Origin of the sequence: Micromonospora sp. NPDC047670, from assembly GCF_043204915.1 — a bacterium.
GTDB lineage: Bacteria > Actinomycetota > Actinomycetes > Mycobacteriales > Micromonosporaceae > Micromonospora.
Map to the genome: position 1 here is coordinate 53,347 of NZ_JBIDDA010000006.1, position 53,860 is coordinate 107,206.

Sequence of the window (53,860 nt, forward strand, 5' to 3'; positions counted from 1 at the left end):
ATCTGTACACGAACCAATCAGTTCCACCGGTCACTGCCCCGAGCACCCACCGGCCGGTGGAGCCGTGGGGGGGGGGGGGGGGGCCGGGGGCCCCCCCCCCCCCCCCCCCCCCCCCCCCCCCCCCCCCCGGGCCCCCCCCCCCCGGTCCGCTCAGGACCAGGGCGCCGTCGGGTACCAGGGGATGATCTCGCGGCGGGCGAGCAGCCGCACGTCCCAGTAGAGGAAGGTGAAGGCGCCGGCGACGATGAAGGCGACCGCGGTCAGGGTCGCCAGGCGCGTCGGCCGGGCGCTGAACCAGCGTTGCAGGCGGGAGCCGGCGAGCCAGGCCAGCAGCAGGAACAGCACCGCCATGATGACGATGTTGCCGATCGACTGGAGGGTGAACGCGGCCGCCCCGTAGAGCGGGTTGCCGCTCTCGGCGGCGTCGCGGAACATCTGCCGGAACAGCGCGAACGGCCGTCCGATGAGGAAGCCCGCGATCAGCGCGCCCATGAAGACCATCGGCGCGTTGGGGTGCCGCCGGGCGATGCGGGCGAACGGGTCCGGCACCACGCCGAGCGCCGCCAGACCGAGATAGATCATGATGAGGCCGATCACGCCGAAGACCACCATCGACTGGATGCTGCGCGGCGACAGGGTGCCGGGCGTGTTGGCGACCGTGGAGAACTGGGGCATCGACGTGCCGACCAGGCCCACGATGGCGCCGTACGTGGCCGACACCGCGATCATGCCCACCGACATCCAGCCCAGCGGCTTCAACGGCTGGACGAACCGGCTGAACCTGCTGCCGGTGGTGCCGGTCAGCGGGGCGAGGGCGCCGAAGGCGGCGATGTTGCAGGCGGTGAACGTGCCCGCGATCCCGGAGACGAAGGCGAACAGGACGCCGGCCGTGATCCCCTGGATGGGGGTCTCCTTGGCGTCGTGGCCGAGCAGGGTGTTGGCGACGTTGTCGCCGATGGTCTGGTCCACGAACTCCGCCGACCAGACCACGGTCAGCAGGAAGCCGCCGAGGACGCTGAGCAGGATGATCAGCCCACGCCGCCGGGGGAAGTACCCGCTGACGAACGCGGACGTCCCGGCCCGCCCGGTGTCGGGCCGGATCCGGACGGCTGGGTCGGTTTGCTGGGGGGACCTCTGGGTCTGCGTCACGTGCGCTCCTCAGGGTGGGGGATGGAACCCGGACGCGACGCCGACGCCGGCGACGCCGCCCATGACCGGCGAACGGCGACCACCGGTCGACCTGGACGCGCCCGCCCGACCCCTCCTGCGAGCAGCGGATCGTGCGGGATCGATGTCCGCGTCTCATCATGGGGTAGCCGCCCTCGCCCCGGTTCTTCCAGCGTGCGCAGATCGCAGCCCGGTCCCGCGCAGCCCCGTGCGACGCCCAGCGCGGCCCGGTCCGCCGCCGGCTCGGCGTCTCCGCGGCCCTGTCGAGCTGATGTCGTAGACGATTCACCCGACGTCGCAGATCCGCGGGGGAGCGCCTCGTCGCCGGTGGACAGGCGGGCGGCGCCGTCCCGCCGCCGACACCGGCGCAGGTCGCGACGCCTATCCGGACCCCACGGCGGAGGGATGCCGCAGGTCGACGCCCGGCGCTTGGCGTGAGTCGTCTACGACATCAGCTCGACAGGACGCTCGGCGTCGTCAGGTGCTCCCGTGCCGGCAAGATCCGCGCGGCTCGGCCCGTCAGATGCTCCCGTGCCGGCAAGATCCGCGCGGCTCGACCCGTCAGGTGCTCCGTGCTGGCAAGATCCGCGCCGGCACCATGCGCGACGCGGTTCGTCGCCGAGGGCGGGGTCCGGACGTCAGCGCCCGTCAGGGGATGGGCCACTCGTGGACCGGCCGGTTGCTGTGCATGAGCGTCACGTAGTGCCGCACCACCTCGCGCAGCGCCTCCGGCCGGTCGAGGTGGTCGGTGGACTCCAGCCGGTGCAGCGTCTCCACCTGCCAGCTCGCGCCGTTGCGCCCGGTCAGGCAGCGCTGCTCGATGATTCCGAGCAGCCGGTCCCGTTCGCCCGGGTCCAGGCCCCACCGGTCCAGCCCGTGGTGGGCCAGCGGCAGCAGCCGGCGCAGCACCAGCTCGGTGACCGGAAGGTAGCCCAGGCCGGGCCAGAAGACCTGGGCGTCGATGCCGTGCCGGGCGCAGTTGGTAAAGTTCTCCTCGGCGGCGCTGAACGACATCTGCGACCACAGCGGCCGGTCGGCCTCGGCGAGCGCCCGGACCAGGCCGAAGTAGAAGGCGCCGTTGGCGACGGTGTCGAGCACGGTCGGCCCGGCAGGCAGCACCCGGTTCTCCACCCGCAGGTGCGGCCGCCCCTTGAGCACGTCGTAGACGGGCCGGTTCCACCGGTAGACGGTGCCGTTGTGCAGGCGCAGCTCGGCGAGCTTGGGCACCCCGCCGGCGGCGAGGGCCTCGGCCGGGTCCTCCGGATCGCAGACCGGCAGCAGTGCCGGGAAGTAGCGGACGTTCTCCTCGAACAGGTCGAACACGGTGGTGATCCAGCGTTCCCCGAACCAGACCCGGGGACGTACGCCCTGCGCCTTGATCTCCTCCGAGCGGGTGTCGGTCGCCTGCTGGAACAGCGGGATGCGGGTCTCCCGCCACAGCTCGCGGCCGAAGAACAGCGGCGCGTTGGCGCCGAGGGCGACCTGGATGCCGGCGATCGCCTGGGCGGCGTTCCAGTAGTCGGCGAACTGGGCGGGACTGACCTGGAGGTGGAACTGGGTGCTGGTGCAGGCCGCCTCCGGGGTGATCGTGTCGGCGGTGACGGCGAGCCGTTCCACGCCGTTGATCGCGATCCGCAGGTCCTCGCCCCGGGCCGCGAAGATCTGCTCGTTGAGCAGCTCGTAGCGGGGGTTGGCCGACAGTGTGGCCGCCGTCAGGTGCTCCGCCCGCAGCGTCGGCAGGATGCCGATCATCACCATGTGCGCGCCGATCGCGCGGGCCTTCTCCTCCGCGGCGTTCAGGCTGGCCCGCACGTGCTCCTCGAACTCGGCGGTGCCCGTGCCGGCGAGCCGGCGAGGCGCCACGTTGATCTCGACGTTGAACTGGCCCAGCTCCGTCTGGAAGCTCGGGTCGGCGACGGCGGCCAGCACGTCGGCGTTGCGCATGGCGGGCATCGAGTCGTTGTCGACCAGGTTGAGCTCGATCTCCAGCCCGGTCATCGGCCGGTCGACGTCGAACCGCGACTCGCGCAGCATCTCGGCGAACACGTCGAGGCAGCGGCGCACCTTCTCCCGGTAGCGGGCCCGATCCTCACGGCTGAAGGTCCGTACCCCGACTTCCTCGCCCATGGTCACCACCCTGTCACCGCTGGTCCCCCTAACCTGCCACGCCGCATCGGGGCCGGGGAAGACCTGACGTTTCTTCTCTACCCAGCCGCGCTCCCGGTGATCCCCGTCGCCCGCGCGCCGGTCGCCACCGGACGGGCCCGGGTTCAGGGCTAGCATTGCCGGCGGCGAGAGGTGGAGGAGTGCGGTGCGCGAAAAGGTGACCCGGCTGTTCGTGGTGGCGGCGATCGCCGAGGCGGTCTCCTGGGCCGCCCTGCTGGCCGGCATGGCGGTCAAGTACGGCCCGCCCGCGAACGAGCTGGGCGTACAGATCTTCGGGCCGATCCACGGCGGGCTGTTCATCGCGTACGGCGTGCTGGTGCTCGCGGTGGCCCGGCTGCGCCGGTGGAGCCTGCTGGCGACGGGGGTGGCCCTGGCCTGCGCCGTGCCGCCCTTCGCCACGCTGGCCTTCGAGCGCTGGGCGCGGCGGCGCGGCATGCTCGACGCCGCCCGCGAGCCCGCTCGCGAGGCCGCCCCGGTCGGCTGACCCGCCAGACCCGCCCGCCGCGTCCGGACGGGTCGGCTACCCGGCGAGGAAGGCGGACAGCTCGGCGGCGAGCTGCTCCGGCGCCTCCTCGGCCATGTGGTGACCCGACTCGATCGGCGCGGCCCGCACGTCGTCGGCCCAGTCCCGCCAGATCGCGGCGGGGTCGCCGTAGAGCTCCACCATGTCGTCGCGGGTCGACCACAGGAAGAGCACCGGGCAGGTGATCCGCCGACCGGCCGCGCGGTCGGCGTCGTCGGCCGCCCGGTCCGGGCCGAGGCCCGCCCGGTAGTCCTCGCACATGGCGTGCACCGTCGCCGGGTCGTGGATGGCCCGTCGGTAGTCGGCGTACGCCTCATCGCCCATCTGCGCGGGGGAGCCGCCGTACCAGGCGTCCGGGTCGGCGTTGATCACCCGCTCGGCGGGCTTGGCGAGCTGGCCCAGGAAGAACCAGTGCCACCACCGGGCGGCGAACCGGGCGTCGGCGCGGGCCAGGGCCTCCCCGATCGGCACCCCGTCGAGCACCCCGAGTCGGCTGACCCGTTCGGGGTGGTCCAGCGCGGTGCGCATCGCCACGTAGCAGCCCCGGTCGTGCCCCACCACCGCCGCGCGGTCGTGGCCGAGCGCGTCGAGCAGCGCCACCACGTCGCCGGCCATCGCCCGCTTCGAGTACGGGGCGTGGTCGGTGGTGCTCGGCGGCTTCGACGAACCGCCGTAGCCCCGCAGGTCCGGGCAGATGACGGTGTGCCGCTGGGCGAGCAGGGGCGCCACCCGGTGCCAGGTGGCGTGGGTGCGGGGATGGCCGTGCAGCAGCACCACCGGCGAGCCCGACCCGCCGTGACGCACCCGCAGGCGCACCGGGCCGAGGTCGATCTCGTCGAGCGTGAATCCGGCGAACATGGCGCCTGCCGTGCCCGGGCGTGCCGGGCGCGAAACGTCGGGTCCGCCGGGCCGTGGAACGTCGGATCCGGTGGGCGTCGGGTGTCAGGTCAGCGCCGACCAGAGCAGCACGGCCGCGACCAGCAGCGCGCCCAGGGCGGCCTGCAGCAGCAGCGGCGGGCCGAGGTGCGACCACAGGGTGGCGGTGCGCGGGGTGAGCAGCTGCCCGGTCGTCAGGTTCACGATCCGTTCGATCTTCGGGGGCAGGTCGGGGTCGCCCTGGCGGCGCAGCGTGAGCTGCACGTGGTCGGCGGGGTGCAGGGCGCTCTGCGGCAGGTGCCCGTGCAGCTCGACCTCGCACAGCTGCCCGGCGGAGTCGCGCAGCCGAACCGGGGTGACCAGGTATTCCGGGCCCTTCTTCAGCTCCTTGAACCGTCGACGGGTCGCGCCGGAGCCGGCGGAGAACAGGGAGCGCACCACCGCCGCCAGCAGCCCGGCCACCCCGGCCGCCGCCAGCACCGCCACCAGCACGGGCTGGCCGATCCGCACCTCGCGCGGATAGCCGTCGAGCAGGCGCACGATCCGCCCCGTGACGATCCGCTCCGTGGGGTGGACGATCCGCCGGATGTGCAGGTCACTGTCCATGGTCACCACCCAGAGTCCCGTTGTGTTCACTCATGGTATCGGTCGTCCGGGTTGAACGACGTGAATGAAACCTGGTCACGCATCCGTGGCGGTCAGGTGACATCCGCACCGGCGCGGGTAAGCGGGGGGCCGAGCTGGAAAGGGGTCGAGCATGCAGCTGTCCTTCCTGCGCCCGCTCTACGACCGGCCGGGGCCGTGGGTCTCGGTGTACCTGGACGCCTCCGCCAACACCGAGGACGCCCACCCGGCACTGGATCTGCGGTGGCGGGCCCTGCGCAACCAACTCCAGGAGCAGCGCGCCGACGTGGACACGATCGACGCGGTCGAAGGGGTCGTCCGCGGGCACGACCCGATGCCGGGCGACTACGGCCTGGCGATCTTCGGCGCCCGGGGCCGGGTGGTGCTCTCGGAGTACCTGTCCGCCCCGCCGCTGCGGGACCTGGCCGCGTACACCTCGCTGCCGCACGTCATGCCGCTGCTGGCGCAGCGTGGCGAGCAGGTGGCGTGGGTGCGGGTGCTGGCCGACCGGACCGGGGCCGACGCCATGGCGATCAGCGCGGGCGGCGTGCCGCGCCGCGCCCACGTGACCGGCCGGGAGGACTTCCAGCTGCGCCGGGTGCAGCCCGGCGGCTGGTCCCAGTCGAAGTACCAGAAGGCGGCCATGGAGGCGTGGCACCACAACGCGGGCGACGTCACGGCGGCGACCGTCGAGCTGGCCGAGAAGGTCGGCGCGGACGTGGTGGTGGTCGCCGGCGACGTGCGCGCTACCGGCATGATCGCCGCGCAGATGCCGGAGCGCTGGCAGGACGTCATGGTGCGCACCGACGCCGGCTCCCGGGCCGGCGGCGCCGACCAGACGCTGCTCGACGACCTCACCGTGCAGACCATCGCCGAGGTGGCCGACCAGCGGATCACCGCCGCGCTGGACCGGTTCGGCATGCAGGAGGACGTCGGCGCCGGGCTGGACGCCGTCGTCTCCGCCCTGCAACGCAACCAGGTCGACACCATGCTCATCGTCGACGACCCGTCGGCGACCGGACAGCTGTGGATCGGGCCGGAACCGACCGAGATCGCCACCGACCCGGGGCAGCTCGCCGCGATGTCGGTGCGCGACCCGGAGAGGGTACGCGCCGACGCGGCGCTCGTGCGGGCGCTGGTCGGCACCGACGCCGAGCTGACCGTGCTCGGCCCGGACGAGGCGCCGGAGCTCACCGACGGCGTCGGGGCGGTGCTGCGGTACGTCGACGCCGCCACGCCGGGGCGTGGCGATGCCTGAGCGGACGGTGGCCGACCTGGTGGTCGAGCGGCTGCGGGCCTGGCGGGTGCCGCGGGCCTTCGGCTATCCCGGGGAGGCCATCGCCCCGGTGGTCGAGGCGCTGGACGCCTCGGGCGGGGACCCGGCGTTCGTCCCGGCGCGGCACGAGGAGACCGCCTCCTTCATGGCCACCGGGCACGCCAAGTTCACCGGCGGCATCGGGGTCTGCCTGGCCACCCAGGGGCCGAGCGCCGTCCAGCTGCTCAACGGGCTCTACGACGCCAAGCTGGACAGCAAGCCGGTGGTGGCGATCGTCGGCGAGGACGTCTCCGGTCCGCTCGGCGGCGCCCACCAGGAGATCGGGCTGAGCCGGCTGTTCGGCGACGTGTGCAACCAGTTCGTCCGGTACGGCCGCACCCCCGCGGGAGTGCCGGCCCTGCTCGACCAGGCGTTCCGCACCGCCGCGGCGACCCGCAGCCCGGTCTGCGTGGTGCTGCCGCGCCAGTTGCAGGAGACGCCGGTGCCCGACCTGCAACCGCACACGGCCGGCGTGTTCGCGGCGACGCCGGGGGAGCCGCTGGCCCGGGTGCTGCCGCACGACGCCGACTTGGACGCCGCGGCCCAGTTGCTCGCCAACGGCCAGCGCACCGCGATCCTGGTCGGCCAGGGCGGCCGGGGCGCGGCGGAGGAGATCGTCGCCCTCGCCGACCGGCTCGGCGCCGGGCTGGCGGTCTCGCTGCTCGGCAAGCCGGTGCTCGACGAGCGGCTGCCCTTCCACACCGGCGTGCTCGGCGAGGTCGGCACCCCGGCCGCCGCCGAGCTGATGGGCGGCTGCGACACGCTGCTGCTGGTCGGCACGAACGACCCGTGGACCGACTACTTCCCGATGCCGGGTCAGGCCCGCACGGTGCAGATCGACATCGACGGCCGCCGGATCGGCACCCGCTACCCGGTGGACGTGCCCCTGGTGGGTGACGCCGAGGAGACGCTGCGGGCGTTGCTGGCCCTGGTGCCGGACCGGCCCAACGCGCGCTGGCGGGAGACCGTCGAGGGCTCGGTCGACCGGTGGCGCGCGGAGCGGGCCGACCGGGCGACCGCCCCCGCCGAGCCGATGAACCCGCAGCTCGTGGTGCAGGAGCTCTCCAGTCGGATGCCCCGGCGCGGGGCGGTCGCGGTGGACGTCGGCTCGGTCGTCTACTGGTACGCCCGGCACCTGGAACTGCCCCCCGGGGTGAACGCGCAGCTCTGCGGCACACTCGGCTCGATGGGCTGCGCCCTGCCGTACGCGGTGTCGGCCAAGCTCGCCGCCCCGGACGAGCCGGTGATCGCCCTGCTCGGCGACGGCGCCATGCAGCTCAACGGGCTGGCGGAGCTCATCACCGTGGCGCACCACTGGCAGGAGTGGCAGGACCCCCGGCTGGTGGTGCTGGTGCTCAACAACCGGGACCAGTCCGGGATGGGCGGGGGCCGTCCGCCGTCCACCGACCCGGTGCGCCGCCGCCCCGACGTGCCGTACGCCGGGTGGGCCCGCCTGCTCGGGCTGCACGGCGTGCGGGTCGACCGGCCGGAGCTGGTGGGGGCGGCCTGGGACGAGGCGCTCGCCGCCGACCGCCCCTGCGTGGTGGAGGCGGTGGTGGACCCGGCGGTACGACTGGCGCCTCCCGAGCCGGCGTTCGCGGACCTGCGGGGTGTCTTCGCCGAGGGCGACGCCGCCCGGCGGGTACGCGACCGGATGCTCGCCACCGGGGCGGCCGCGGAGGTCGACGATCTCGTTTAGCCGCCCGCGGGGCGGGCACTGAGGACCGGCAGTCAGACGCTGGAGGTCATCTTGTCCGAGCCCACCGATCGCCGGTACGGTCCGGCGCGCCTGCCGGAGCCCCGCGGGGCGGTCTCGGCGGCGCTGCTGCAGGCGCTGCGGCGGGCGCCGCACGACCTTCCGGCCGGGCTCGGCGCCGGGCTCGACCCGGCCGATCCGCTCACCGACGAGGACCTGCAACTCACCCTCTTCTGCTGCTACGAGCTGCACTACCGGGGCTGGCAGGGCGTCGACGAGGGCTGGGAGTGGCAGCCGTCCCTGCTCGCCCTGCGCTCGCAGGCCGAACGGGTCTTCGAGGCGGCGGTGCGGGCGCTGGTGGGGCCGTTGCCGGCGGTGCTGCCCGGCGGCGTGCCGGCGGCCCTGGCCGACGTGGTCGCCGCGGACGACGGGCCGTCGCTCGCCGGGCACCTGCAGCGGCGGGCGACGCTGGCGCAGTTCCGGGAGTTCGTCACCCACCGCTCGGTCTACCACCTGCGGGAGGCGGACCCGCACAGCTGGGCCCTGCCGCGCCTCGGTGGCCCGGCGAAGGCCGCCCTGGTCGAGATCCAGATGGACGAGTACGGCAACGGGCGGCTGGACCGGATGCACGCCGAGTTGTTCCGCGTCACCCTGGACCGCCTGGGGTTGGACACCGGCTACGCCGCGCACCTGGACGCGGTGCCGGCGGTCACCCTGGCCACCAACAACCTGATGTCGCTGTTCGGGCTGCACCGGCGGCTGCGCGGGGCGCTGCTGGGGCATCTCGCCGCGTACGAGATGACCTCGTCGCTGCCGAACCGCCGCTACGGCAACGGGCTGCGCCGCCTGGGCCTGGACGAGGTGGCCACCCGGTTCTACGACGAGCACGTGGAGGCCGACGCCGTGCACGAGCAGATCGCCGCGCACGACCTGTGCGGCGGCCTGGTGCGGGTGGAGCCGGGGCTGGCCCCGGACGTGCTCTTCGGCGCCGCCGCCGCGCTGGCGGTGGACCGGCTCTTCGCCGCGCACCTGCTCGACGCCTGGGCCGCCGGGCACAGCTCGCTGCGCCGGGTGGCCGGGCCGGCCCGGGTCACGCTGCGGGAGCGCCCGCGCGGCGGCGGGGTCGCCGCGTCGGTCTCCGCCGTGGCCTGACGCCCGCCTCCGCTCGGGGCGGGTCAGGACTCGCGGTCGGTGCCGGCGCGGAAGCCGATCGCCTTGTGCGTGCCGTCGCAGAACGGCTTGAGCGCGGACTTCCCGCAGCGGCACAGCGCCACCGTCCCCCGCCGCGCGTCGATGGTCTGCCCGTCCGGCGTGACCAGGGCGAAGTCGCCCCGGACCAGCAGCGGCCCGTCCTGGTACGGGGTGATGGTGGCCGCCGGGGCGGGAGTGTCGTCGTCTGCGCGCATGGGCGCTCATGTGCCCGCCCTTCCGGCGCCGAAACCCGCCCGCCCTCCGGCGCCGAAACCCCTGGTCGCGGCGCGAGGACGGCGGCAACCGCCCGGATCTTCTGATTACTCCCGACCGGTGGGGGATGCCCCGTTTGAACCCCATCGGGACGGGAAGCCGGGCCGCGTGGTGAGCGAACGAGGCAAGGTGGGGCCGGTGCACAAGGTGCGCGAGGGGCTCACGGCCGACGGTGCGGGGCTGGCGGGGGACCGGGTCGTGGCCGCCGGCAGCGCGGCCCGGGTCCTGGTGGCCGCCACCGCGCGGGCGCTGCGCGGGACCGACTGCGCCGACCTGGGACACCCGGGGCACCCGGGGCCGCTGTCGCGGTTCACCGGCGCGCCCGAGCCGGTCCGGCGGGCGGCGGTGGTGCGGGCGGCCGGCCGGGTGGCGCTCACGCCGGGGCAGACGGCCGAGGTCGACGCCGAGCGGGTCGCCCGCTGGTTCGCAGACCAGTACCCCCGGCGCCGCTACCCGGGGGTCCTGCTCGGCTCCCCGCACGGGTCCGCCGCGCACCTGGCGGCGGCGCTGGACGTGCCCTGGCTGCCCGCCGGGTTCGAGATGAGCGTGCACTGGGCGCAGGGCGCGGTGGACCGGCCGCAGGCCGCCCTGGACCACGGGGCGGCGCTGACCGCACGCCTGCTCGCCGGCAACCCCGGCCTGCACGTACGCCAGGTGCACTGCCCCGCCAGCCGGGGCGCGCTGGCCGGCGCCACGGTGTCGCTCGCGGCGCGGTGGCGGTCCCTGCCGGCGGCGTACGCGCGGTTCCTGGCCGAGCGGCTGGAGCCGGGCGCGGCGGTGCTGCTGCTGCGGGACGCCCGCACCTGGCCGGTGCTCGACTCCGCGCCCGGCCACAGCTTCCAGGTCGGCTGCCCGGGCAGCGGCCTGGACCCGGTGGACTTCCACCCGGACAGCCACGCCCTGCGTCAGGTGCTCCGCTCGGCCGGCGGGGACGGCGCGCACTGGCAGCCACCGGAGGTCTCCGCGCCGCCCGCCCCGGCCGAACACGGCGTGGAGCCCGGTTTCGAGGCGGACGCCCGGGAATGGACCGCGCGGCACCGGCACCCGCTGCACCGCGTGCTCGTCCCGCGCCCGGAGGCGCTCAGCGCCGCCACCGCCGACCTGTACCGGCGGTGGCTGCGCGCGGCCGGCAAGACCGGCAACCGGCTGGTGGTGGAGTGCGGGCGGCTGCTCGACCCGTGGCAGGTGGTGCGGGCCGGGATGGTGCCGTACTGGTGTGAGAATGCCACCCGGCGCAGCGTGGAGGGGGTGGAGTGGTGGCTCGCGGGCAGTGAGCCGTTCAGCTCGGTGGACGTGCTGCCCGAGCCGCCCGGCCTGCGGTCGCCGGCCCTGGCCGGGCTGCCGCAGTGGCTGGCTGTCGCCGGCTTCGGTCGCCGCCGGCGGGCGCTGGACCGCACCGCGGCGCGGGGCTACCCGGTCACCTCGGTGCCCACCCGCCGGGCCACGGAGGTGCTGCGGGCCCAGCCGTACGACCTGCCGACGCCGCCGCCGATGACCGTCGCCGAGGCGCTCGCGGCACTGCGCGACAGCGGCGCCCACCAGGGGTTGCTGGTCTGTTGAGCCAGCCCTGTCGAAACATCCTCGCGAACCCGGGATCCCGTGATTGAGTACCTACGGAGCGGGAACACCGCTGGCTGCGACGGCCTGATCACGCCGGTCCGGTGCGGCGTCGTCGCCCGCTGGCATCCCAGTCATGTGACCCACTTCCGGCCCGGTGCGTGGTGCGACCACGCGCGCGCACGACCGGTTTCCTGAATCCGGGCGGGGGACCTTCCTGAGGGAGGCGCGGATGTTCGGACAGAGCACCACAACCACACCACCTCCGACCGATCGGGGCCTGGAGGACCTGGACGCGGCCGCGCTGGCGTACGCGGCCCGGATCGAGGGCCTTCCGCCCGAACGGCGCCAGGAGGCGCGCGACGACCTGGTCAGGTTCGCCCTGCCGTTCGCCGGCCGGCTCGCCCGCCGGTACCGGGGGCGGGGGGAGCCGCTGGAGGACCTGGAGCAGGTCGCCCGCCTCGGCCTGGTCAACGCCGTCGACCGGTACGACCCGGAGCGGGGCTCGTTCACCGCGTACGCGGCGATCACCATCGTCGGCGAGATCAAGCGGCACTTCCGGGACCGCACCTGGGGGGTGCACGTGCCGCGCCGGCTGCGCGACCTGATCCTGGAGGTGGGGCAGGCCACGTCGGCGCTGACCAGCGAGCTGTCCCGGGCGCCGTCGGTCGCGGAGCTGGCGGAGCGGCTGGAGACGCCGGAGGCGGAGATCCTCGCCGCCCTCGAGTCGGCGGCCGGCTACAGCCCGGCCTCGCTCAACGCGCCGGTGGGCGGGGAGAGTTCGGCCGAGTTCGGTGACCTGGTCGGCGAGTCCGACAACGCGTTGGAGTCCGTCGACGACCGGGTGACGGTCAGCGGCCTGCTGCACCGGCTGCCCTGGCGGGAGCGGCGCATCCTGGCCATGCGCTTCTACGGCAACCAGACCCAGGCGGAGATCGCCGCCCGGTTCGGCATCTCCCAGATGCACGTCTCGCGGCTGCTGTCGCGGGCGCTCACCTGGCTGCGCCAGGCGATGCTCGCCGACGCCCCGCCGCCGTGGCAGAACGGCGCGGCGGAGTCGGACAGCACGAAGACCCGGATCTCGGTGAAGCAGAACGGCGACCGGGTGGTCGTCGAGGTCGGCGGGGAGGTCGACCGCGCCGGCGCGGACCAGCTGCGCCGGGCCATGCTGGAGGCGGTGACCGGCCAGCCCGCCGAGGTGGTGGTGGACCTGGACGCCGCTGGCGGCTTCGACGCCGGCGGCATCGCCGCACTGATGGCCGGCCGGGAGGCCGCCGCCCGCACCGGCGTGCCGCTGCGGCTGACCCGCGTCCAGCCCGCCGTGCGTCGCTCGCTCACCGCGGCCGGCCTGGCCTCGGCCCGCGAGGGCTGACCACGTCGGAAGGGCCGGCACCCGGGCGGGTGCCGGCCCTTCCCGCGTACGCCCGCTCAGTTCTCCGGGGTGTCGCCGGGCCCGCGCGGGTGCCGCCAGCGGTCGTTCTCCTGCGGCTCCCGCTGGGCGCCGAGCCGGGTCTCCTCCGGTTCGTCGGTCTGCTCGAAGCTGGGCCGGCGCACGTCCTCCGGCTCCGGCACGTCCACCGGCCGGGCGCCCGACTGCGCCGCCGGCTGGTACGCGGCCGCCTCCCGCGCGCCGTGCGCCCCCTCGGCGGCCGGCGACTCGGGCACGTGCTTCTCGCGGCGCAGTTCCTCGCGGAACTCCTGCGGCGGCTTGGTGGCGCGCTGGGGCAGGTCCCGGCCGAGGTCGGCGACCAGCGGGCCGTACTTGAGGTCGAAGGCGGGGCGCTCGGAGCGGATCCGGGGCATCCGGTCGAAGTTGCGCAGCGGCGGCGGGCAGGTGGTGGCCCACTCCAGGGAGTTGCCGAAGCCCCAGGGGTCGTCGACGTTGACCATCGCGCCGTAGCGCCAGGACTTCCAGGCGTTCCAGATGAAGAAGAGCGTGGACGCGCCGAGCACGAAAGCGGAGATGGTGGAGAACGTGTTCAGCGCCGTGAACCCGTCGGTCGGCAGGTAGTCGGCGTACCGGCGGGGCATGCCCTCGTTGCCCAGCCAGTGCTGCACGAGGAAGGTGCCGTGGAAGCCGAGGAACATGGTCCAGAAGTGGGCCTTGCCGATCCGGTCGTCCAGCAGCCGCCCGGTCATCTTCGGCCACCAGAAGTAGAAGCCGCCGAAGAGCGCGAAGACCACGGTGCCGAAGAGCACGTAGTGGAAGTGCCCGACGACGAAGTAGGTGTCATGGGTGTGCCAGTCGGCCGGCGGGCTGGCCAGCAGCACCCCGGTGAGGCCGCCGAAGAGGAAGGTGACGAGGAAGCCGATCGCGAACAGCATCGGCGTCTCGAAGGTGAGCTGTCCCTTCCACATGGTGCCGATCCAGTTGAAGAACTTCACCCCGGTGGGCACGGCGATCAGATAGCTCAGGATGCTGAAGAACGGCAGCAGCACCTGGCCGGTGGCGAACATGTGGTGCGCCCAGACGGTCATCGACAGGATGGTGATCGCGAGGGTGGCCAGCACCAGCCCGGTGTAGCCGAAGATCGGCTTTCGGGCGAAGACCGGGATGATCTCGGTGATGATGCCGAAGAACGGCAGCGCGATGATGTAGACCTCGGGGTGGCCGAAGAACCAGAACAGGTGCTGGTACAACATCGGCCCGTTGTTCTCGGGGGTGTAGACCTGCGCGTTGAGCAACCGGTCGGCCGACAGCGCGAGCAGCGCGGCGGCCAGCAGCGGGAAGACCAGGACCACCAGGAGGCTGGTGAGCAGCATGTTCCAGGTGAAGATCGGCATCCGGAACATGGTCATGCCGGGGGCCCGCAGGGTCAGGATCGTCGTGATCAGGTTGACCGCGCCGAGAATCGTGCCCAGCCCGGAGATGACCAGGCCGATCACCCACATGTTCGCGCCGACGCCCGGGGAGTGTTCCTGGCTGCTCAGCGGCGTGTACGCGGTCCAGCCAAAGTCGGCGGAGCCGCCCGGGGTGAGGAAGCCGCCGATCACCATCAGGCCGCCGAACAGGTACAGCCAGTAGGCGAGGGCGTTGAGCCGGGGGAACGACACGTCGGGCGCGCCGATCTGGATCGGCACGATGTAGTTGGCGAACCCGAACGCCGCCGGGGTGGCGAACAGCAGCAGCATCACCGCGCCGTGCGACGTGAACAGCTGGTTGTACTGCTCGGCGGAGAGGAGTTGCAGGCCGGGCCGGGCCAGCTCGGCCCGCATCAGCATGGCCTCGACCCCGGCGACCAGGAAGAAGCCGAACGAGGTGAGCAGGTAGAGCAGGCCGATCTGCTTGTGGTCGGTGGTGGCCAGGAACCGGATCAGGGTCCCGCCGGGGACCGGCTTGCGCAGCGGCCCGGGAAAGCCGCCGAAGCGTGCCGGTGCCAGGATCGCCGGTCCCCGGTCGCGTGGAGGTTCCGTGGTTACCCGCTTGGGCATGTGACTCTCACCCCGTCGTGACGACAGAAAGGACGGCGTGCCTACCCGCCCCTCTGCCCATGAAACCAGGCGACAGGGGCTATTCAGGTGAGAGCGGTAATTTCGGTCAATTGGCGGGCAGGGTCGCCCAGACGACCTTTCCGTCGCCGGCCGGCACGCTGCCCCAGCGCTGGGCGATCTCGCGGACGAGCATCAGTCCCCGGCCGCCCTCCGCCAGCAGGTCGGGGGAGCCGGCCCGGGCCGAGGTGCGGCACCCGTCCACCACCGTCAGGTGCAGGTACGGCCGGCGCAGGGTGACCGTCACCTGCATCGGGGTCCCGGCGTGCCGGACCACGTTGCCGACCAGTTCGGTGAGCACCAGCGAGGCCGGGCCGACCACCTGCGGCAGGTTCCACCGGGCGCACGCGTCCGCGACCAGCTCACGGGCCCGCCGGCACGCCCCCGCCACCGGTTCGAGCCGGGCCCGCAACCGCGGCGCCGCCGCCGCGTTCGCCGCCCGGGTCGCCTCGTCGCAGTCGCGGCGCACGGGCACCACCCGGCACGCCGTCGACTCCGCCAGCCAGGCCGCCGCCTCGGGGGGAGGGGCGCAGAGCACCACGGGCACCGCCGGCCAGCCGGCCGCCCGCCGGGCGGTGGCCGCGAAGACCGAGAGCGCGAGCCGGTCGTGGACGGTGACGTCGGTCAGGTCGACCACGAGGGCGTCGGGTTGGGCCGCCAGGCAGCCGTCCAGCACCGTGTGCACGGCGCGCATGGTGCCGAGGTCGAGGCCGCCGCGAAGCCGCACGACGGTCACGGGGGACGTGTCGCGCACCTCGCAGGTGATCCGGCTCGGCATGAGCGCCCTCGTTTCGCGTCGTCGGGAATCTGCGAACTACCCGGGCGCGCGGGGGGTCAAACGGCGACGACCGAGCGCCGCGACGGTGGTCACGGTCGCTCCGCCGTCGCCGGCGTCACCGCCGGGGCTGTCCCCGCGTGGTCAGCACCCCGAGCGCGATCATGCCGACGCCGAGGAACAGGTGCAGCCAGTTGTCGGCGTTGTTGACCGGGACAAAGTTGGCTCCGCTGTCGTGGTCGACCACCAGGCCGTAGAGCCAGAGGACCAGGTAGATCGCGCCACCGCCGATCAGGAACGTCCGGGCGCCGGAGATCGTCCTGGCCAGCGCCAGCCCCGCCACCCCGAAGAGCAGGTGGACGAGGTTGTGCAGCACCGAGACCTGGAAGAGGCCGAGCAGCTTGGCGTCGGACTCGTGCCCGGCGAACCGCAGGTCGCCGAAGTCGCTGGTGATGCCCGGCACGAAGCCGAGCACACCGACCAGGAGGAAGACCACCGCCACGACGGTGGCCGCCCGCCGCACGGGTGCCTTGCCGTCGGCCGGGTTGTGCCGGGCGCGGGAGCGCGCCATGGGACCGGTCACCGCGGTCTCCTCACTGTGCGGGAACGCTGAGCGGTCCGCGCCTTCCCGCTCGCCGTCCCGCCAAACCGCCGCGGGCCGATCTCCTTGCGCCGGTTTTGTCAGTGTCGTCGGGCCGGTCCCGCGCCCGGGGCGCGCAGCACGCCGGGGCCGGCCCGCCGTTGGCTGGCGGACCGGCCCCGGTCACGGAGCGCGGGTCGACCGGTGCGGTCGCGGAGGGTCAGACCGGTTGCAGCCGTGGGGCGGCGGCGAGCTGACGGACCCGCTCGTACAGCTGGACGTACCGCTGCGCCATGACGGCGGGGGTGAAGCGCGCGGCGGCCTCCCGCCGGCACTCGTCCGCGTCGAGGAGGCTGGCGGCCAGCAGCAGATCTGCCAGTTCCTCCTCGTCGGTGGTGAGCAGGCCGGTGCGGCCGTGCTCGATCAGCTCGGGCAGGCAGCCGCGCGCCGTCGCCACCACGGGCGTGCCCAGTGCCAGCGACTCGACCACCGCCGTGCCGCCCGGCTCCTCCCAGCGCAGCGGGAACAGCGAGGCGCGGGCGCCCGCCAGCAGGTCGTCGCGCTCCTGCCCGGCCACGGTGCCCACCCAGCGGACCAGGTCGCCGTCGACGTGCGGCGCCACCTCGTCGTAGAAGAACCGGACGTCCGGGTTCTGTCGCGCCTCGTCGCCGGCCGCGGCCAGGTCCTCCGGCCGGTGGTACGGCCCGACGGGCCCGGCGAGCACCAGCGGCACCCCCACCCGGTGCGCGAGCCGGGCCCCCAGGTCCTGCCCCTTGCCGGGGTTGATCCGGCCCAGGATGATCAGGTAGTCGCCCTTCTCCGCCCGGGGCCGCCGGTCGGCGTCGACGGCGAGCGGGGTGGCCAGGTGCACGTGCCCCACGGAGTGCTCCCGCAGCGCCCGGGGGGCCCGGGCCAGCTGCGAGGCCGAGACCCCGTTGACCCGGACCCGGTCGCCGCCGTCCAGGTTGCCGTAGAGCGCCGGGTGCTTGGCCAGGTCCCAGTGCAGCGTGTGCAGCGCCGGCGGGGCGTCCGGTCCCATGGCGGCGAGGGTCGCCAGGCCGACCGCCTCCACGTGGTCGTGCACCACGTCGATGTCGTCGCGGGAGTGCAGCGCCCGCACCACGCCGTTGAGGTGCGCCTGGGAGATGCCGCAGACCTGGTTGTACGGCCGTTGCAGGGCGTGGAACTGCCCGTCGGGGAAGACGGAGATCTTCTCGTCGACCGGGAGGGTGCTGCTGTCGACCGACGCGAGCACCACCCGCACGCCGAGGCGGCGCAGCTCCGGCACCAGCGTCGCGATCACGTTCTCGATGCCGCCGTAGCCGGGCGGCGGCACGGACAGCCACGGACCGGCGTTCATCAGGACGGTGAGACTCATCGGGCGGGATTCCTTCCCTCGGCGGGGCCCTCGGCCGTCCGCGACCGGTCACCTGCGCTCGGAAGCGGCCGGGCGCTCACGCCGCGGCCACCCGTCGGCGGGGGATCCGGTGCCGCAGCTCGGCCAGGGGCGGCCGCTCCTCGACGGAGACGTCGCTCACGACGATCTCCCGGTCCAGGTTCGGCAGCGCGTCGGAGCCGCCGCGGCGGAACTGGGTCAGCAGGGCGGCGGGCATCGCGCCCGGCGCCGCCCAGCCGCGCCGCTGCAACCGCGACCACGCGGTGAGCATGATCTGGGCCGACATCCGGCCCAGCGCGGCGGTGTCCTGGTGGCGGTGCTTGCGCTCGCCCAGGTCCACCTGGGCCAGTGCGTCCAGCCCGACCAGGTCGAGCAGGTCGATCAGCATCGCCGTCTCCACGCCGTAGCCGGAGACGAACGGCACCCGCTCCAGCACGTCGCGGCGGCCGGCGTACTCACCGGCGAGCGGCTGCACGAAGCCGGCCAGCTCCGGCCAGAACAGGTTGAGCATCGGCCGGGCCATCAGCTCCGTCACCCGGCCGCCGCCGTCGGCCTCCACACTGTTCGTCCCGACCAGCGGGCGGTGGTAGAAGCCCTTGACGAAGTCGACCGACGGGTCGGTCAGCAGCGGGCCGAGCAGCCCGGTCACGAAGTGCGGGCGGAACTCCCGAAGGTCGGCGTCGACGAACGCGACCACGTCGCCCTCGGCCGCCGCCAGCCCGGCCCAGAGCGCGTCGCCCTTGCCGGTCAGCCGGGGCAGCCCCCGGGTCATCGCGTCCTGGCTGACCACCTCGGCGCCGGCGGCACGGGCCACCTGCGCGGTGCGGTCGGTGGATCGGGAGTCCACCACGATCAGCTCGTCCACCAGGGCCACCCGGTCCATCAGGTGCTCCCGGATCGTCGACACGATCGCGCCGACCGTCGCCTCCTCGTTACGGGCCGGCAGGACCACGCTGACCCTGCTGTCCCCCTTGGCGCGCACCAGGCGCCGCGCCGGCCAGTCGGCGGCGGACGTGGTCCGGTAGGTGGCCCACGCCTCCACCACCGGTGAAACCATCGTTTCCGTGTTCCGCACAGGCACCCCCTGATCGTGGCGGAAAAACCCTCCCTGGTTTTCCCACTACCGCACTCGCGCTAACCGCACCATGCCTAACAGCTTGATCACGAAGACGGCGCGGCCGGGTTCCGCACCGGTGAACGTTTCGTCGCGCCCGCGCGGGGGGAGTGCAGTCGCCGGAACGTGAAACCGTGGCGGAAGGGCTTTTACATGCGCACGTGCCGGGTGGGACTGGTAGGGGCCGGCGGGGTGGCGCAACGCCACGCCCGGGTGCTGGGCGGCTTCGCGGACGTGGAGCTGCTGGGGGTGACCGACGTGGTGCCGGAGGCGGCGGCGGAGCTGGCCGGCGCGCACGGCGCGCGGACCTTCGGCGACGTCGAGGAACTGCTGGCCGCCGGGCCGGACGCGGTGTACGTCTGCGTGCCGCCGTTCGCGCACGGGCCGGCGGAGGAGGCGGTGGTCGCGGCCGGGGTGCCGATGTTCGTGGAGAAGCCCGTCGCGGTCGACCTGGCCACGGCCGAGCACATCGCCGACCTGGTCGCCCGGCGAGGGCTGCTCACCGGCGTCGGGCACCACTGGCGGTACCTGCCGGTGGTGCGGCGGGCGCGGGAACTGCTCGCCGACCGTCCGGTGCGGATGGTCAGCGGCGCGTGGTGGGACAAGGTGCCCCCGGTCGCCTGGTGGTCCCGGCAGGACCGTTCCGGCGGCCCGGTGGTCGAGCAGGCCGCCCACGTGCTGGACCTGGTCCGGTGCCTGGTCGGGGAGGCGACCGAGGTCACCGCCTACGGCAACGGCACCCCGCCGCCCGTCGACGGCGCCGACATCGACTCGGTGACCACGGCGGCGCTGCGGTTCGCCGGCGGCGCGGTCGGCACGCTGACCGCCGCCTGCGTGCTCGGCTGGAAACACCGCGCCGGGCTGGAGATCCTCGCCGACGGGCTGGCGCTGTCGCTGACCGAGGACGGCCTGGTGGTCCGCGACGCCGACGGCGAACGCCGCTACGACGCCGACCCCGACGCCGCCCGGGTCGCCGTCGACCGGGCCTTCGTCGACGCGGTCCGCGGCATCGGCGACGACGTCCGCGTCCCGTACGCCGAGGCGCTCGGCACCCAGCGGCTCGCCCTGGCGGTCGCCGACTCCGCCCGCAGCGGCCGCACCGTACGCCTGGACGTCCCGGCCGCGGCGCCGCTCACCACGGGGGTGACCGTCGATGCGTGACAAGGTCGTGGTGGTCAGCGGCCCGGGCCGGGTGGAGCTGGTCGAGCAGGACGCCGCCGAGCTGACCGACGGCGCGTTCCGGGTCGAGACGCTGTTCAGCGGCGTCTCCGCGGGCACCGAGCTGAGCTACGTCAAGGGCACCAACCCCTACCTCAACGTCACCTGGAACGCCGACCTCGGCCTGTTCCAGCCGGGCGCGGCCAGCACCCCGTACCCGGTCACCCGGCTGGGCTACATGCAGGTCGGCCGGGTGGTGGAGAGCCGTACCCCGGCCGTCGCGGTGGGCGCCGTCGGCGCGATGACGTACGGCCACCGCACCGGCTGGGTAGCCGACCCGGTCGCCGAGCGGTTCGTGCCGCTGCCCGACGACATCGACCCGCTGCTCGGCGTCTACGTCGCGCACATGGGGCCGATCTGCGCCAACGGGGTGCTGCACGCCGCCGCCGACCTGCACGGCGCCGACGTGCGGTCCCTCGGCGACGGGGTCCGGGGCCGCCGCGTCGCGCTCGTCGGCAGCGGGGTGGTGGCCCTGCTCACCGCGCTGTTCGCCAGGCGGCACGGCGCCGCCTCGGTGGTGGTGCTCGACCCGACCCCGCAACGGCGGGCCGTCGCCGAGGCGCTCGGCCTGGAAACCCTCGACCCGGAGGCCGACGACCCGGCGGTGGTGCTCAAGACCCGCTGGGCGCACGGCCCCGGCGACCGGGGCGCCGACGTGGTGTTCCAGTGCCGGGGGCAGGCCTGGGCGCTGCAACTCGCGCTGCGCCTGCTGCGGCCCCAGGGCACCGTCGTCGACCTGGCCTTCTACCAGGCCGGCGCGGACGCGGTCCGGTTCGGCGAGGAGTTCCACCACAACGGCCTGTCGCTGCGCTGCGCGCAGATCGGCCGGGTGCCGCGCGGGCTCGCCCCCACCTGGGACCGCGAGCGCCTCTCCGCCGAGACGATCGACCTGCTGCGGGCGTACGGGGACGTGGTCCGCAAGCACCTCGTGTCGGCGGTGGTGCCGTTCGAGGAGGCCCCGACGCTGCTGACCGACCTCGCCGAGCGGCGCCGGCAGGAGCTCCAGGTGGTGCTGACCGTCTGACCCCGCGTCCGGCCGGGGCCGCCGCCAGCTCCCGGTGACGGGTACGGCGGCCCCGGCCCCGCCCGCCGGCCTCCCGCGCGCCGAGCGCCCGGCGGCCCCGGCCGGCCCGTGACGACACCCCGCGTGGCGGCGCGCCGGGCGGGCCGCCGTCACCCGGCCCGGTCGCGTACCGTTGCCGCTCATGGGTGTGTCGCAACGCTTGAAGAGCAGGTTCCGCCGGTTCCTCCAGCGCCCGGGGACGACGGTCGACCTGGGGCCGCTGGAGAAGCTGCTGCCGGCCATCGAGGCGCGCGAGGAGAAGCTGTCGGCGCTCGACGACGCCGAGCTGACCGAGGCCGCCGGCAAGGCCACGGGCTACGAGGAGATCTGCGCGATCGGCCGGGAGGCCGCCCGCCGGGGCCTCGACCAGCGCCCGTACGACGTGCAGCTGCTCGGCGCCATGGCGCTGCTCTCCGGCAAGGTCGCCGAGATGGCCACCGGTGAGGGCAAGACGCTCACCGCCACCATCGCCGCGTACGGGCACGTCCGGCTGGGCAACGGGCCGGTGCACGTGCTCACCGTCAACGACTACCTGGCCCGCCGCGACGCCCGGTGGATGGAGCCGGTCTACACCCTGCTCGGCCTGACGGTCGGCTGGGTCAACGAGGCGTCCACCCCCGAGGAGCGGCGCGACGCGTACGCCTGCGACGTCACCTACGTCTCGGTCAGCGAGGCCGGCTTCGACTACCTGCGCGACCAGCTCGTGACCGACATCGCCGACCGGGTGCAGCCGCCGCTGCGCACGGCGATCGTCGACGAGGCCGACTCGATCCTCATCGACGAGGCCCGGGTGCCGATGGTCCTCGCCGGCGCGGTCGCCGGCGAGCAGGACCCGGTGCACGCGGCCGCGACCCTGGTGCGCGGCCTGCGCAAGGGCAAGCACTACACGGTGGCCGAGGACGGCCGCAGCGTCGCCTTCACCGCCGCCGGCCTCGCCGCCGTCGAGGCCAAGCTCGGCATCGACCTGTACGACGAGGAGCACGTCGCGCAGCTCTCGGCGGTGAACGTGGCACTGCACGCGCACGCCCTGCTGCACCGCGACGTCGACTACATCGTCCGGGACGGCACCGTCGAGCTGATCGACGAGATGCGCGGCCGGGTGGCCCAGCGCCGCCGCTGGCCGGACGGGCTCCAGGCGGCGGTCGAGGCCAAGGAGGGTCTGGACGCGACCGCCGAGGGCGAGGTGCTCGGCACCATCGCCGTGCAGGCGTACATCGGGCTCTACCCGACGGTGTGCGGCATGACGGCGACCGCGGTGCTGGTCGGCGACCAGCTCCGCGAGTTCTTCGGCCTCGAGGTGGCGGTGATCCCGCCGAACACCCCGTGCGTCCGCGAGGACGAGCCGGACCGGATCTACGCCACCCGGGCGGAGAAGGACGAGGCGCTGGTCGACGAGATCAAGCGCAACCACGAGCGCGGGCGGCCCGTGCTGGTCGGCACCCTCGACGTCAAGGAGTCCGAGGGGCTGGCCGCCGGTCTGAACGCCGCCGGGGTGCCCTGCGTGGTGCTCAACGCGAAGAACGACGACGAGGAGGCGGCGATCATCGCCGAGGCCGGCGCGTACGGCGCGGTGACCGTCTCCACCCAGATGGCCGGCCGTGGCGTCGACATCCGGCTCGGCGGCAGCGACCAGGCCGACCGGGAGCGGGTGGCCGAGCTGGGCGGCCTCTACGTGATCGGCAGCGGCCGGCACGACAGCCGGCGGGTCGACGACCAGTTGCGTGGCCGCGCCGGTCGGCAGGGCGACCCGGGTGGCTCGGTCTTCTTCGTCAGCCTGGAGGACGACCTGGTCGTCCGCCACGCCGGCGACGCCGTCCCGCCGTCGCCCCGGATGAACGCCGACGGCCTGGTCACCGACGAGCAGGTCGACTACGCCGTCGAGCACGCCCAGCGGGTCGCCGAGGGCGTCAACCACGAGATCCACCGCAACACCTGGCGCTACAGCGTGGTCATCGAGCAGCAGCGCAAGGCCCTCGCCGAGCGCCGCGAGCGGCTGCTGACCACCGACGTGGCGGCGCTGATGCTGCTGGACAAGATGCCGGAGAAGGCCGAGGAGATGGACGAGGACCTGCTCGCCCGGGTCGCCCGGTCGATCGCCCTCTACCACCTCGACCGGCTCTGGGCGGAGCACCTCGCCGAGCTGTCCGAGGTGCGCGAGGGCGTGCACCTGCGCGCGCTCGGCCGGCTCGACCCGCTGGACGAGTTCCACCGGGCGGCGGTGCCGGCGTTCAACAACCTGATCCCGGAGATCGAGAAGCGGACCATCGCGACCTTCGAGGAGACGGAGTTCGGCGAGGACTGGGAGCCGGACGAGGCGAAGCTGGTCCGGCCCAGCGCCACCTGGACGTACCTGGTGCACGACAATCCGTTCGGCTCCGAGCTGGACCGGTTGATCGCTTCCGTGGGTCGACGGCTCAGCGCCGGATCCCGCTGACGCGTCCGGGCCCCTTCCGCGCCTCCCGGTGCCGGAAGGGGCCCCCTTTTGCGCCGTTTCGACCCCGGTTTGCGAGGGTAGTAGGGCGGGTCCGAAGAGTCGGGAGAAGATCAGAGATGCAACGGGTGACGGCGCCGGCCGGGCGTGCGGGGGCACGCGCGGGATCGGTGAGGGCTGTGGACCGGTGAACCTGGAGATGCGGGACCCGGCGGTGGAGCGGATCGGCGTCCTGGAGACGGCGGCGCTCCTGCGGGAGCTGACGGCGGGGTTGATCGCTGTCGACGACTTCGACGAGGCGCTTGCGGCGCTGGTGCGCATCGCCCGGGACGCGGTGGACGGCGTGAGCTGGTGCGGCTTCACCGCGCTGCGGGCGGGGGAGCCGGCCGGCGTGGCCGCGTCCGACGCGCGGCTGGCGGGGCTGGACGACCTGCGGCACGGCCCGGACTCGCCGGCCATGGACGCCATCCGGCGGCGTGAGATGATCCTCTCCGACCACCTGGGCCGTGAGTCGCGCTGGCCGGCCTGGACGCCGCGGGCGCGGGAGCTGGGCGTGCACGGGGTGATCTCCGCCCCGGTCGACGTCGACGAGCAGGTGATCGGGGCGATCAATCTCTACGCCGGGGCCGCCGACCTGCTCACCCCCGGCCACCAGCTCACCGCGATGCTGCTCGCCGAGCACGCCGGGCTGCTCCTCGCGGCGGTTCGCGACCGGGCCCGTCAGGCGGCCCGCGCCGGGGAGCTGGACTCCTCGCTGCTCGGCGACGGGGTGGTCGGGCAGGCGATCGGGGTGATCATGACCCAGCGCGGCTGCCCGGCCGAGGAGGCGCTGGACGTGCTGCGCAGTGCGGCGTCGTCGTTGGACATCCCGCTGCGGGAGGTGGCCGGCCGGCTGCTCAGCACCGTGTCGCGCCCACGGGACAGCTGAGGCGCGGCCGCCCGGTCGGTGCCCCGCGTCCGGCGTGACGTTTGGGGCCGTTCGGGGCGCGTGTCGTTTCGTCGGGGGAGCGCCCGGGTAGCACCCTGTATTCGTGGGGTGAGTCGACCTGGGGGAGGAACGATGCAGAGCCGGCTGCGGGTGCAGGGGCACCCGATCCAACCGATGCTGGTGACGTTCCCGTTCGGGCTCTTCGTGAGCGCGACCGTGTTCGATCTGACCGACGTGCTGGGGGGACCGGCCTTCCTCGGCGAGGTGGGCTACTGGACCTCGGTGGCGGCCCTGTTCGCCGCCGCGCTGGCCGCCGTGGCCGGCATGATCGACCTGTGGGACGTGCCGGGTGGCCGGACCCGGCGCACGGCGGTCACCTTCAACCTGGTGAACGTGGCGATGGCCGCGCTCTTTCTGGTGGCCTGCCTCGTCCGCGCCGACGCGCCGCAGCGCGGCGCCAGCGTCGTCCTCCTGCTCACCGAGATCGTGGCCCTCGGCGTCGGCGCGCTCGGCGTCCGGCTGGGCGCCCGGCTGGTGCGGCGGTTCGACGCCGGCCGCAGGGCCGAGGCGACCACCTTCGACGCGCTGGGCGGCGTCTCCGGCTCCACCGTCGACCTGGCTCGCCCCCGCCCCTGACCCCGCCCCACCCTCCCGCCCCGCGATCTTGCAGTTTGTGCCCCGGCGAAGGCCGCATTCCGCCCGATCCGGGGGCCGAAAGTGCAAGATCGCGGGATGGAGAGGGGCGGGGAGGGGCGCGGGGGCGGGGTCAGTGGGTGGGGTGGGACTCGGCGTGGTGGGCGGCGAGGACGTCCGCGCCGAAGTCGCTGGCCGGGCGGCGCAGCACGGTGTGCGCGTGGTTGCCGTCGTCGGTGGTGTTGTCGTACTCGATCAGCAGGTCGTCGCCCTGCACCCGGTAGTAGTGACGCTGGCCGGGGGCGGTCGGGCCGGCCCAGGCGAAGTGCAGCTCCCCGGCGGTGAGCCGGCGCGCCTCCCGGATCGCCAGCTCGGGCGGGAGCCGGTCCAGGTAGAGCGCCACGAGCTGGTCCAGCAGGGCGCGGCCGGTGGGGCCGAGGCGGTCGGCGGGCACCCCGAGCGGCTCCAGCGGCGCGTCGACGCGGGGGCGGGTCGCGCTGATGATGTCCCCGGGCGCCTCGTCGGCGACGATCGCCGCGGCCCGGCCGGCGGGGCCCATGGCATCCAGCAGGGCACGCGCCAGGTCCTCCTCGACGCCCAGCGGCCTGGAGACCGGGCGGCCGGCGTACCGGACGGTGGCCGGGTTGGCGCCGAAGAAGATCGGCGCGGGGGAGACCTGGTCGGCCACCACGGTCATGCTCACCGAGAGGTGGTGCCCCTCCAGCCGCCACGCCCACGCGTCGTCGCGGGCCGGGTCGCCGAAGACGGCCACCCAGTAGTCGCCGCTGTGCCGGCCCCGCCGCCAGCCCTCCGCCCGGTCCAGCACCTCCTCGAGCGCCACGATCGCCATCGCCTGGGCGTACGCCGGTGGGCTCAGCGCGGTGGCCAGCAGCCGGTGCACGGCCTTGCGCCCGGCGCGGTCGAGGTCGGCCAGGCACACCCCGGGCCGGGGCCGGGGACGGTACTCCAGCCAGCGCCGGGCCTGCTCGTCGTCGAACCGGTGGGCGGCGCGGGCGCGGGCGGGCTCGTCCAGCGCGGCCAGCAGCGCCGTGCCGGCGGTGCGCATCTGCTCGGGCAGCGGATCTTCCACCGCCTCTGTATACCGGGCGGGGCGCCGCCGCGCGGGGCGACCGGTCAGCCGGTCGGCGGGCCGGCCAGCAGGGCGAGCATCTCGGGCAGGTCGAAGAAGTGGGCCGTCTCCACCGCGGACGGGCTGCCGTGGTGCGGGTCGGCGCCGGCGGCGAGCAGCGCCCGGACCGCGTCGCCGCTGCTGCGGAAGGCCGCGGCGGCCAGGGCGGTCTGCCCCCGGTCGTTGGTGCGGCTGTGGTCGGCGCCCCGGGCCAGCAGCGCGGCGACGGTCTCCGGGTGGGCGTGGTAGGCCGCCAGGATCAGCAGTGTGTCGCCCTTGTCGTTGGTCAGGTCGACCGGCAAGCCCGCGTCGACGTACCCGGCCAGCTCGTCGGTCGCGCCGTCGCGCGCGAGGTCGAACATCCGGTGCGCGAACGCCAGCGTCTCGGCGTCGAGTTCCTCGCTCACCGGTCCAGGTTAGTCGGCCGGCCGCCTGGTACGTTGCTCGGCCGGTGCGCTGGGGGAGGGGCGATGGACGACACGGTGTACGTGGGCAACGCGGGCGTGGACGGCGCGACGAACGCGGGCTGGCTGCTCGGGCACTTCATGCCGGCGGGCGACGTGCGGCACAGTGCCGACGTCGAGGTCAAGTGGGGGGTGCACCCGGCCGGGGAGGCGCGCTCCCGGTGGGCCACCGGCGAGCGGCGGACCGCCCTGCTGGTGCTGCTCGGCGGCCGGTTCCGGGTCGAGCTGCCGGACCGGACGGTGGTGCTGCGCGAGCCCGGCGACTACGTGGTGTGGGGGCGTGGAGTGGACCACTCCTGGTACGCCGAGCGCGAGTCGGTCGTGCTGACCGTCCGCTGGCCGTCGGTCCCGGGCTACCGGGTGGAGCCGCCGGTCCGCCGCTGATCGGCCGACCGTGGACCCGTCCGTCCCGGCATGCGGAATTACCTACTAAACCCATAGGCTTTGCAGGCTAAGCTGAGGTCACGCCCACCGCCGCACCCCAGAGGACCGCCATGTTCGACCCTCGCCAGCCCGACCTGCTCGCCGTCGCCCGGTCCTGGGCCGCCGCACCGGCCCGCTGGCCGGTGCCGCCGCGCTTCGACCCGGTCTCCCGGTGGTACGCCCGGCTCCACCACACCGCCGACCACGAGGTGTGGGCGCTGAGCTGGCTGCCCGGCCAGGGCACCGACCTGCACGACCACGGTGGTTCGAGCGGCGCGTTCCTCGTCCTGGCCGGCGTGCTCACCGAGGAGACCGTCAGCGGCGGCCGGCTGCGCCCGCACCACCTGGCCGCCGGCTCCGGCCGTCGCTTCGGGTCCCGGCACGTGCACGTGGTGACCAACCGGGGCGACGAGCCGGCCGTGAGCGTCCACGTCTACCGCCCCGCCCTGCGCCGGATGACCCGCTACCTGCTCGCCGACGGCCGGCTCCGTGCCGCCGAGGTGGCCGAGGCCGGGGTCGCCTGGTGAGCGCCCCAACGACCGGCTCCACCGACCGTCACCATCCACCGGAGGGAACGACAATGCCGCAGACCGACCCGCACGCCTGTCCGGCCCCGGCGCCGCCGGGCTCCCGGGGCATCGACGAGATCCTGGCGGCCGCCCGGGCGCGGCTCGACCGGCTGGATCCCGAGCGGGCGCACCTCGCCTGTCGCGGCGGGGCGCTACTGGTCGACATCCGTCCGGCCGCCCAGCGGGCCGCCCACGGCACCGTCCCGGGCTCGCTGGCGGTCGAACGCAACGTGCTGGAGTGGCGCTTCGACCCGCGCTGCCCGGCGCGGCTGCCCCAGGCGGTCGGCTACGACCTGCCCGTGGTGGTCATCTGCCAGGAGGGCTACACCTCCTCGCTGGCCGCCGCCGCCCTGCGGGACCTCGGGCTGCACCGCGCCACCGACGTCGTCGGCGGTTTCGTCGCCTGGCGACTCGCCGGCCTGCCCGTCCTCGGCCCCACCCCGCCACAGCGTCCGTCCACGTCCGCGCCCCCGGTGACCGCCGGCCGGGTGCCGTCCTGACCGTCGCGCCCCACCGGGCGTGGCGGCACCGCCGCCCCAGGAGGCTCCATGTCCGTCGTCGCCCTCACCCCCCGGTCCCAGCCGGCCGGCCGTCCCGGCCCGGTGCGTCCGCGCTCCGTACCGACCGTCACCATCACCCTCGACGTCGCCCCCGGCCCGCTGAGCCCTCGCCTGGCCCGGCTGCTGGAGCTCATCGGCGAGCTCGCCGAGTCGGGGGAGGGCCGGGTCCGCCCGGCCGCCGCCGAGGCGCCGCCGGCGGCGCCCGGCCCCGTCCCGGCCGTCGCGGGCCCCGACCCGGCTGCGGCTGGCACGGACCCCGATCCCGCCCCGGACGCCGGGCGTTCCGACGCGATCCGGATCCTTGCCGGGCCGCGGGTCGTCCACCACGGCGCCCGGGCGGTGGCGCTGACCCGCATCGAGTACGACCTGCTGCTGTTCCTGGCCGAGCGGCCCCGCCGGGTCTTCACCCGCCTCCAGTTGCTGGCCAACGTGTGGGGCTACGAGCACGCGGTGGCCCGCACCGTCGACGTGCACGTCCGCCGGCTGCGCGCCAAGTTCGGCGCCGGCACGCCGCTGGTCACCACCGTCCACGGTGTCGGCTACCGGCTGGACGACGAGGCCCGGATCGAGGTCGACCGGGGACGGTGACGGACACCTGGCGACCAAGGTCGACGACGGGCGCCTGCTCGACTCAACCGGGTGCCCGGGAACGTGGCGGGCCGCACGACTGCCGGGCCGCTGGGATGGGAGGGTTCGACGCGGCCCCGCAGCCGGTCCGGTTGTGGCCGCCGTCTGGTAGCGGACGCGGTTCACACCAGGCCGGCGACGGCGCCTATCGCGGTGATGGCGACCGCCACCTGCTCGGCAGGAGGACCGTCGACCGGCCACGAGCCGTCCGGGCGCTGGGTGGTGGTGAGCCGCCGGACCACGGCGGCAAGCACGGGATGGCCCGAGGGCAGCAACGCCGTCCGCAGAGCGCACCCGGCGCGGGCGACGTCGGCCGGGGGCGCGTCGAGCAGCCGCCGCGCCAGGATGTCCAGCCCCTGGTCTGCCTCCTCGCGCAGCCCCACCGCCCACAGCAGGGCGGCGGCGAGCCAGGTGGTGGTGAGGCACGTCGGCCAGGCACCTGAGGCTGCGACGGCGTCGCGCACCGCCCGGGCGGCCCGCCCGGCCGCTTCGGGCCGGTCCACGACCGCCAGGCCCCAGCCGACGTTGGCGGTCAGGTAGAGCGGGTCCTGCGACGGCAGGTGCCCGGTGTCCACGGAGGAGCGCACCGTGCCGTCCGGCGGGACCAGCGCGGCGAGCCAGTCGGCGCAACGGTCTGCCCGTGAGCTGTACCGCAGGTCCCACTCGATGATCCGGGCGAGCCGGTCGCACGTCGCCGCCACGGAGGGGGCGTCGGCTGACCAGGGGGCCGGGAACCCGCCCTCGGGAGTCTGGTCGGCGAACAACGCGTCCGCCACGTGCAGGGGTGCCGGCCACACTCCGGTCAGCACCGTCGCCAGCCGGTGCCCGTCGGACTCGTCACCGTGCGCGAGCACCCACTCGACTGCGGCACCGTTGTCGATCATGGGCCGAACGTAACAAGCGTCGGGACGAAGGGCCGAGCTGGGGCGCGTGGCAGACCACGACCCCGGTGGCCGCCGACTCCCTCTGACCTGTGCCGTCACGAGCGAACACGAGGTGCGGGAGGCTACGGCGGGCGGCGGGCGGGACCCGTTGCGGCGTCGTGCGGGTTGCGGCACACGTGGGAGCGTGCCCGGCCGCCCATGGCGCCGACGTGGGCCACGTTGGTCCGGACGGGTCCGCCTCGGCCTCGACGAATGTGAACCGGACGGGTACCCCCCGTATCGGGTCAACCCGGCGGCTCTGCTGTAATCATCAGGCTTCGTACGCAGAGCGAGCGTTTGGCTCCGATGCGTTCGTCAATTGTCACATTCATGCAACGCAGCCGCCCCTTGACCCTCGCACCGGCGCCGGGAAGCATCGATGAAGCGGCGTCCCGGGCCGTGGGGAGATACCCGGACCAGCCAAGGAGGACCATGTCGGTCAGCCCCGCCTCGTCGCGCGCCGGATGGCATACGTCCCAGCCCGCTGTTCCCGGTCGGCCCCCCGGCGGCCAGCGCCGTCCCGTCAACACCGCCGCACCGATGCTCACGGTGACCCTGAACATCCCGCTGGCCTGCGAGGAGTCGCTGACCCCACCCGCCCGTCGGCTGCTGGAGGCCGCCCGCGAACTGCTCGAACGCGGTGAGGGGACGATCACCGCGGCCACCGCCGAACGCCGCCCCGACCCGGTGCCGGCCGGTCGGCCGCCGTCGCGCCAGGTCGCCGCTCCCACGATCCCCGCCCTGCACATCCTCGCCTCGTCCCGCTCCGTGCTGCGCGACGGCGAGCCGCTGCCGCTGACCCGGCTGGAGTTCGACCTGCTGCTGCACCTGGTCGCCCATCCCCGCCGGGTGTTCACCCGGCTGCAACTGCTCAACGCCGTCTGGGGCTACGAGCACGCCGGGGTGCGCACCGTCGACGTGCACGTCCGCCGCCTGCGCGGCAAGGTCGGCGTCGACGTCCCGCTGGTCACCACCGTCTACGGCGTCGGCTACCGGCTCGCCGACGACGCCCGCGTCACCATCGACCGCAGCGGCTGACCGGCCGGCGGGGCACGATGGTCGGATGCGGATCCGTCCCATCTCCCCGGACCGGCTGGTCACCGAGCTGACCGAGCGGCTGGCCGGGGCCGACGCCGCCGGCCGGCTGCGCGTGGCCGTCGACGGTGCCCCGGCCGCCGGCCCCGACGCGTTGGCCGCCGCCATGGTCGACCCGCTGCGCGCGCTCGGCCGGCCCGTGCTGCACGTGCGCGCCGACGACTTCCTCCGCCCCGCCAGCGTCCGCCTCGAACACGGCCGGACCAACCCCGACGCGTACTACGAGGGTTGGGTCGACGAGGCGGGGCTGCGCCGCGAGGTGCTCGACCCGGCCGGGCCGGGCGGCTCCGGGCGGGTGCTGCCCTCGCTCTGGGACGCCCGCGCCGACCGGGCCAGCCGCGCCGCGTACGTCGACCTGCCGCCCGGCGGCGTCCTGCTGGTCAGCGGGGCGCTGCTGCTCGGCGGCGGCCTGCCCTTCGACGTCGCGGTCCACCTGGAGCTCTCCCCGGCGGCCCTGGCCCGGCGCACCGACCCGGCGCTGCGGTGGACGCTGCCCGCCTTCGCCCGGTACGCCGACGAGGTGGCCCCTGCCTCCTTCGCCGACGTCGTGGTCCGCGCCGACGACCCCCGTCACCCGGCACTGGTGGAGTCCGCGGTGTCCTCCTGACCGCCGCGACGTCCGGAAAAATCGCCGGTTTGATCATCGGCGGGCCGGGGTATTCGGCCGGCTCACAGAGCACGGGTGATCCGCCCGCGCGCAGACGACCACGGCCCGGGCCCACGTACCGGTGCCCCGGCGGACCTTGAGGCCCAGAAAGGCAGGCAGCGATGCTCGTCCACGACAAGGTCGGTACGGGCCGATCCCAGGCGGAGATCGACCAGATCCGGCGCTCCCTGCAGGCCCGTTACGACGAGCTGTCCGCGGAGTACGAGCAGACGGTGCTGCAGAGCCAGGTGTTGCGGCTGGTGGAGGTCGGCGACACCGCCGGCGACGACCAGGCCGACAGCGGCACCAAGACGGCGGAGCGGGACACCGCGCAGTCCCTGCTGCGCACCATCCTCGACCGCCGCGCCCAGTTCGAGCACGCCCTCACCCGGCTGGAGGAGGGCACCTACGGCTTCTGCGAGGGTTGCTCCGCGGCCATCCCGGTCGAGCGGCTGGAGATCTTCCCGTCCGCCACCACCTGCGTGCAGTGCAAGCAGACCCGGGAGCGCCGGGCGGCCTGACGCGAGCGGTTGCCGGTCGGTCCGGGACGCGGTGGACTCCACCCATGGGTGAGATCAAGGTGGGCACCGCCTCCTGGACCGACCGTACGCTGCTGGACTCCGGCTGGTACCCGCGGACCGCCGACACGCCCGAGAAGCGGCTGGCATACTACGCCCGCCGGTTCCCGCTGGTCGAGGTGGACGCCACCTACTACTCGCCGCCGGCCGAGCGGACGGCGCGACTGTGGGCCGAGCGCACCCCGCCCGGCTTCACCTTCAACGTCAAGGCGTTCAGCCTGCTCACCGGGCATCCGACCCGGGTCGGCGCGCTCTACAAGGACCTGCGGCCGGAGACGGAGAAGAAGAACCTCTACCCCGACGACCTGTCGCCGCAGGCGTACGAGGAGGTCTGGACGAGGTTCCTCAGCGCCCTGGACCCGCTGGTCGAGGCGGGCAAGCTCGGCGCGCTGCTGTTCCAGTTCCCGCCCTGGTTCACCATCAAGCGGGACAACAAGCAGTACCTGCTGGAGGTGGCGAAGCGCTGCGCCCCGCTGCGCCCGGTCTACGAGTTCCGGCACGCCTCCTGGTTCGACGGTGACAACGCCGACGAGACCCTCGCCTTCCTGCGCCAGCACCGGCTGGCGTACGTCTGCGTGGACATGCCGCAGGGGCACCGCTCGTCGGTGCCCCCGGTGCTGGCCGCCACCGCGGACCTGGCGGTCGTCCGCTTCCACGGGCACAGCGACAAGTGGACCAGCAAGGACATCCACGAGAAGTTCGGCTACCGCTACTCCGACCGGGAGCTGCGCGACTGGGCGCCGAAGCTGCGCGAGCTGGCCGACGCGACGGAGCGGACCCACGTGCTGATGAACAACTGCTACCGGGACTACGCCCAGACCAACGCCGCCACCCTCGCCGGGCTGCTCGACGCCGGCTGAGCCGCGGCGGGTTTCTCATCCCGTCCGGGTGAGGCCCGCTCACCCCGTCGCCGCGCAGCATGGACGGTGCGTGCGGTCGACCGCGACCGCGGAACCGACACCACGGAGGTGGCTGGAGATGACGGTTCGGGTGGTACCGGATCGACGACGCGGCGCCGTGCTGCACGTCGTCGGGTCGTCCGACGGCGCCCGGTGGGTGCCGCGCGCCCGTCGGGTCGGCCCGACCCGACAGCCGCGCGGCCCGGTGGGGCCGCCGCGACGTGACGACGACCGACGGTGGGAGACCGACGTACGGGGGTGGACAGATGGCTGAGCAGTTGCATTCGGCGTTCGAGTCCTCGTTGGACAAGACGAACCTGATCCTCAAGGACATCGAGCAGGCATACGGCTGGCCGAAGGAGCAACGCAACCAGTCCTACTGCGCGTTGCGCACGGTGCTGCACCTGCTGCGCGACCGGATGCCGGTGCAGGAGAGCGTCGAGTTTTCCGCGCAGTTGCCGGTGCTGGTGCGGGGGATCTACTTCGACGGCTGGAAGCCGTCGGACGTGCCGATCAAGCTCAACCGGGACGACTTCCTGCTGGAGGTCCGGCAGGGCTTCCCGTACGACGTGGAGGGGGGCCCGGAGCGCGTGGTGCAGGTGGTGCTGGACACGCTTCGCCGGCACGTGACCCAGGGCGAGTGGGAGGACGTGAAGGCCACCATGCCCCGGGACCTGGCGAACATCATTCCGTGACGCGGCGGCACGCGCGACGGCCCGTTCCACCGGCGGTGGGGCGGGCCGCACCTCGTCGGACTACCCCGGGTCGGCCGGCGACGCGCCAGCGGTGGGCCTGTCGCCGCCGCCCGCCGCCTCCGGCACCCGGCTGACCGACCGGCCGGCGCGCCGGGCGAGCGCCGCGAAGGCGGTGGCGTCCACGACGGCGGCGCCGCCGGGGTCGTTGTTGAAGTAGACGTACGTCGGCTCGTCGTCGCCGAAGCCGTCGGCGAGCCGGCGCACCCAGGAGGCCAGCGAGGTGCGGCCGTACCGGGGCCACGGGCGGGCCCGCCCCTCGTGCAGGCGCAGGTAGCCGAAGTCGGTGGTGCGCCAGCGGGGTGCGACGGGCCGGCCGAGCCGGTCGGCCCAGACCAGCGCCGCCCGCCGCCGCTCCAGCACGGCCCGGGTGGTGTCGGTCCACCACGACGGGTGGCGCGGCTCCACGGCGACCCGCACGTCGGCCGGGAAGAGCCGCAGCGTGGCGTCCAGCGCCGCCGGGTCGGCGGGCAGGTTGGGCGGCAGTTGCAACAGCACGGGGCCGAGCCGGTCGCCGAGCGCGGTGGCCCGACCCAGGAAGCGGGCCACCGGCTCGGCCGGGTCGCGCAGCCGCCTGACGTGGGTGAGGTAGCGGCTCATCTTCACCGCCACGCAGAAGTCGTCCGGCGTACGCGCCCGCCAGGCGGCGAAGGTGTCCCGCTCCGGCAGGCGGTAGAAGGCGTTGTTCACCTCGACCGTGGCGAACCGGTCGGCGAAGTGCTCCAGCCAGCGGCGCTGCGGCAGCCCGGCGGGGTAGAAGCGGCCCCGCCAGTCGCGGTACTGCCAGCCCGAGGTGCCGAGCAGGATCATCGCGGCCCGCCCTACCAGAGGTCGAAGCGGAAGACCTCGAACGCGGCGCCGTAGCGGACGCCGAGCCGGGCGCCGGCGGGCCGGCCCAGCCCTTCGAGGAACTCCTCGGCGTCGAAGCTGCCGTCGCCCAGCCCGGTCAGGTACGCCTCGTGCGCCTTCAGCGAGGCCACCCCGCGCGCGAAGGTGTCGGTGACGTCCACCCCGTGCGCGGCGAGCGGGGAGGCGGCGGCCCAGACCTGGCGCACGCCGTTCCACGGCTCGACGCCGTCGGTGAGCTGCTCCGGGAAGATCCAGCGGTTGCCGGCGTCGCGGACCGCGTCCAGCACCGCCCGGCCGGTGGCGATGTGGTCGGCCTGGTTCAGCGCGTACGCCCCGTCCCAGGTGTCGCGGAAGTTGGTGGTGATGACGATCTCGGGGCGGTGCCGGCGGACCACCGCCGCGAGTTCCCGGCGCAGCGGCACGCCGTACTCCAGGACGCCGTCGGGCAGGCCGAGGAACTCCACCGTGTCCACCCCGACCAGCGCGGCGGACTCCCGCTGTTCCCGCTCCCGCACCTGGCGTGCCTGCGCCGGCGGCATCCCGTCGATGCCCGCCTCGCCGCTGGTGACCAGGCAGTAGACGATCTGCTTGCCCTGCGCCGTCCAGCGCGCGATGGCGGCGGCGGCGCCGAACTCCAGGTCGTCGGGGTGCGCCACGATCGCCAGGGCGCGCTGCCACTGCTCGGTCACCGGCTCCAGCGGCCCCGGTCCCTCGGTCATCGCCACCTCCTCGTCGACCCGATCATCCTGCCACCGCCGGCGCCGCTCCGCCGCCCCCGCTCCCGTCGGCCGTGGCGCGGGCGGTTGACGGGCGACGGGAGGGATGGCAGCATGTGGAAGCGCTCCCATCGACCGACGTCGCCCACCGCCGCCCCCTCCGGGCGGCCCGACGAAGGACAGGGACCGCATGCGCACCCACCACCACCGAGCCGGTCGGATCCGACCGGCGCTGCTGGCCGCCGTGCTGGCCGCCGGCGCCGTCCTCGCCGTCGGCCACGGCATCAGCCGGCCCGACGCCGCCGAGGCGGCCACCACCCTGAAGAGCCTGGCCGACGCCAAGGGCCGCGACATCGGCGTCGCCATCGACCCCAACCGGCTCGCCGAGGCCCCGTACCGGCAGGTCGCCGACGCCGAGTTCAACCTGGTGGTCGCCGAGAACGCGATGAAGTGGGACGCCACCGAGCCCACCCGCGGCCAGTTCAGCTTCGCCCAGGGCGACGCCGTGGCCGCCTACGCCGCCGCCGGCGGCAAGAAGCTGTACGGGCACACCCTCGTCTGGCACTCCCAGCTGCCGGGCTGGGCCGCCGACCTGCCCGGGCCGGACCTGCTGGCGGCGATGCGCGCCCACATCGCCGGCGTGGCCGGCCACTACCGGGGCAAGGTGGTCGCCTGGGACGTGGTCAACGAGGCGTTCGCCGACGGCGGGTCCGGCGGCCGGCGCGACAGCGTCTTCCAGCAGCGCATCGGCGACGGCTGGATCGAGGAGGCGTTCCGCGCGGCCCGCGCCGCCGACCCCGCCGCGAAGCTGTGCATCAACGACTACAGCACCGACGGGGTGAACGCGAAGAGCACCGCGATCTTCAACCTCGTCCGCGACTTCAAGGCCCGCGGGGTGCCGATCGACTGCGTCGGCTTCCAGGCGCACCTGATCGTCGGGCAGGTGCCCGGCGACATGCAGGCCAACCTGCAGCGCTTCGCCGACCTCGGCGTCGAGGTGCGCATCACCGAGCTGGACATCCGGATGCCGACCCCCGCCACCGCGGCCAACCTGGCGGCCCAGGCCGCCGACTACAAGCGGGTCGTCAACGCCTGCCTCGCGGTCACCCGGTGCGCCGGCGTCACCACCTGGGGGATCACCGACAACTACTCCTGGATCCCGTCGGTCTTCCCCGGCCAGGGCGCCGCGCTGATCTGGGACGACAACTACGCGCCCAAGCCGGCGTACCAGGCGGTGGCCGAGGCGCTCGGCGGGGGCGTCACCCCGCCCCCCACCACGCCGGTCCCGACGACCCCCGCCCCGAGCACGCCGGCGCCGGGCAGCGGCTGCACCGTCACCTACGTGCCCAACTCGTGGAACAACGGCTTCACCGCCGAGGTGCGCGTCCGCAACGACGGCACGACGCCGGTCGCCGGCTGGACCGTCGCCTTCGGCCTCTCCGCCGGCCAGCGGGTGACCAACGCCTGGAACGCCACGGTCACCCAGAACGGCGACCGGGTCGAGGCCCGCAACGCGAGCTGGAACGCGGCCATCGCCGCCGGCGGCACGGTCAGCTTCGGGTTCCAGGGCACCCACGGCGGCAGCAACCCGTCGCCGTCGGCGTTCACGCTCAACGGCGCACCCTGCCGTACGGCCTGACCTGCCCGACCGGGCACCGCGAACCGCCGGTGTGAGCCGGAGCGGGCGTCTACGGTGGGGTTAGAGAAGATCGCGTGTGGGGTACCACCCGCTGCACGACGGACCCCGGCGCACGGCGGGGCGGCACATCCGAGGGAGCACCGATGGCACTCAACGACGACGACATGCAGACCACCGGCGGTGGCGGCCCCGAGGGCCCGGCCGACGGCGGCGCGACCCCCGGCCAGCAGGACGGCGGCGCCGACGGTGGTGCCGACCGGGGTGCCGAGCGCGGCGCGGACCGGGGCGCCGACCGGGGCGCGGAGGGCCCGGCCGACGGCGGCGCGACCCCCGGCCAGCAGGACGGCGGCGCCGACGGTGGCGCGGAGGGCCCCGCCGACGGCGGCGCCACCCCGGGCCAGCAGGACGGCGGCGCCGACGGCAGCGCCGCCTGACGGATCGCCGTGACCCACATCGACCCGCCGGGCGGCCGCGGCCGCCCGGCGGTTCCGTCCGCTTCCACGGCCGCGCTGGCGCGCTGCGTGTCGGTCGAGCCGGCGAAGTTCGCCGCCGCCCACTGGGGACACACGCCGCTGCTGTCCCGCGCCGACGAACTGCCCAATCCCGCCGGGTTCACCGACCTGCTCAGCCCCGCCGACGCCGACGAGCTGCTCAGCCGGCGCGGCCTGCGTACGCCCTTCCTGCGCATCGCCAAGGACGGCCAGCTCGTGCCCGCGGCGCGCTTCACCGGCGGCGGTGGCGCCGGCGCCGAGATCGGCGACCAGGTCCTCGACGAGCGGGTGCTGGAGCTGTACGCCGACGGGGCCACCCTGGTGTTGCAGGGCCTGCACCGCACCTGGCCCGCCCTGATCGACTTCGCCCGCGACCTCGGCACGGCGGTCGGGCAGCCGTTGCAGGTCAACGCCTACCTCACCCCCGCCGGCAGCCAGGGGTTCGCCACCCACTACGACACCCACGACGTCTTCGTCCTGCAGGTCGACGGCCGCAAGCACTGGCGGATCCACCCGCCCGTGCTGCCGGACCCGCTGGAGAAGCAGACCTGGGGCGGCCGGGCCGACGAGGTCTCCGCCACCGCCGACGGGCCGCCCGCGCTCGACGTGGTGCTCGCCCCCGGCGACGCCCTCTACCTGCCCCGCGGCTGGCTGCACAGCGCGCAGGCGCAGGAGTCCAGCTCGCTGCACCTGACCGTCGGCGTCCGGGCGCTGACCCGGTACGCGCTGGTCGAGGAGCTGCTCGCCCTCGCGGCCGAGGACCAGCGGCTGCGCGCCACGCTGCCGTTCGGCACCGACGTCGCCGATCCGGACGCCATCGAGCCGGAGCTGACCGAGACGGTCGAGGCGCTGCGGGACTGGCTGCGGCGGGCCGACCCGGCGACCGTGGCCGCCCGGCTGCGCCAGCGCGCCTGGCCGGCCGCCCGACCGGCGCCGATCCGCCCCCTGGCCCAGGCCGCCGCGCTGGCCGCGCTGGACGCCGACACCCGGCTCGCCCCGCGCCCGGGCCTGCGCTGGCAGCTCGCCCCGCAGGGGGACCGGGTGGCGCTGCGCCTGTTCGACCGCACCATCACCCTGCCCGCGTCGTGCGCGCCGGCCGTGCGCGCCCTGCTCACCGCCGAGGCCACCCGGGTCGGCGACCTCCCGGGCCTGGACGACGACGCCGACCGGATCACGCTGGCCCGCCGCCTGCTCAGGGAGGCCGTGGCCGTCCCCGCCTGACGCCCGCGCCGACGCCGGTGCCGCCCCGCCTGACGCCGCGCCCACCGCGCCTGACGCCGCTGACCCCGCGTCGACGCCGGCGCGGGGTCAGCGGGCGAGGGCCAGCAGCAGGACCGTGGTGAGCAGCCCGGCGACGAGGACCACGGCGACCGGGCGGGGGCCCAGCACGGCGTGCCGGCGGTCGGCCAGGACCTTCGCCGGCACCAGGCCGACCAGCGGGCCGAGCAGGGTCACCACCAGGGCCAGCACGGGCAGCCCGACCGCGAGTTCGCCACCGTACCGGTCGCCCGCCGCCCGGGCCGCGCCGCCCAGGGCGTACGCGAGCACGGCGCCGGCCACCCCGCAGAGCGCCAGCAGCGGGTTGACCGAGCCCGGCAGGTCACCGGGCTGGCGGGTGCGGTCCAGCAGGTCCCGCACGCCGGCCAGCAGCGTCACCGGGTCGGCCGTGGCGCCGGGCACCGGGGCCGGCGGCCCGCCCGCCCGGCGACCGCCCCCGCCCAGTCGGCCGCGCAGCTGCTGCCACAGGTGGGCGGCCTCGGCGTCCACCCGCTCCTGCAGCTCCCGCGCGTCCACCAGCTCCCGCTCGGCGCGCGCGACCTCCGCCTCCGCGTCGGCGACCGCCCGTTCGGCGGCGGCGCACTGCTGTGCGTGCCAGGCGTGCGCCTCGGCCCGCTGGGCGCGCACCCGCGCGGTCAGCTCGGCCAGCCGCCGCAGCTGTGCCGCGTACGTCTCACTGGTCACCGGTTCGTTCATCGCGACGGTCCGTAGGGGATGATCACCTGGCCGGTGCGGTGCACCGCCCGGTCGAAGAACAGCCCGCGCCACGGGCGGGGGTACCAGTCCGGGCCGCCCGTGCCCGGATAGAGCGACGAGCCGAGTTCGCCGCCGTGGGCGTCCAGCGCCACCCAGGCGCCGATCTGGTCCGTCCGCGCCGCCGGCCCGCCCAGGTCGGCCCGCATCCGGGCGACGCCCCGCCACCAGGCCAGCACGTGGGTACGCCGTTCCGGCCCGTCGTGCAGGATCCGGCGCAGCTCCTCCAGCCCGGTACGTCGACCCACCCGCGCCCCGAGCGCCCCGGCCGCCGCGTCCACGGCGAACAGCAGCAGGTAGTGCGGGACGCCCGGCGCGCCGAGCCCCTCGGCGGTCTCGACCATCAGCTCGCCGACGGTCTCCTCGTCGTACCAGGCGGCGTCGTCGGCGAGGTCCTCGTAGAGGGCCCGGGCGGCCGGGTCGGCGTCCGGGTCGAGGCACGCGATGGAGAACCGGGCCGTGCCGGGACGGTGTTGCCGGGCCAGCGAGCGGGCCGCCGCGTCGAGCACCGCGCACGCCTCGTCCACCCGGGTGCCGAGCACCGCCAGGTTGCGCCCGGGGGCCCGGGGCAGCCGCAGCGCCGCCGAGCGGGCCTGCACGTCGATGATCTCGCCGAGCAGCGCGACCGGCGTCCGCGGGTGACCGGCCTGCGGTGCGGTGAGCGCGCGGAAGTCCGGCGCGTCGGCGAGGCGGGGGATCGCGTCGCCGTCGAAGAGCCGGGCCGGGGCGGCGTCCTGCGGGCGCATCCGCCACAGCCGGTGCTGCAACTCGCTCCACGTCTCCCAGTCGCTGGCCGACGGGATCCGGGCGATCTGGTTGCCCTCGGCCATGCCCGACTCGGCGTTGACGACCGCGTGGTGGCGGGGCAGCGACTGGGCGGCGTCGTTGCGTTCGGCGAGGATCCGCAGTGCCTTGGGCAACGCGATGCGCAGCGTGAACTGGGCGACCAGGGCAGGCCGTCCCCACAGCGCCTCGATGCCGCGCACGTCCTGCGAGGCGAGCACCAGGTGGATGCCCTGGGACCGGCCGCGCCGGGCCAGGTCCTCCAGCAGGTCGGCGGCCTCCCGCGCGACCACGTCCCGCCCGGCCAGCAGCATCTGGAACTCGTCGACCACCGCCACGATCCGCGGCCAGTGCCCCGTGGGGTCGACCGCGCGCAGCTCGGCGAGCTTCGTGACCTCGTGCTTCTTCGCGGCGTCGGCCCGCCGGCGCAGCTCCTCGGCGAGGAAGCGCAGCAGCGCCAGGCCGAACTCCCGGTCGGTGTTGACGTTGATCCCCACCAGCCGCATGTGCGGCAGCCAGCTCGGGTCGCGCCGGCCCTGGGCGAACCGGGCGAAGGAGACCCCCTCCTTGAAGTCCAGCAGGTAGAACTCCAGTTCGGCGGGGGAGTAGCGGGCGGCCAGCGCGCCGATCCAGGCGAAGATCAGGTTCGTCTTGCCGGTGCCGGACGGGCCGCCGATCAGCGCGTGCGGCGGGTAGTCGCCGAGGGTGAGCAGCACCGGTCGGCCGTGCGGCCCCTCGCCGATGGGGGCGGTCAGCCCGGTCGCGGAATCCTCCCGCCACATCTGCTCCGGCGGTGGCAGCAGGTCGGTGAACGGGGTCGGGGCGGGGCCGGCGTTCACCCGCGCCGCGACCTCCCGGCAGGTCTCGGTGACCAGGGGCGCGGGCGGCGGCGGGTCGAGCCGGACCGGCAGCCCGCCGACGCGCGCGCCGTCCCGGTCGACCGTCACCCGGGTCACCGTCCGGTCGTCGGGCAACGACACGCCCCGGACCAGCAGGTGCACGCCGCAGGCCGCCCCGGTGCGGACGACCCGGTCGAGCTGGCCGCGCTCGTGCCGGGACAGCTCGTCCCCGCCCAGCAGCACCGCCACCCGCCACGGCTCCGGGCGGCGGCCGGTGGCGGCGGCCAGCTCGCGCAGCGAACTGTGCTCCCCGGCCAGCACCGTCTCGTTGATCCGGCGGATCTGCTCCACCAGGTCGTCCAGCAGCCGGGCCAACCCTCCGGGGCCGACGAAGGTGAGCAGTCCCGCGGTGCCGAGTGGGGCGAAGCCGGCCAGGCCGCCGCCCAGGTGGTCGGGGTCGTAGCCGACCAGGCGGACGGTGCCCGGGTCGGCGCGGCCGACGGCGCGCAGCAGCAGTGCCGACACCACCGCCTCGCAACCCTCCCGGTCGTCGCCGGTCAGCTCCACGTGGCCGGCGTCGAGCAGCGGCACCAGCGCCGGCACCGGCTCCGCGCCCGGGATGCGTACCGTGCCGATCCGCAGCGGGCCCGGCGGCTCCGCCCGCCGCGCCGGGGTCGGGCGCCACCGCGCCCACTCGGCGGACGCGGCGCCGGGGGCCTCCCGCAGTGCGGCGTCCGCGGCGCGGCGGGCTAGCTCGGCGATCCGCGCCGCGTGCCGCTCGTCGATCTCGGCCAGCCGGCGGTCCCGTTGCGCGCCCACCCGCTCCGGCACGACCGCCGCGGCCCGGCGCACCTTCGCCAGCCGCTCCCGGGCCGTGGTCAGCTCGGCCTGCGCCGTCGACAGCCGGGTCCGGGTCGCGCCGAGGGCCTCGCCGAGCATGCCCCGGACCCGGGTGACCAGCTGCGCCCGCCGGTCAGCCATCGACGCCCCGCGGCCGCGGCTCCTGGCCCCCGCCGGACGCCGGCCGACCGGCCGGCGGGCTCGACCAGACGCGGCGGCCGGCGCCGGGCAGGCCCGCACCCGTCGGGCCACGCCCGGCGGCCGGTGCCGCCGGGTCGCCGCCGGACCGCCCGCCACCCGCCGGCCCGTTCCGCCGGGCGGCGGCCGCCCGCTCGGCCGCCGAGGCGGCCCGCTCGCGCGCCGAGGCCGCCCGGTCGGCTGCCGCGGCGACCCGCTCCCGCGCGGCGGCCGCCCGCTCCCGCGCGCCGGCGGCGCGCCGCTCCCACTCGGCGTCGGCAGCCCGGCGGCGCGCGGCGTCGGCCCGCCGGTCACGCTCCTCGTCGGCCCGCCGCTCGCCGGTCGCCTCGGCCCGCCGGTCCCGCTCGCCGTCGGCCGGCAGGTCCCGGCCGAGCCGGGCCAGCAGCACCCCGGCGAGCACCCCGGCGGTGACCGCCGGGTCGGCCGCGTGCGGCCGCTCCGCCTCGTCGCGGCGCGGTGGGGGCATCCGGCAGACCCGGGTCAGCAGGGTGTCCAGCACCGGCGCCGGCAGCCCGGGCAGCAGGTCCCGGACCCGGCCGTCCAGCTCGCGGTGCAGCCGTCCCAGATCCTCCGCGCGGGGCGGATGCCCGAGAAGCTCCCCGGCCAGGTCGCGCAGCAGCGGCGGGGCCACCGCGGCCAGGCCGAGGCCGACGTCGGCGTGCGCGCGGCGCAGCTCGGTGTGCAGCCGGTCCCGGTCGTCGGCCCGGACCCCGCTGACCACCCGGCGCAGCAGCTCCCGGGAGTCGCCGACCTGCTCGTCGGGCTCGTCCGGCGGGCCCTCGCCGCCGCCGGTCAGCTCGGCCACCCGCACCGACCACCAGCGGCGCAGCTTCACCTCGCCGGCCGGCTCCGGCTCCGGCGCGACCGGCACCGCCGCGCGGGGTGCGTCGTGCGCCGGCCGGCGCTGCTGCCGCTGCGGCCCGGGCGTCGGCCCGCCGTCGGGCCCCAGCCCGATCGCGGCCAGGTACGCCGACAGTTGCTCCTGCGCGACGCGCAGCGCGTACCCGGCGGTCTCGGCGTGCTCGGTGGCCGCGGAGAGCTCCGGCACGCCCATCGGGTCGGCCGACTCCTGGCGCACCCAGCGCAGCCGCTCCGCGGCCAGCCCGAACTTCTCCAACGCCCGGGCGAGCTGGGCGATCGGCAGGTCCTCGGCGGCGGCGCGGACCTGCGCGCCGATGTCCTCCACGATGGACACGGCCCGGCCTCAGAGCGTCGCGACGTAGAGCTGCGCCTGCTCGACCGCGACGAGTGTCGCGGCGAGGCACTCCTCCAGCTCCTGGCTGGCCTGGGTCAGCGAGGACTGGGCCGCCTCGACCGTCTCGTGCCCGCTGCCCTCCAGCGCGCCGGCCAGCGTCTGCTGCGCCTCGGCCAGCTTCTCGCCGGCCGCCTGCACGGCGCTCTGGCCGTCGCCGATCTGCTGGAGCGCGACATCGATGGCTGCCTTGAGCTCGGCGACGCTCGCCACGGCGAAACCTCCTGGGGGCGGGGAGGCCTCCATTAGAGCCTATCGGGTGCGGTGAGAGAACATCCGCCCTGTCAGTGTTCCTGCCCCGGTGACCGGTTGTCGACCGGAAGCGCCCCGAGTCCGGTTAACGGGACTCGGCGGAGGGTTCCGTCCGGTCCCGCAACCAGCGCGGTCCGTACACCTCGGCGCCGTGGCCGGCGACCCGTTCGCGCAGCTCACGGTCGGCCGTGACGACCAGGCGGCGGCGGTCCGGCGCGGTGGCGACCAGCTCGACCACGGCGTCGTCCCCCGACCCCGCCGCGGCCACCACCCGAACCGCGGCCGTGCCCGGCACGTCCCGCGCCCGGCCCTCCACCACCAGCACCACCTCGACCGGGGGCGGCAGCTCCGGGGGCAGCCCGTCGGCGGCCACCGCGGCCAGCGAGTCGCGCAGTCGGGCGGTGGCGCCCGCCCGGTCCCGCCACCAGCCGTCCGGGCGGGAGCCCACCACGTTGGCGGCGTCCACGATCAGCAGCGGCGTCGCGTCCATGCCGTCAGCCTGCCACCCGGCCCCCGTCGCCACGCCGCCGGCGCACCGCTGCGCGGACGGGACCCGTCCGCCGCCGCGGCCCGCCCCTGCGCACACAGCCCGGTCGCCGGCGGGCGTACGCGGCCGGGCCGGGCGAATGGCGGCGTTTGTCGGGCCGGCCGCCGGGTAGCCCCTGGCGACCGTGCCGCGCCCGAGGAGCGGAGGACAGACATGATGGGACCCGGTGACTTCGGCTCCGACCCCTGGGACGAGTTCCTGGCCCGGTACTTCGGCCGGGGTGAGGGTGGGCGCCGACCCGCGCACCGGGTCGACATCACCCGGCTGATGACCGCCGACGCCCGGGAGATGCTGGCCGACGCGGCCCGCCGGGCCGCCCAGCGGCAGAGCACCGACCTGGACACCGACCACCTGCTCTGGGCGGGGCTGCAACGCGAGCCGCTGCGCGACCTGGTCCGGCGCGCCGGCGCCGACCCGGACACGCTGCTCAACGCGCTCGGCGGTCGCGGCGACGGCGCGCCGCGCGGCGAGGTGCCGCCGAACCTGTCGCTGACCCCCGCGGCGAAGCGGGCGCTGCTCGACGCCCACCAGCTGTCCCGGGCGATGGGCGCGAACTACATCGGTCCCGAGCACATCCTGATGGCGCTGCCGCTCAACCCGGAGTCGCCGGCCGGGCGGATGCTGGCCGCCGGCCGGATCCAGCCGGAGTCGTTGCAGGCCGCCAGCGCCGAGCGCGGGCCGATGACCGGGCCGAAGCCGGACCGTGGCACGCCCACCCTGGACCAGTACGGCCAGGACCTCACCGACCTGGCCCGCAACGACCAGATCGACCCGGTGATCGGCCGGGCCGACGAGATCGAGCAGGCCGTCGAGATCCTGTCGCGGCGGACGAAGAACAACCCGGTGCTCATCGGCGAGGCGGGCGTCGGCAAGACCGCCATCGTGGAGGGCCTGGCCGAGCGGATCTGCGACGGCGACGTGCCGCAGACGCTGCTCGGCAAGCGGGTCATCCAGCTCGACCTGGCCGGCCTGGTCGCCGGCACCCGCTACCGGGGCGACTTCGAGGAGCGCCTGAAGAAGGTGATCGACGAGATCCGGGCGCACCGCGAGGAGCTGATCGTCTTCCTGGACGAGATCCACACCCTGGTCGGCGCGGGCGGGGCGGGCAGCGAGGGCGGCATGGACGCGTCCAACATGCTCAAGCCCGCGCTGGCCCGGGGCGAGCTGCGGGTGATCGGCGCGACCACGCTGGACGAGTACCGCAAGAGCATCGAGAAGGACGCCGCGTTGGCGCGCCGGTTCCAGCCGGTGTTCGTGCCGGAGCCCACCGTCGAGAACACGGTGGCGATCCTGCGCGGCCTGCGGGACCGCTACGAGGCACACCACCAGGTGCGGTTCACGGACGAGGCGCTGGTCGCCGCGGCCGAGCTGTCCGACCGGTACGTCACCGACCGCTACCTGCCGGACAAGGCGATCGACCTGATCGACCAGGCGGGCGCCCGGGTCCGGCTGCGCACCCGCACGCCCGCCTCGGACGTGCGCGAGCTGGAGACGCAGCTCGACGAGGTGCGCCGGGACAAGGAGCAGGCCGTCGCCGACGAGCAGTACGAGAAGGCGTCCGCCCTGCGTGACCGCCTCGCCGAGCTGGAGGAGCAGATCCGTCTCGCCCGGGGCGACGAGGGCGGCACCTCCCAGGTGCCGGCGGTCGGGCCGCGGGAGATCGCCGAGGTGGTCTCCCGGGCCACCGGCATCCCGGTCAACCAGCTCACCGAGGAGGAGCGCGACCGGCTGCTGCGCCTGGAGGGCCACCTGCACGAGAAGGTGGTCGGCCAGGACGACGCGGTCACCGCCGTCGCGGAGGCGGTCCGCCGCTCGCGTACGGGGCTGGCGGACCCGGAGCGGCCGATGGGCAGCTTCCTCTTCCTCGGCCCGACCGGCGTCGGCAAGACCGAGCTGGCCCGCGCCCTCGCGGAGGCGCTCTTCGGCGAGGCCGACCGGATGGTCCGGGTGGACATGAGCGAGTTCCAGGAGCGGCACACCGTCAGCCGGCTCGTCGGCGCCCCACCCGGGTACGTCGGCTACGAGGAGGCCGGCCAGCTCACCGAGGCGGTACGTCGCCGCCCGTACGCGGTGGTGCTGCTCGACGAGATCGAGAAGGCCCACCCCGACGTGTTCAACATCCTGCTCCAGGTCCTCGACGACGGTCGGCTCACCGACAGCCAGGGGCGCACGGTCAACTTCAAGAACACGGTGCTGATCATGACGAGCAACCTCGGCTCGGAGCTGATCACCGGCACCCAGCGCGCAGTGGGGTTCGGCGCCGGCGCGCCGGGCACCGACGCCGAGCGCGACGAGCTGCGCGAGCGGCTGATGCGCCGGCTCCAGGAGAACTTCCGCCCGGAGTTCCTCAACCGCATCGACGAGGTGATCATCTTCCGGCGGCTGGAGGCCGAGCAACTGCGCCAGATCACGGAGCTGATGCTGGAGGAGACCCGGCGCCGGCTGCACGCCCAGGACATCCAGGTCGACTTCACCACCGCGGGCATCGACTGGCTCGCCGAGCACGGCTACCAGCCGGAGTTCGGCGCCCGGCCGCTGCGCCGGGTCATCCAGCGGGAGGTGGACAACCAGCTCTCCCGGATGCTGCTGGAATCGGCCGTCTCGCCCGGCCAGAAGGTCACCGTCGACGCCCGCGACGGTCGGCTCGCCTTCGACGTGGCCGCCGGCGAGCGCGGGTACAGCGCGGCGAGCACGTCCCATCCCCGATGAGCCGGAGGGCGGACATGACGGAACCCGAGGAGACCCAGGAAGAGAGCGACCGCACCGATCCGATCCTGGCGCCGCCGACGGCGAACCCCGCCCGGGTGCAGGTGCCGCCGGAGGGCCTGGGTCAGCAGCAGGGCGACGAGCCGGAGCCGGCGGCGTCCGACCGCCGTCGAGAGGAGGGCTGATGGTACGCGAGCAGCGGCTCGATCCCGAGGTGGAGGTCCTCTGGGACGACTTCCACGCCCAGGTGAACGTCCCGTCCGAACAGTTGCGGCAGTGGCTGCTCACCCGCGGCTCGGGGGAGGAGTCGTTCGGGCCGGACCCGGACCTCGACCTGCCCGAGCCGGGCCGGCAGATCCTGCGGGTGCTCACCAAGCGCAAGGTCGACCTGACCCCGGACGACATCAAGGTGATGCGGGACGCGATCGACGAGATCCAGAACCTGCTGGAGGCGAAGCCGCCCCGCGGCAACGCCGACGACGAGTGGCGGCACGCGCTGCTCGACCTGGGCCACGACGTCCTCGTCGAACGCTGAACCGCCCCCGCCGATCCCACGACCGCCGGCCGGCGGCGCCCCGGACACCTCCCGGGCGCCGCCGGCCGGCGGGCTCAGCCGTGGTCGCTCTCCAGACTGCCGATCGTCAGGCCCGCGGCGTCGGCCGCCGCCTCGCGGTCGGCGCGCGCCCGTTCCTCCCGGGTGAGCAGGTTTGCGTACTCCGTGACGTCCGCCGGGTCGGGCACCTCCGGCAGCCGACGCAGGAAGGTCTCGACGTCGCGGGCGGCGGACGTGTGCGCGGCGGCTGCCTGCCGGAGGATCTCCCGGTCGTCGGCGGCGGGGTAGAGATCGGTCATGTCCGCCTGATACCCGGCGCTACGCCGTTCGCACCCCGTCCGTCCCGGCGGGCGTGAGCCCGCGTGCGCCGAAGCCCGGGTTGCGCAGCAGCCAGGACAGGTAGTCCGGGTGCGCCGCCAGCGAGTCGGTGTACGCGGCCAGCGCGGTCTCCAGCACCACCTCGGCGTCCCGGGCGGCGGGGGAGTCCGGGTGCCAGCCCAGCATCAGCCGCCAGCGCAGCGGCGTCCCCGCCAGCATCCGCGTGACCAGCCCGGCGACCGGACGGAACGTGGCCTGGCAGAGCGCCACCGCCTCGCCGGAGTCGACCATGTCGATGCAGACGCGCACGTCGGCCTCGTACAGCTTGCGCGGGGTGAAGCCGGCGCGGGCGCAGGCGGCGGCGAAGCAGTCGCCGAAGCAGCCGTCGCCCGGCGCCGCGACCCACTGCTCGCGGCGCAGGTCCGCCAGGGCCACCTCGGCCCGGCCGGCCAGCGGGTGCTGTTCGGGCAGCATCACGAGCACCGGGTCGACGGCCACCTCCCGCCAGCTCAACCCGCACTCGGCCGGCGGCGCGGCGTCGCCGCACACCCCGATCAGCGCGAAGTCCAGCCGGCCGCCGGCCACCAGCTGGGCCAGCTCCTCGGCCGACCAGGAGGCGTGGGTGGTGATCTGGGCGGGCGGGGGATCGGCGGCGAGCCGGTGCACGAGCCGGCCGAGGATCGGGCTGTTCACCCCGCCGAACCGGTAGCGCCGGGGGGCGTCCCCGGCGCCCGCCAGCCGGGCCGCCTCGTCCTGCAGGCCCTTCATCGCCGGCAGCAGCACCCGGGCCCGGGCGAGCACCAGCTCGCCGAGGGCGGTGGGGCGCGCGCCGCGGCGGTCCCGTTCGAACAGCGGCCCGCCCAGCGTCCGCTCGATGCGCTGGAGCTGGGCGGTGAGCGCCGGCTGGGCCAGGCCGAGCGTCGAGGCCGCCTTGGTGACGCTCCCCGTCTCCGCGATCGCGCAGACCACCCTGAGGTGTCGCAGCTCCAGATTCATAGAGTGACGGTATGACCCCGCAGCGGCCGACGGAAGGCCCCGAACGGATCAACACTCGCCGATGTGTGCCGGATCGGCCGCCGCGGCGCTCCACGGCGGTGTCGCCGGCTCAGCTCGACGGCGGCTCGGCCAGGTCGGCGAGGTAGGTGGGTCGGCCGGTGACGGCGTCGCGCACCTTGTCGACCACGCCCACCGCCGGCTCGACGACCCGGTTCCACGGCGGTGTCACCGGCGTGCCCGGGTGCGGTCGGGTCGGCGCCGCCTCCTCGGCGATCTCCAGCCGGTTGCCCAGGCGGATCAGCTCCTCGGCGCTGGCCACCTCCCGCAGCGCCGCGACGAGGGCGCCGACCTCCTCGACGTGGCGGCGGACCCGCGCGTCGACCTCGGCCAGCCCGTCGTCGGCCAGCCCGCGCAGGGCGGTCAGCAGGTCCGCGTCGTCCGCCAGCACCCGGTCCACCCGCCCGGCGGCGTCGGGCAACGCCACCCGGACCGCGGGCAGCAGGTACTGCTCCTCGGCGGAGAGGTGCCGGGACAGCGCCGCCGTGAGCACCTCGAATCCGCGCTCCGGCGCGGGCTCGGGGTCGGCGCCGGCGAGCCGGCGCAGCAGCGCGGTCAGTTGCCGGTGCTCGGCGTCGACGATGTCGGCGACGCTGCGCCCGCCCGGCCGGAAGGTCTCGTCCTCTCCGGTGGGCGGCAGCGGCGGCAGGGGAACGGTCATGGTGCCCTCCTCGGGCGGCGGGCGGAGCGCGTGGGGGATGCGGTCGCGACCGGCGGTACCCGAGCGCGGCGACGACGAAACCGGGCGGTGGGCCCCGCCCCTCCGGTCCGGCCGGCGCGCGGCGGGGCGGGGGGACCGGGGCGGGGGGACCGGGGCGGACCGCTCGGCTGGTATGAAGAACCGATGACGAGCGACGCCGCCTCCGCCCTTCCCGACCCCGCCGACGAGGTCGTCGACCTCTGCCGCGACCTCCTGCGGATCGACACCACCAACACCGGGGACAACGACACCAGCGCCGGCGAACGCGCCGCCGCCGAGTACGTGGCGGAGAAACTGGCCGAGGTGGGTGTCGAGTCCGTCATCCGCGAGTCGGCGCCGGGCCGGGCCAACCTGGTCGCGCGCATCCCGGGGGCCGACCCGAGCCGGGGGGCGCTGCTGGTGCACGGCCACCTGGACGTGGTCCCCGCCGACGCCGACGAATGGTCGGTGCACCCGTTCTCCGGGGAGCTGCGCGACGGCTACCTGTGGGGCCGGGGCGCGATCGACATGAAGGACTTCGACGCGATGGTGCTGGCCGTGGTCCGGCACTGGCAGCGCACCGGCGTCCGGCCGCCGCGCGACATCGTGCTCGCGTACACCGCCGACGAGGAGGCCGGCAGCGACTACGGCGCGCACTTCCTGGTCGAGCGGCACCGCGACCTCCTCGACGGCTGCACCGAGGCCATCGGCGAGGTCGGTGGCTTCTCCTACTCGGTCAACGACGACCAGCGGCTCTACCTGATCGAGACCGCCGAGAAGGGCATCGACTGGCTGCGCCTGCACGCCAAGGGCCGCCCCGGGCACGGATCGATGGTGCACGACGACAACGCCGTCACCGCGCTCGCCGAGGCGGTGGCCCGGGTCGGCCGGCACCGCTTCCCGGTGGTGGTCACCGACACGGTCCGGGCCTTCCTGGAGGAGGTCTCCGACCTGCTCGGCATCGAGCTGGACCCGGAGGACCCGGAGACGGCCATCGCCAAGCTCGGGCCGATCGCGAACATCATCGGCGCGACCATCCGCAACACCGCCAACCCGACCCGGCTCGCCGCCGGGTACAAGGACAACGTCATCCCCGGCCGCGCCACCGCCACCATCGACTGCCGCAGCCTGCCGGGGCAGTCGGAGCTGCTGGAGCGGCAGCTGCGCGAGCTGGTCGGCCCGGACATCGTCATCGAGTACATCCAGCGCCAGCCCGCGCTGGAGACGACGTTCGACGGCGACCTGGTCGACGCCATGTCGGCGGCGCTGCGTGCGGAGGACCCGGGCGCCCGGCCGGTGCCGTACATGCTCTCCGGCGGCACCGACGCCAAGGCGTTCTCGCAGCTCGGCATCCGCTGCTTCGGCTTCGCGCCGCTGCGGCTGCCCGCCGACCTGAACTTCTCCGCGCTGTTCCACGGCATCGACGAGCGGGTTCCGGTGGACGGACTACAGTTCGGCGTGCGGGTACTCGACCGGTTCCTCCGCACCTGCTAGCGCCCGTCCGGAACGCCACTGTTCCGGCGGGGAACCTCCCCATCGTGAAGGGACTGACCCACATGACCGACCAGCACGGTGAGCTGGACGCCGCCCTCGAGCGCGTGATCGATGCGGCCCGCCACCACCTGGCCGCCGTTCGCGCCGCGCAGGGCCGCGTCGACGACGACGACGTCTGGCAGGCGTACGTCGCGCTGAACAACGCCTCCTACGCGTACGACGAGCAACTCCTGGACGCCTTCGGCGAGGTCACCCCGTGGGACGTCGAGTCCATCGACCCGGACGAGGCCGACCAGCGCTTCGGCGGCGGGGAGGGCGTCGAGGCCACCGACCCGCACCCGCGGGTCATCTCGGTGCGCCAGCGGCGCGACTACCGGGTGCCGAGCGTGTCGGCGCTGATCCGGGTGGCCGAGGCCGCCCGCCGGGAGGGCACCCCGGCCGACGAGGAGTCGGCGCCCGTCGAGGGGGTCGGCGAGGCGGTGCTGGAGCTGCTCCAGAGCGGCGACGGCTCGCTCGGCGCGCTGGACGTGCCGGAGCTGGAGCCGCTCGACGGGGTGGTCATGGTCAGCGAGGTCGGCACCCCGGTCGACCTGGAGGCATTCGACGACGACGACCCGGTCGGCCCGTTCCAGCCGGCGGCCGACGACCGGCTGGTCGGCCGGCTCGACGAGCACCCGTTCATGGAGCTCGACGAGGAGCACGACCACGCCCACTAGGCGGTGACGCCCCGGGGCCCGGCCGTCCGGCCGGGCCCCGGGGCGTCCGCGTGCCGCCCGCGGCGCCGCCGGTCAGTACGACAGCCCCGGTTGCGGCTGGCTCACCCGCCGGCGGCGCAGCACCACCTGCCGCGTGCCGTCGCGGAACAGCCGCACCCGGGCCAACTCCCACCCGGAGAACTCCGCCTGGATCGCCAACTGCGCCGCGGCGGTCAACCGGTCGACGTTCGGCGGCAACCGCAGCGGCGCGTACTCGTAGTCCATGAGCCCTATGCTGCCCAGCTCGACGGCCGTTCGCCACCCCCTCGCCGGTGACCCCGGGCTCCCGGTGTGACCTGCCCCACCCGGGTGCCGGGTGGTGGCCCGGCGCCGCAGCGGGCGGCCCGGCGCCGCAGCGGGCGGCCCGGCGCCGCCCCCTGCCCGACGGCCGGTTCGGTCGTCGGTCGGGCGGGTCCGCTCCGGCGTCTACCGCGCGGGCGGCAGCGGGGCGGCCGGGGGCGACGGAGCGGTTGGCCGGGGGCCGGGCACGGGCGGGTCGGCGGGCGGCCGGGGCGCCGGCGCGGACACCGGCGGGGCGGCCGGCGCGGCCGGCTCGGGTCGGGGTCGCGGCACCGTCGGTTCGGGCCGCACCCGGGGCCCGGTGGGCGGCAGGACCTGGCAGGAGAGCGCGCCCGGCTGCGTGGTGAGCACCGCGGCGGCGGTCCGCGCCACGAACCCGCTCCACCAGCGCAGGCACTCGGCGGTGCGGGGCGTCTCGTACCACCAGCCGCCGGCACCCCGTGGCGCCTGCCAGCCGAGTTCCGCGAGGTGCCGCTCGTCGTAGGCCGGACAGACCCCCCGGACCGTGTCCCGGCGCACCATGATGTGCAGCCGGCGGGGCCCGGCGGCGAGTTCCAGGTCGGTGTCGCGGTCACAGCGGGACAGCGCGTCGTGGAGCCGGGCGACGATGTCCGACCAGCCCGGAGAGGTCATGCCGGCGGCCCCGGGAGGCGGCCGTCGGGCCGCCCCACGGCGCCCTCCAGACGGCCCACCGGGGCAGCGTCGCCGGAGGTGCCGAAGATCCTGTGAGGGCCCACGCCGAGGACCTCGGCGCGTTCGTCGGGCTGCCCGGTCGCCGCCCTGGCCTGCCGGTAAGCGGCCGGCACCACCACCGCGAGGCGCTCGGCGCGCGGCGCGGTCGCCGCGAAGCTGAGGTCGGTGAGCTCGCCGGTGGCGTCGACGGTCGCGTACGCCAGTCCGCTCCCGTCGGTGGCGGTGCCGCTCGGCTCGTCCGGGTCGGTCCCGACCCCGGCGAGGCGGCGTTCGATGTCGGCGGGCCGTCCGGCGATGGCGTCGATCGCGGACAGCGGGTCAGACATGAGAACCTCCCGTGCGGCAGCACCGGCCCGGGCCGGCGACCGGCGACCGTGATCGTATCGGCGTCCCGCCGGGCGAATCGGGGGAGGAACGGCATGCCGGACACCGGCGGCGGCGGGCCGGCGGTACGGCGACCGGAGGCGGCGCCGAGTGGATGGACCAGAATGTCTTCGGGCAGCATCCGGCGGGCCCGGGCGGGGCGATCGAGGGGGCGACGGATGACCGGTGGACGGGGACGACTCGGCCGGCTGACCGACGCGGTGCTCGGCGGGGCGCGGGCCGCCCGGGACAAGGCCAGCGAGCTGCGCGACGGGTTGCGCACCAGCGACGAGCCGGAGCGCGCCCTGGTCGCGCCGCTGCTGCCCGACGAGGAGGTCCGCTACGTCGGGCTGGCACCGGTGCGGGCCCCCGAGAACCACCGGGCCGGCAGCCAGCTCGCCGACCGGGTGAACGCGGAACTGGCCGGGGCGCTCGATCCGCGCGCGCTGTTCGGGCTGCTCAACATCGTCAACCCGGTCGCGTGGGTGGACGCCGTCATGACGCCGGTGCGGATCGTCGCGGGCGTCCTGCTGCTGCCGGGCGGGGCCGCCGTCCTCGCCGTCGGCGGCCCCGAGCCGACGGAGGTCGACCGACCGGGTCCGGGGCAGGCCCCCGAGCCGCGGCAGCCGGTGCCGCTCACCCCGCAGCAGGAGGCGTTCCGGGCGTTGTTCCGGCTCAGCCGCTACCGGCCGCTGGCCGACCAGCTCGCGGAGATCGCCTACCGGCGGCGGTACGTCTTCAGCGGCGACCTCGCCACGCTCGCCGGCAGCCTGCTGCTCTTCCTGGAGCGCTACACCGGCACGCCGCTCGCGGTCACCGACACCCACCT

General features: G+C 75.2%; 55 protein-coding genes (1 of these 55 cut by a window edge). 29 read left to right on the top strand and 26 right to left on the bottom strand.

Going from position 1 to position 53,860, the window contains the following annotated elements; translation table 11 throughout:
* Nucleotides 1–150: 150 nt before the first annotated feature.
* Nucleotides 151–1,149, bottom strand: a complete 999-nt coding sequence (locus tag ACGF7U_RS16380; RefSeq protein WP_393107277.1) for a hypothetical protein — start codon at nucleotides 1,147–1,149, stop codon at nucleotides 151–153.
* A gap of 666 nt (nucleotides 1,150–1,815) precedes the next feature.
* Nucleotides 1,816–3,294: a glutamate--cysteine ligase gene (locus tag ACGF7U_RS16385; RefSeq protein WP_393107279.1), complete on the bottom strand. Its 1,479-nt coding sequence runs from the start codon at nucleotides 3,292–3,294 to the stop codon at nucleotides 1,816–1,818.
* Nucleotides 3,295–3,478: 184 nt separating this feature from the next.
* Between ACGF7U_RS16385 and ACGF7U_RS16390 the strand changes: the two genes are divergently transcribed.
* Nucleotides 3,479–3,817 (top strand): DUF3817 domain-containing protein, encoded by a 339-nt coding sequence (locus ACGF7U_RS16390; protein ID WP_393107281.1) that lies wholly within the window; start codon nucleotides 3,479–3,481, stop codon nucleotides 3,815–3,817.
* A 36-nt stretch (nucleotides 3,818–3,853) separates the two neighbouring features.
* Here the strand turns inward: ACGF7U_RS16390 and ACGF7U_RS16395 are convergent, their stop codons facing one another.
* Nucleotides 3,854–4,714: an alpha/beta fold hydrolase gene (locus tag ACGF7U_RS16395; RefSeq protein WP_393107283.1), complete on the bottom strand. Its 861-nt coding sequence runs from the start codon at nucleotides 4,712–4,714 to the stop codon at nucleotides 3,854–3,856.
* A gap of 84 nt (nucleotides 4,715–4,798) precedes the next feature.
* Nucleotides 4,799–5,347 carry a hypothetical protein gene (locus ACGF7U_RS16400; protein WP_393107975.1) on the bottom strand — a complete coding sequence of 183 codons (549 nt, stop codon included), beginning with the start codon at nucleotides 5,345–5,347 and terminating at the stop codon, nucleotides 4,799–4,801.
* Between the two features lie 142 nt (nucleotides 5,348–5,489).
* On the opposite strand from ACGF7U_RS16400, the gene ACGF7U_RS16405 reads away from it, so the two are divergent.
* The 3 genes from ACGF7U_RS16405 to ACGF7U_RS16415 are packed head-to-tail and all read left to right on the top strand — an operon-like array spanning nucleotide 5,490 to nucleotide 9,519.
* Nucleotides 5,490–6,614 carry a Vms1/Ankzf1 family peptidyl-tRNA hydrolase gene (locus ACGF7U_RS16405; RefSeq protein ID WP_393107285.1) on the top strand — a complete coding sequence of 375 codons (1,125 nt, stop codon included), beginning with the start codon at nucleotides 5,490–5,492 and terminating at the stop codon, nucleotides 6,612–6,614.
* The gene (locus ACGF7U_RS16410; RefSeq protein WP_393107287.1) at nucleotides 6,607–8,370 is read left to right on the top strand and encodes a thiamine pyrophosphate-binding protein; all 1,764 of its coding nucleotides are present in this window, start codon (nucleotides 6,607–6,609) and stop codon (nucleotides 8,368–8,370) included. The genes ACGF7U_RS16405 and ACGF7U_RS16410 overlap by 8 nt, the downstream gene beginning before the upstream one ends.
* A gap of 51 nt (nucleotides 8,371–8,421) precedes the next feature.
* Complete coding sequence (locus ACGF7U_RS16415; RefSeq protein WP_393107290.1) at nucleotides 8,422–9,519, top strand: iron-containing redox enzyme family protein; 1,098 nt, start codon at nucleotides 8,422–8,424, stop codon at nucleotides 9,517–9,519.
* Nucleotides 9,520–9,542: 23 nt separating this feature from the next.
* Here the strand turns inward: ACGF7U_RS16415 and ACGF7U_RS16420 are convergent, their stop codons facing one another.
* Nucleotides 9,543–9,773, bottom strand: coding sequence for a CDGSH iron-sulfur domain-containing protein (locus tag ACGF7U_RS16420; RefSeq protein ID WP_393107293.1), 231 nt, complete (start codon nucleotides 9,771–9,773; stop codon nucleotides 9,543–9,545).
* Nucleotides 9,774–9,978: 205 nt separating this feature from the next.
* On the opposite strand from ACGF7U_RS16420, the gene ACGF7U_RS16425 reads away from it, so the two are divergent.
* Both ACGF7U_RS16425 and ACGF7U_RS16430 read left to right on the top strand, forming a co-directional pair.
* The gene (locus ACGF7U_RS16425; RefSeq protein WP_393107977.1) at nucleotides 9,979–11,391 is read left to right on the top strand and encodes a hypothetical protein; all 1,413 of its coding nucleotides are present in this window, start codon (nucleotides 9,979–9,981) and stop codon (nucleotides 11,389–11,391) included.
* A 229-nt stretch (nucleotides 11,392–11,620) separates the two neighbouring features.
* The gene (locus tag ACGF7U_RS16430) at nucleotides 11,621–12,760 is read left to right on the top strand and encodes a SigB/SigF/SigG family RNA polymerase sigma factor (protein WP_393107295.1); all 1,140 of its coding nucleotides are present in this window, start codon (nucleotides 11,621–11,623) and stop codon (nucleotides 12,758–12,760) included.
* 56 nt (nucleotides 12,761–12,816) lie between these two features.
* Here the strand turns inward: ACGF7U_RS16430 and ctaD are convergent, their stop codons facing one another.
* The 5 genes from ctaD to ACGF7U_RS16455 all read right to left on the bottom strand — a co-directional run bounded on the left by ctaD (nucleotide 12,817) and on the right by ACGF7U_RS16455 (nucleotide 18,685).
* Nucleotides 12,817–14,820 (bottom strand): cytochrome c oxidase subunit I, encoded by a 2,004-nt coding sequence (gene ctaD / locus ACGF7U_RS16435; protein WP_393107298.1) that lies wholly within the window; start codon nucleotides 14,818–14,820, stop codon nucleotides 12,817–12,819.
* Between the two features lie 106 nt (nucleotides 14,821–14,926).
* Nucleotides 14,927–15,655, bottom strand: coding sequence for an ATP-binding protein (locus ACGF7U_RS16440; protein WP_393107301.1), 729 nt, complete (start codon nucleotides 15,653–15,655; stop codon nucleotides 14,927–14,929).
* Nucleotides 15,656–15,770: 115 nt separating this feature from the next.
* Complete coding sequence (locus tag ACGF7U_RS16445) at nucleotides 15,771–16,223, bottom strand: DUF4383 domain-containing protein (protein WP_393107980.1); 453 nt, start codon at nucleotides 16,221–16,223, stop codon at nucleotides 15,771–15,773.
* A 229-nt stretch (nucleotides 16,224–16,452) separates the two neighbouring features.
* Nucleotides 16,453–17,610, bottom strand: a complete 1,158-nt coding sequence (locus ACGF7U_RS16450) for a glycosyltransferase (protein ID WP_393107303.1) — start codon at nucleotides 17,608–17,610, stop codon at nucleotides 16,453–16,455.
* A 76-nt stretch (nucleotides 17,611–17,686) separates the two neighbouring features.
* Nucleotides 17,687–18,685: a glucosyl-3-phosphoglycerate synthase gene (locus ACGF7U_RS16455; protein ID WP_393107305.1), complete on the bottom strand. Its 999-nt coding sequence runs from the start codon at nucleotides 18,683–18,685 to the stop codon at nucleotides 17,687–17,689.
* Between the two features lie 210 nt (nucleotides 18,686–18,895).
* On the opposite strand from ACGF7U_RS16455, the gene ACGF7U_RS16460 reads away from it, so the two are divergent.
* From ACGF7U_RS16460 to ACGF7U_RS16480, 5 genes are all read left to right on the top strand, one after another.
* Nucleotides 18,896–19,903, top strand: coding sequence for a Gfo/Idh/MocA family protein (locus ACGF7U_RS16460; RefSeq protein WP_393107307.1), 1,008 nt, complete (start codon nucleotides 18,896–18,898; stop codon nucleotides 19,901–19,903).
* Entirely contained in the window at nucleotides 19,896–20,984 is a 1,089-nt protein-coding gene (locus ACGF7U_RS16465; protein ID WP_393107309.1) for a zinc-binding alcohol dehydrogenase, read from the top strand. Before ACGF7U_RS16460 ends, ACGF7U_RS16465 begins: the two co-directional genes overlap by 8 nt.
* Nucleotides 20,985–21,165: 181 nt before the next feature.
* Nucleotides 21,166–23,457 carry an accessory Sec system translocase SecA2 gene (gene secA2 / locus ACGF7U_RS16470; protein WP_393107311.1) on the top strand — a complete coding sequence of 764 codons (2,292 nt, stop codon included), beginning with the start codon at nucleotides 21,166–21,168 and terminating at the stop codon, nucleotides 23,455–23,457.
* A 184-nt stretch (nucleotides 23,458–23,641) separates the two neighbouring features.
* Nucleotides 23,642–24,382 carry a GAF and ANTAR domain-containing protein gene (locus ACGF7U_RS16475; RefSeq protein ID WP_393107313.1) on the top strand — a complete coding sequence of 247 codons (741 nt, stop codon included), beginning with the start codon at nucleotides 23,642–23,644 and terminating at the stop codon, nucleotides 24,380–24,382.
* Nucleotides 24,383–24,514: 132 nt separating this feature from the next.
* Nucleotides 24,515–25,018 (top strand): DUF2231 domain-containing protein, encoded by a 504-nt coding sequence (locus ACGF7U_RS16480; RefSeq protein WP_393107315.1) that lies wholly within the window; start codon nucleotides 24,515–24,517, stop codon nucleotides 25,016–25,018.
* A gap of 130 nt (nucleotides 25,019–25,148) precedes the next feature.
* Here the strand turns inward: ACGF7U_RS16480 and ACGF7U_RS16485 are convergent, their stop codons facing one another.
* Both ACGF7U_RS16485 and ACGF7U_RS16490 read right to left on the bottom strand, forming a co-directional pair.
* A complete protein-coding gene (locus ACGF7U_RS16485; protein ID WP_393107317.1) occupies nucleotides 25,149–26,105 on the bottom strand; it encodes a DUF3500 domain-containing protein in 957 nt (318 codons plus the stop codon).
* 44 nt (nucleotides 26,106–26,149) lie between these two features.
* Nucleotides 26,150–26,551 (bottom strand): ankyrin repeat domain-containing protein, encoded by a 402-nt coding sequence (locus ACGF7U_RS16490; RefSeq protein ID WP_393107319.1) that lies wholly within the window; start codon nucleotides 26,549–26,551, stop codon nucleotides 26,150–26,152.
* A 63-nt stretch (nucleotides 26,552–26,614) separates the two neighbouring features.
* Between ACGF7U_RS16490 and ACGF7U_RS16495 the strand changes: the two genes are divergently transcribed.
* The 4 genes from ACGF7U_RS16495 (at nucleotide 26,615) to ACGF7U_RS16510 (ending at nucleotide 28,748) form a co-directional block, all read left to right on the top strand.
* The gene (locus ACGF7U_RS16495) at nucleotides 26,615–26,992 is read left to right on the top strand and encodes a signal peptidase I (RefSeq protein WP_393107321.1); all 378 of its coding nucleotides are present in this window, start codon (nucleotides 26,615–26,617) and stop codon (nucleotides 26,990–26,992) included.
* Nucleotides 26,993–27,102: 110 nt separating this feature from the next.
* Nucleotides 27,103–27,558, top strand: a complete 456-nt coding sequence (locus ACGF7U_RS16500; RefSeq protein WP_393107323.1) for a cysteine dioxygenase — start codon at nucleotides 27,103–27,105, stop codon at nucleotides 27,556–27,558.
* A gap of 53 nt (nucleotides 27,559–27,611) precedes the next feature.
* Nucleotides 27,612–28,100 (top strand): rhodanese-like domain-containing protein, encoded by a 489-nt coding sequence (locus ACGF7U_RS16505; RefSeq protein WP_393107325.1) that lies wholly within the window; start codon nucleotides 27,612–27,614, stop codon nucleotides 28,098–28,100.
* Between the two features lie 48 nt (nucleotides 28,101–28,148).
* On the top strand, nucleotides 28,149–28,748 hold the full coding sequence (locus ACGF7U_RS16510; RefSeq protein ID WP_393107327.1) for a winged helix-turn-helix domain-containing protein: 600 nt from the start codon (nucleotides 28,149–28,151) through the stop codon (nucleotides 28,746–28,748).
* 161 nt (nucleotides 28,749–28,909) lie between these two features.
* On the opposite strand, the gene ACGF7U_RS16515 is transcribed toward ACGF7U_RS16510, so the two are convergent.
* Nucleotides 28,910–29,671, bottom strand: coding sequence for a hypothetical protein (locus tag ACGF7U_RS16515; protein WP_393107329.1), 762 nt, complete (start codon nucleotides 29,669–29,671; stop codon nucleotides 28,910–28,912).
* Between the two features lie 471 nt (nucleotides 29,672–30,142).
* On the opposite strand from ACGF7U_RS16515, the gene ACGF7U_RS16520 reads away from it, so the two are divergent.
* The 5 genes from ACGF7U_RS16520 (at nucleotide 30,143) to ACGF7U_RS16540 (ending at nucleotide 33,623) form a co-directional block, all read left to right on the top strand.
* Nucleotides 30,143–30,748, top strand: a complete 606-nt coding sequence (locus tag ACGF7U_RS16520; RefSeq protein ID WP_393107331.1) for a winged helix-turn-helix domain-containing protein — start codon at nucleotides 30,143–30,145, stop codon at nucleotides 30,746–30,748.
* A 25-nt stretch (nucleotides 30,749–30,773) separates the two neighbouring features.
* Nucleotides 30,774–31,412 (top strand): uridine kinase, encoded by a 639-nt coding sequence (locus ACGF7U_RS16525; RefSeq protein WP_393107333.1) that lies wholly within the window; start codon nucleotides 30,774–30,776, stop codon nucleotides 31,410–31,412.
* Between the two features lie 161 nt (nucleotides 31,413–31,573).
* Nucleotides 31,574–31,972 carry a TraR/DksA family transcriptional regulator gene (locus ACGF7U_RS16530; RefSeq protein ID WP_393107335.1) on the top strand — a complete coding sequence of 133 codons (399 nt, stop codon included), beginning with the start codon at nucleotides 31,574–31,576 and terminating at the stop codon, nucleotides 31,970–31,972.
* Between the two features lie 44 nt (nucleotides 31,973–32,016).
* A complete protein-coding gene (locus ACGF7U_RS16535) occupies nucleotides 32,017–32,889 on the top strand; it encodes a DUF72 domain-containing protein (protein WP_393107337.1) in 873 nt (290 codons plus the stop codon).
* A gap of 305 nt (nucleotides 32,890–33,194) precedes the next feature.
* Nucleotides 33,195–33,623, top strand: coding sequence for a DUF2267 domain-containing protein (locus ACGF7U_RS16540; protein ID WP_393107339.1), 429 nt, complete (start codon nucleotides 33,195–33,197; stop codon nucleotides 33,621–33,623).
* Nucleotides 33,624–33,683: 60 nt separating this feature from the next.
* Here the strand turns inward: ACGF7U_RS16540 and ACGF7U_RS16545 are convergent, their stop codons facing one another.
* Together ACGF7U_RS16545 and ACGF7U_RS16550 are read right to left on the bottom strand one after the other, a co-directional pair.
* Entirely contained in the window at nucleotides 33,684–34,490 is an 807-nt protein-coding gene (locus ACGF7U_RS16545) for a DUF72 domain-containing protein (RefSeq protein ID WP_393107341.1), read from the bottom strand.
* Nucleotides 34,491–34,501: 11 nt separating this feature from the next.
* On the bottom strand, nucleotides 34,502–35,248 hold the full coding sequence (locus tag ACGF7U_RS16550; protein WP_393107343.1) for a PIG-L deacetylase family protein: 747 nt from the start codon (nucleotides 35,246–35,248) through the stop codon (nucleotides 34,502–34,504).
* Between the two features lie 187 nt (nucleotides 35,249–35,435).
* Between ACGF7U_RS16550 and ACGF7U_RS16555 the strand changes: the two genes are divergently transcribed.
* The 3 genes from ACGF7U_RS16555 (at nucleotide 35,436) to ACGF7U_RS16565 (ending at nucleotide 38,596) form a co-directional block, all read left to right on the top strand.
* Complete coding sequence (locus ACGF7U_RS16555; protein WP_393107345.1) at nucleotides 35,436–36,884, top strand: endo-1,4-beta-xylanase; 1,449 nt, start codon at nucleotides 35,436–35,438, stop codon at nucleotides 36,882–36,884.
* Nucleotides 36,885–37,027: 143 nt separating this feature from the next.
* Entirely contained in the window at nucleotides 37,028–37,318 is a 291-nt protein-coding gene (locus tag ACGF7U_RS16560) for a hypothetical protein (RefSeq protein ID WP_393107347.1), read from the top strand.
* A 9-nt stretch (nucleotides 37,319–37,327) separates the two neighbouring features.
* A complete protein-coding gene (locus ACGF7U_RS16565; RefSeq protein ID WP_393107349.1) occupies nucleotides 37,328–38,596 on the top strand; it encodes a cupin domain-containing protein in 1,269 nt (422 codons plus the stop codon).
* An 87-nt stretch (nucleotides 38,597–38,683) separates the two neighbouring features.
* On the opposite strand, the gene ACGF7U_RS16570 is transcribed toward ACGF7U_RS16565, so the two are convergent.
* The 5 genes from ACGF7U_RS16570 to ACGF7U_RS16590 form a co-directional block, all read right to left on the bottom strand.
* Nucleotides 38,684–39,349, bottom strand: a complete 666-nt coding sequence (locus tag ACGF7U_RS16570; RefSeq protein ID WP_393107351.1) for a hypothetical protein — start codon at nucleotides 39,347–39,349, stop codon at nucleotides 38,684–38,686.
* Nucleotides 39,346–42,009 carry an FtsK/SpoIIIE domain-containing protein gene (locus tag ACGF7U_RS16575; protein ID WP_393107353.1) on the bottom strand — a complete coding sequence of 888 codons (2,664 nt, stop codon included), beginning with the start codon at nucleotides 42,007–42,009 and terminating at the stop codon, nucleotides 39,346–39,348. Before ACGF7U_RS16575 ends, ACGF7U_RS16570 begins: the two co-directional genes overlap by 4 nt.
* Nucleotides 42,002–43,261 (bottom strand): hypothetical protein, encoded by a 1,260-nt coding sequence (locus ACGF7U_RS16580; RefSeq protein ID WP_393107355.1) that lies wholly within the window; start codon nucleotides 43,259–43,261, stop codon nucleotides 42,002–42,004. Before ACGF7U_RS16580 ends, ACGF7U_RS16575 begins: the two co-directional genes overlap by 8 nt.
* Nucleotides 43,262–43,270: 9 nt before the next feature.
* Nucleotides 43,271–43,531 carry a hypothetical protein gene (locus ACGF7U_RS16585; RefSeq protein WP_089000636.1) on the bottom strand — a complete coding sequence of 87 codons (261 nt, stop codon included), beginning with the start codon at nucleotides 43,529–43,531 and terminating at the stop codon, nucleotides 43,271–43,273.
* Nucleotides 43,532–43,655: 124 nt separating this feature from the next.
* On the bottom strand, nucleotides 43,656–44,060 hold the full coding sequence (locus tag ACGF7U_RS16590) for a hypothetical protein (protein ID WP_393107357.1): 405 nt from the start codon (nucleotides 44,058–44,060) through the stop codon (nucleotides 43,656–43,658).
* 210 nt (nucleotides 44,061–44,270) lie between these two features.
* Here ACGF7U_RS16590 and ACGF7U_RS16595 point away from each other — a divergent pair, with 210 nt between their 5' ends.
* From ACGF7U_RS16595 to ACGF7U_RS16605, 3 genes are read left to right on the top strand one after another with little or no spacing between them, the layout of a single operon-like run.
* Nucleotides 44,271–46,826, top strand: a complete 2,556-nt coding sequence (locus tag ACGF7U_RS16595) for an ATP-dependent Clp protease ATP-binding subunit (protein ID WP_393107359.1) — start codon at nucleotides 44,271–44,273, stop codon at nucleotides 46,824–46,826.
* 14 nt (nucleotides 46,827–46,840) lie between these two features.
* Nucleotides 46,841–47,008 (top strand): hypothetical protein, encoded by a 168-nt coding sequence (locus tag ACGF7U_RS16600; RefSeq protein WP_393107361.1) that lies wholly within the window; start codon nucleotides 46,841–46,843, stop codon nucleotides 47,006–47,008.
* Nucleotides 47,008–47,358: a DUF3140 domain-containing protein gene (locus ACGF7U_RS16605; protein ID WP_393107363.1), complete on the top strand. Its 351-nt coding sequence runs from the start codon at nucleotides 47,008–47,010 to the stop codon at nucleotides 47,356–47,358. The genes ACGF7U_RS16600 and ACGF7U_RS16605 overlap by 1 nt, the downstream gene beginning before the upstream one ends.
* Nucleotides 47,359–47,432: 74 nt before the next feature.
* Here ACGF7U_RS16605 and ACGF7U_RS16610 read toward each other — a convergent pair whose 3' ends face one another.
* The 3 genes from ACGF7U_RS16610 to ACGF7U_RS16620 all read right to left on the bottom strand — a co-directional run bounded on the left by ACGF7U_RS16610 (nucleotide 47,433) and on the right by ACGF7U_RS16620 (nucleotide 49,408).
* A complete protein-coding gene (locus ACGF7U_RS16610) occupies nucleotides 47,433–47,675 on the bottom strand; it encodes a hypothetical protein (RefSeq protein ID WP_393107365.1) in 243 nt (80 codons plus the stop codon).
* A 19-nt stretch (nucleotides 47,676–47,694) separates the two neighbouring features.
* On the bottom strand, nucleotides 47,695–48,690 hold the full coding sequence (locus tag ACGF7U_RS16615; RefSeq protein ID WP_393107367.1) for a LysR family transcriptional regulator: 996 nt from the start codon (nucleotides 48,688–48,690) through the stop codon (nucleotides 47,695–47,697).
* Between the two features lie 109 nt (nucleotides 48,691–48,799).
* On the bottom strand, nucleotides 48,800–49,408 hold the full coding sequence (locus ACGF7U_RS16620) for a hemerythrin domain-containing protein (protein WP_393107369.1): 609 nt from the start codon (nucleotides 49,406–49,408) through the stop codon (nucleotides 48,800–48,802).
* 183 nt (nucleotides 49,409–49,591) lie between these two features.
* Between ACGF7U_RS16620 and ACGF7U_RS16625 the strand changes: the two genes are divergently transcribed.
* Nucleotides 49,592–50,920, top strand: a complete 1,329-nt coding sequence (locus tag ACGF7U_RS16625; protein ID WP_393107371.1) for a M20/M25/M40 family metallo-hydrolase — start codon at nucleotides 49,592–49,594, stop codon at nucleotides 50,918–50,920.
* Between the two features lie 62 nt (nucleotides 50,921–50,982).
* The gene (locus tag ACGF7U_RS16630) at nucleotides 50,983–51,636 is read left to right on the top strand and encodes a hypothetical protein (RefSeq protein ID WP_393107982.1); all 654 of its coding nucleotides are present in this window, start codon (nucleotides 50,983–50,985) and stop codon (nucleotides 51,634–51,636) included.
* Nucleotides 51,637–51,708: 72 nt separating this feature from the next.
* Here the strand turns inward: ACGF7U_RS16630 and ACGF7U_RS16635 are convergent, their stop codons facing one another.
* The 3 genes from ACGF7U_RS16635 to ACGF7U_RS16645 all read right to left on the bottom strand — a co-directional run bounded on the left by ACGF7U_RS16635 (nucleotide 51,709) and on the right by ACGF7U_RS16645 (nucleotide 52,994).
* On the bottom strand, nucleotides 51,709–51,900 hold the full coding sequence (locus ACGF7U_RS16635; RefSeq protein WP_278180491.1) for a DUF5703 family protein: 192 nt from the start codon (nucleotides 51,898–51,900) through the stop codon (nucleotides 51,709–51,711).
* A gap of 201 nt (nucleotides 51,901–52,101) precedes the next feature.
* A complete protein-coding gene (locus ACGF7U_RS16640) occupies nucleotides 52,102–52,608 on the bottom strand; it encodes a hypothetical protein (RefSeq protein ID WP_393107373.1) in 507 nt (168 codons plus the stop codon).
* Entirely contained in the window at nucleotides 52,605–52,994 is a 390-nt protein-coding gene (locus ACGF7U_RS16645; protein ID WP_393107375.1) for a hypothetical protein, read from the bottom strand. The genes ACGF7U_RS16640 and ACGF7U_RS16645 overlap by 4 nt, the downstream gene beginning before the upstream one ends.
* A 216-nt stretch (nucleotides 52,995–53,210) precedes the next feature.
* Between ACGF7U_RS16645 and ACGF7U_RS16650 the strand changes: the two genes are divergently transcribed.
* A protein-coding gene (locus ACGF7U_RS16650) for a hypothetical protein (RefSeq protein ID WP_393107377.1) crosses the window boundary here: on the top strand, nucleotides 53,211–53,860 show its 5' portion. Its footprint extends 259 nt past the window's final position; 650 of the gene's 909 nt are visible here — the first part of the coding sequence; its start codon is at nucleotides 53,211–53,213; the stop codon falls past the right edge of the window.

Coding starts and splice junctions, on each gene's coding strand:
- ACGF7U_RS16555 (WP_393107345.1), top strand. CDS start 35,436: ATGCGCACCCACCACCACCGAGCCGGTCGGATCCGACCGGCGCTGCTG.
- ACGF7U_RS16385 (WP_393107279.1), bottom strand. CDS start 3,294: ATGGGCGAGGAAGTCGGGGTACGGACCTTCAGCCGTGAGGATCGGGCC.
- ACGF7U_RS16410 (WP_393107287.1), top strand. CDS start 6,607: ATGCCTGAGCGGACGGTGGCCGACCTGGTGGTCGAGCGGCTGCGGGCC.
- ACGF7U_RS16515 (WP_393107329.1), bottom strand. CDS start 29,671: ATGATCGACAACGGTGCCGCAGTCGAGTGGGTGCTCGCGCACGGTGAC.
- ACGF7U_RS16600 (WP_393107361.1), top strand. CDS start 46,841: ATGACGGAACCCGAGGAGACCCAGGAAGAGAGCGACCGCACCGATCCG.
- ACGF7U_RS16645 (WP_393107375.1), bottom strand. CDS start 52,994: ATGTCTGACCCGCTGTCCGCGATCGACGCCATCGCCGGACGGCCCGCC.
- ACGF7U_RS16450 (WP_393107303.1), bottom strand. CDS start 17,610: ATGAGTCTCACCGTCCTGATGAACGCCGGTCCGTGGCTGTCCGTGCCG.
- ACGF7U_RS16520 (WP_393107331.1), top strand. CDS start 30,143: ATGTCGGTCAGCCCCGCCTCGTCGCGCGCCGGATGGCATACGTCCCAG.
- ACGF7U_RS16455 (WP_393107305.1), bottom strand. CDS start 18,685: ATGGTTTCACCGGTGGTGGAGGCGTGGGCCACCTACCGGACCACGTCC.
- ACGF7U_RS16615 (WP_393107367.1), bottom strand. CDS start 48,690: ATGAATCTGGAGCTGCGACACCTCAGGGTGGTCTGCGCGATCGCGGAG.
- ACGF7U_RS16480 (WP_393107315.1), top strand. CDS start 24,515: ATGCAGAGCCGGCTGCGGGTGCAGGGGCACCCGATCCAACCGATGCTG.
- secA2 (WP_393107311.1), top strand. CDS start 21,166: ATGGGTGTGTCGCAACGCTTGAAGAGCAGGTTCCGCCGGTTCCTCCAG.
- ACGF7U_RS16440 (WP_393107301.1), bottom strand. CDS start 15,655: ATGCCGAGCCGGATCACCTGCGAGGTGCGCGACACGTCCCCCGTGACC.
- ACGF7U_RS16460 (WP_393107307.1), top strand. CDS start 18,896: ATGCGCACGTGCCGGGTGGGACTGGTAGGGGCCGGCGGGGTGGCGCAA.
- ACGF7U_RS16550 (WP_393107343.1), bottom strand. CDS start 35,248: ATGACCGAGGGACCGGGGCCGCTGGAGCCGGTGACCGAGCAGTGGCAG.
- ACGF7U_RS16510 (WP_393107327.1), top strand. CDS start 28,149: ATGTCCGTCGTCGCCCTCACCCCCCGGTCCCAGCCGGCCGGCCGTCCC.
- ACGF7U_RS16575 (WP_393107353.1), bottom strand. CDS start 42,009: ATGGCTGACCGGCGGGCGCAGCTGGTCACCCGGGTCCGGGGCATGCTC.
- ACGF7U_RS16405 (WP_393107285.1), top strand. CDS start 5,490: ATGCAGCTGTCCTTCCTGCGCCCGCTCTACGACCGGCCGGGGCCGTGG.
- ACGF7U_RS16530 (WP_393107335.1), top strand. CDS start 31,574: ATGCTCGTCCACGACAAGGTCGGTACGGGCCGATCCCAGGCGGAGATC.
- ACGF7U_RS16640 (WP_393107373.1), bottom strand. CDS start 52,608: ATGACCTCTCCGGGCTGGTCGGACATCGTCGCCCGGCTCCACGACGCG.
- ACGF7U_RS16525 (WP_393107333.1), top strand. CDS start 30,774: ATGCGGATCCGTCCCATCTCCCCGGACCGGCTGGTCACCGAGCTGACC.
- ACGF7U_RS16635 (WP_278180491.1), bottom strand. CDS start 51,900: ATGGACTACGAGTACGCGCCGCTGCGGTTGCCGCCGAACGTCGACCGG.
- ACGF7U_RS16495 (WP_393107321.1), top strand. CDS start 26,615: ATGGACGACACGGTGTACGTGGGCAACGCGGGCGTGGACGGCGCGACG.
- ACGF7U_RS16395 (WP_393107283.1), bottom strand. CDS start 4,714: ATGTTCGCCGGATTCACGCTCGACGAGATCGACCTCGGCCCGGTGCGC.
- ACGF7U_RS16420 (WP_393107293.1), bottom strand. CDS start 9,773: ATGCGCGCAGACGACGACACTCCCGCCCCGGCGGCCACCATCACCCCG.
- ACGF7U_RS16595 (WP_393107359.1), top strand. CDS start 44,271: ATGATGGGACCCGGTGACTTCGGCTCCGACCCCTGGGACGAGTTCCTG.
- ACGF7U_RS16540 (WP_393107339.1), top strand. CDS start 33,195: ATGGCTGAGCAGTTGCATTCGGCGTTCGAGTCCTCGTTGGACAAGACG.
- ACGF7U_RS16560 (WP_393107347.1), top strand. CDS start 37,028: ATGGCACTCAACGACGACGACATGCAGACCACCGGCGGTGGCGGCCCC.
- ACGF7U_RS16535 (WP_393107337.1), top strand. CDS start 32,017: ATGGGTGAGATCAAGGTGGGCACCGCCTCCTGGACCGACCGTACGCTG.
- ACGF7U_RS16610 (WP_393107365.1), bottom strand. CDS start 47,675: ATGACCGATCTCTACCCCGCCGCCGACGACCGGGAGATCCTCCGGCAG.
- ACGF7U_RS16630 (WP_393107982.1), top strand. CDS start 50,983: ATGACCGACCAGCACGGTGAGCTGGACGCCGCCCTCGAGCGCGTGATC.
- ACGF7U_RS16430 (WP_393107295.1), top strand. CDS start 11,621: ATGTTCGGACAGAGCACCACAACCACACCACCTCCGACCGATCGGGGC.
- ACGF7U_RS16545 (WP_393107341.1), bottom strand. CDS start 34,490: ATGATCCTGCTCGGCACCTCGGGCTGGCAGTACCGCGACTGGCGGGGC.
- ACGF7U_RS16620 (WP_393107369.1), bottom strand. CDS start 49,408: ATGACCGTTCCCCTGCCGCCGCTGCCGCCCACCGGAGAGGACGAGACC.
- ACGF7U_RS16625 (WP_393107371.1), top strand. CDS start 49,592: ATGACGAGCGACGCCGCCTCCGCCCTTCCCGACCCCGCCGACGAGGTC.
- ACGF7U_RS16445 (WP_393107980.1), bottom strand. CDS start 16,223: ATGGCGCGCTCCCGCGCCCGGCACAACCCGGCCGACGGCAAGGCACCC.
- ACGF7U_RS16500 (WP_393107323.1), top strand. CDS start 27,103: ATGTTCGACCCTCGCCAGCCCGACCTGCTCGCCGTCGCCCGGTCCTGG.
- ctaD (WP_393107298.1), bottom strand. CDS start 14,820: ATGCCCAAGCGGGTAACCACGGAACCTCCACGCGACCGGGGACCGGCG.
- ACGF7U_RS16505 (WP_393107325.1), top strand. CDS start 27,612: ATGCCGCAGACCGACCCGCACGCCTGTCCGGCCCCGGCGCCGCCGGGC.
- ACGF7U_RS16570 (WP_393107351.1), bottom strand. CDS start 39,349: ATGAACGAACCGGTGACCAGTGAGACGTACGCGGCACAGCTGCGGCGG.
- ACGF7U_RS16465 (WP_393107309.1), top strand. CDS start 19,896: ATGCGTGACAAGGTCGTGGTGGTCAGCGGCCCGGGCCGGGTGGAGCTG.
- ACGF7U_RS16605 (WP_393107363.1), top strand. CDS start 47,008: ATGGTACGCGAGCAGCGGCTCGATCCCGAGGTGGAGGTCCTCTGGGAC.
- ACGF7U_RS16590 (WP_393107357.1), bottom strand. CDS start 44,060: ATGGACGCGACGCCGCTGCTGATCGTGGACGCCGCCAACGTGGTGGGC.